This is a genomic window from Rubripirellula tenax (assembly GCF_007860125.1).
Taxonomy (GTDB): Bacteria; Planctomycetota; Planctomycetia; order Pirellulales; family Pirellulaceae; genus Rubripirellula; species Rubripirellula tenax.
On sequence record NZ_SJPW01000006.1, the window covers coordinates 589,872 to 647,542 of the forward strand.

Here is a 57,671-nt window from a genome sequence, read left to right on the forward strand (position 1 = left end):
AACTTCGTTACGTCCGTCTGATCGTGACGGGAAACGAGCTATCACTCGAAGGCCACGTCAGTACGTACTACATAAAGCAACTCGCGACCGAGACGGTCCGGCCGCTTGCGAAAGAGCTGCAAATACGCAATCGATTGATCGTCGACGCCTGAGAAAACAACAACTCTGGCAAATCCGACTGCCAGAGTCTCAACGTTTTTTGTTGACAAAGCACCACGTTCCACTCGAAACTCTTAACGAGTTCCGATGGCCCGCAAAGCAAATTGCGGCACGCTCCGCTTGGCGTACTCTATGGTCGTGACGAACCGAACACGGTCGGGATAAAAGCGATCAGGTCGGTGTTGTTGATCAATCCGTCACCGGTGGAATCCAGTCCGGGAATGTATCCAGCCGAATTGAACAACGATCCAACAAATGCGATCAAGTCCGTGTTGTTGCGGAGTCCGTCACCATTGGTGTCACCAAAAAGTCGGAAGAAATTGTCATTGGGCACAGCGGCTCGAAGTTGTCCACCGAATTCGACGTTGGCACCCATCGTCGCTCCGCCGGCCACCGCTTGAATTTGAGCTCCGTTGATGGTCAATCGGTAGTTACCGTCGGCTAGTGAGTTTCCTCGCAGACCAGTGCCTTCCCGAGGTACAGTCGACGCGCCGTCAAAGGTTAGCGTTGCGACCGTCTTGCCCGCCACGGTGGCGTTCCCAACGTTCACCGTTCCGACATTGACGCCCGTCGTAATGTTGGTGACCGTAAACGCATTCGCCAACGCAGTCGGATTGACCGTCGTATCGAATTCGATTTGAAGCGATGTGACCTGAGATCGCCCTGTCGTCCCGTCGTTGATTTGAATCGGTGAAATTTCCGGCAAGTTGTTCACGCCAATCGTAAACATTCTGGTCTGGGTCAGGTTCGTCGAATCGCTGACGCGCACCCGAATGGAATAACTTGCCTTGTTTTCGAAGTCGACGGTTTGCCCCTGCTTCACAAACAGCTGGTTTCCGACGATGACAAACGTGCCGTTGTCCGTGTCGCCGGTTCCGGTAGCAAGCGTGTAAGTATGCACGTCGGCCGGACTCGCATCGGTCACGGTGAAGGCGCTGACCAAGGCGTTTCCGGATGTTGTATTCACGTTCTCGTTGACGTTCGTCGTCACGAGCGTAAAGTCCGTCGGCGGAGCATTGTTCGACGAACCGAATTCCACCGCACCAATGTCCATCGTTACGAAGGCTGGTCGCGGAAATCCACGCTGATCGACGTTGGGTGTACCGGTTTCCGTTGCCGCATCGATCGCAGGACTTCCCGTCAAAGGCAAGTGGGTGTGCGTCGGGCCTTGATTGTTCTGCAGCGGACCAAGCATTGGATTGATCGGCGTGGCTACAGTCCCAATACGATTGCCCGATCCGTTAGGTGTCGCCGAGGCGACCAATCCGGTGCCATTGTTGTTGCCGACGATGCTGTTTGTCACCGCTAAGTTCGCGGCACCACCGCCCGGGGCGACAAAGTCAGCGCTGCCCAAGGTTGCACTGTTGTTGGCGATGATCGTGTTAAGTAGTGATAGCGATTCGCCGCCATTGTCATCACGGAAAGCGACCCCACCGCCCAACTGACTCGATGTGTTAAGCGTGACCGTACTGTTCACAAACGAAAGGACTGCGTTATCCGCATAGATACCACCGCCGTTTTGCGCTGCTGCGTTGGTGGAGATCGTCGAGTTCGTGATCGTGAATGTTCCCGCCGCCGTATCGATACCGGCTCCACGTTCGCCGGCGGTGTTGTTTGCAATGGTCGTGTCCCGAATCGTCACAATACCGCTGCTGTTTGAAATTGCGCCGCCGTTTGCGCCAGCGTTGTTCGTTCGCAGACTGGATCGCGTAATCGAAAGATCGCCCCCGAAACTCGCGATCGCCCCACCGTCGCTTGTCGTTGTCGTGTTGTTCGTGAACGTCGAATCCGCGACCGTCAAAAGTCCGCCGGCTTTGAACACGCCACCACCAAAGTCGGCCGCTTGGTTCGAAGCAACGTTGGATCCAGTGATCGTGATCGCTCCGTCAATGCTATACAAACCGCCAGCATCACCCGCACTGGAGTTGCCCGTTAGCTGAGTGTTGGTGAGCGACACCGTACCGTATCCGCTGAAAATACCGCCGCCAAGTTGTCCAAGGCCGGTCGCGGAATTGTTGGAAACGGTGCTGCCGGTCAGCGTGATGGCGCCGTTGTTCTCTGAGTAGATTCCTCCGCCAGATCCATAGGCCTGGTTGCCGGTGACGGTGCTATTGGTCAGCGTGATATCACCGTCGATGTTCATGATGCCACCGCCGATGTAACCCGCTTCGTTGTTGCTGACCGTGCTGTTGTTCAGGGTGACGTTTCCAGCAGCAGCGCTATAGATTCCCCCACCGCGGTTTGCCGTGTTCCCGGTGACGACACTGTTTTGCAACGTCAGCGTTCCACCGCCTTCGAACAGAATCCCACCACCGCCGTCTCCATCAACACGACCGCCACTGATGCTCAACCGTGTCATCGTCACGTTGTTCGCCGATGGACCGATGTCGAAGACTCGAAACTGATTCGCTGCGCTTGTTTGCGCGTTGATCGAAATTGTTGTCGAACCGGGCTTCGTGATCGTTACGTCGTCGGTGATCGAGATTGGGCCACTAGCAGGCAGAAGCGTGATCGGGCTTGTGACCGAAGCCGCGAACGTGATCGTATCGGCGCCGGCCGACGCATTCGCGGCATTGACGGCGTCACGGAGCGAGCACATCGCAGCCGTGCAAGAACCAAACAAAGGGTCACCGGCCGAAACGACCGTGAACGATGCCAAGACGCGACGATCCTCCAAAGTCTCGAACATTCGTTGGCGACGCTTGAGCTTCGATCGTTCGGTCGCTGGAGCCGACTTGCGGCGACGGGATCGAATAGCAAAGCGTTCAAGAATGGATTGAATTGGCATGGTTTGCATCAAGCGATAGGGATGAGAAAAGACGCCGGATCAGCGCCACTGCAATCATTGCGAAGCGAACCTTCGGGCGAGCTGAACGCCCTTGGCGTTCGCTAATGATAAACGATCGGCTGGCGAACGTTGCATACGGTTTTAACAATTTTTCGGGATGGGCTGCCAATTTCGTGTGTTCGGCTCTCCAGTGCCCCCCTAGTGTGGATGTCTGAGGATCGGCCGAATGTACTCCCGTATCGATACTCAATCGGAAAAGGCCGTTCAATCTGAAGCTCCAAGGACGACTTTCCTGGGGTGGCAACAACCGTCGTGGTAATTACTGGACAAATGCGCCGTAGCTTTCTTTGGCTTTTCGCCGCACCTATTTATTTGTTGAAACGAAACCTAAACCGGCTATTCACAGATGGGCTACCCCGGACATAGAAAAACGCGTCCACGATCAATTTTAGTGATTGTGGGCGGCCTCGCGGCCTGGGGTGCCTTGTGGGGCGGCGCAATCATTTTGGTCCCTCAGCTGAACGTCGCGTTGACGACGGGTGACGAACCGGTCGAAATGACTTGGCAAGAACTTGCCGACCATGGGATTTCGTCCAACGCCCACATACGCCTTGTGGGAATCCAACTTGTCGGCCCAAACCCGCTGGATGAGTTCGAGGGTCTGCCACCTGGACAGGTCAACGAAGTGTTGGCGGATATCGCTGCGCGGCCCGTCGTTGTCGCTCCGCTAGATGTTGATCCGAACTTGACCCCCGAGACGATCACGGTACCGATCAGCCGGGCCGCGTTGGCTGCGGCCTATGCCGAGGCGGAAGAATCAAACACGCTCACCGGGCGATTTTCCGTTCGCGGATTCGAGAGCCCGACCGACGATATAGCTGGCGAATTCGCGGCTGACTTGATCAACGTCGCTGCTTCGGATGAGGGGCAATCAAACCGCTTTACCTATCAACCCATCAGTGCGGTTTGCGCGCCAGCGGATGCGATACAGTATTTTGCGCTCGGAATCATCGTTTCCGCCATTGGCTTAGTCGTGTGCGGCGCCGGCGGCCCGTCTGTCTTATGCTGCTTCTTTTTTCAGGGCCCATCGCTGCTTAGCTTGCTCGGATACCCGATGCGTTACGGGCGCGCGGGCCGAATGACGCGGATCATCTACGGCCTGATCGGACTATCGTTGATCGGTTACGGATACGAGCAGTTGATCGTCGAAGGGCGGATCCACAAGGTTGATGCGAACATCCTCAGCTGCGTGCTCGGATATCTTGAACTCTCCGTGGGATCGGCCGCGTTGCTGGGTGCACTGGTCAACGCGTTGGCCGCTAAATGGCAGGCATCGACCGAAGTTCGTGGCGACGTGAAGACCGTTGCGAAACAGAAGATGACCTATTCCCAAGTTTGTGGGATGGAACGCGAGGACGCAGTTACAAGCCGCCGATATTGCGAACGATCGGTTGTATCCCAAAATCGTGAAAACCTGGATTCGTCTGTGAAGGCAGTGACCAGCGCATTGGAAACGTTGGAATTTTCAGCGGCTGCGTCGGTCCAATGGCGAAGCAGTCGCGAGCGAGAAAACGCGTCTCTTTCGACCGACTCGATCCAGATCGGATGTCAGAACATGGTCGTTGCCGAAGTCCAAAAATGTTCGGACGAAACGCAAACGCGATTGATCAGCATGCTGGACGACGGCCTGACGCTGATCACCCTGTCGCCGGGCGATGGCGACATTGGCGGACGACGCCTTGGCTCGGCCGGGTACTATGCGGTATGCGAAAGCAGTGATCCGCAAACAATGCTGGCGAACCATCTTGAGCAAACCGTTTCGATGGCAGAGAAACGAGGTACGGCTGTGGTCTCCTTCGACGCGTCCGAAATTATCGACGTTTCACAGTTTGCCAGTCGCGTGCTTGCAAGCGTCCAAACCCAGTACGGTGAAGCTCACTACGAAGTTGGCAACGCTCGATACGGACGATTCCGATTCCCACCGCAACCGATTGCCCAGCCCGTTCTGGCGTAAAAGCCAGAGCGACGGGCCCCTTTCGCCAAAGCAGCGATCAAACGCGCAGTCTGAGCTCTTGCTTGAGCGATTCAATCTGCAGTCGCCACGTTTCGATGTCGTCGTCCGCATCGTCCCAACGCAAATACATCTCCGATTCAGACGCCAGAACTCGATTGAGGGCTTCGATTGTGTCGGGCACCAGGCTTTGAACCAAGACATCCAGGTTTTGGTTTTCTTCAAGCCAGCGATGCGCCGAATCGGGCAGTCCCTCGCGGGCTCCGAAGAGCAGGCCTCTCAGCATTTCCGCCGTGCAAACGACTCCGACACAGGCCAGCATGCCCAACTGATTCACACGCCCGCTTTCGGAAGTGTGATCGGTCAGGTCGAGGCAGTGATCAAAGAACGCAATCGCGTCGGAATCCCACAGATCCTCGAGCCAATCGCACGCTATATCACTGTCGAACGTGCGTGGTCCCCAAACGCCCATCAAAAACTCGCCGGGATCGTGTCATCATTCCAAAGCGGCAAAAAAGCAGGCATCACCTACTGATTCCACCACCAACGATCGGTCGCCGATGCGAGTGCTGCTTGACGCGATTGTGCCAATTCGGGCATCGCCGACTGTTTCTGCACGATCGAAAACGCATCGATATCAACACCGCCCGAAGCGGTCACGACCCAGCCGTTTCGCCCGTGAATGAAACTGCACTGCGGGTCAACGCTGCGAGGAACACCGTAGGACGCCAATTCGATCGAGTTTTCGGTTTGCGATAGAGTCGAAAGATCGAGTCCAGCCTTTTCGCCCAAACGCTCTTGCACGATCAACGTCGCAACAACGGTCAGGTCCATTGCGTTTTCAAGATCGGCAAAAACAGGGATCTCTTTTGCAAGTTGCGCGAAAGAGTCGGTCATCTTGTCGGCCCACGCCTGTGCCATCTTGTCTGTACGTCCACCGGCGGCAACGGTCCCGTCGGCCGAGACCAAATCTTGCTCGGTCATCGTTTTGACGCGGCGACCGGAGAGCTTCCAAGCCAAGCCGTCATCGGATTTCGCCATCGCGTCATAGTCGCAAGCCATCCACCAACGTGGATTCGAACCGGCACCTTGTCGACCGTTCTTGGCCATTTCTAAGTAGCTCGGCAAACCGGCAACCGGTGAAGGCGCCAGTCCCATCGCGACGCGTTTCATTTCAAAGTCAGCGGCAACCATCGTGCGAGCGAAACGGCTGTCGGCGGGAATGCCCGTCAATTGGATCATCTGTGGACCAAAAGCCTCTTTCATCGAAGCTTCCAACGCGACCGGGTTTTGGCCGGGCCGAAGTTTGACGCGGCTAAGCATTTGTTGCAAACGACGGCGACCTTCGGGCGTCGGCTCGATTGAGCAGCTGATACCGGCTTCGCGTGCCGCTTCGACACTACGCATGGCGACGACCAAATCGGCAAGCCGCATCGTCGAATCGCCCGAAACCGTACCGACAACACTGCCGTCATCGAGCAGTTTCCAAGGTTCGGCGGGACCAGCGATCACGACGTCATGTTTGTCTTCATCAACAAACACATAGTCGATGCGTTGCAGACCGGCCAAAAACTCAATGTCTTCCGAAATCGGTTGTCCCGTTTGGTCGCGTTCCGAAATCGCTTTCTGTAAACCAGACAACGAGATCATTCGCAATTCGGTCGCCTCGTTCAATGCGCCATCAGCGGGCTGAATCGTTTGACGAAGAACGCCAGCGAATTCTTGCTTCTCGTCGTTGGTCGCCGATCGAACGACGCCGGCGGCATCGATCATCACGCCCCCGACCGATCGTTGTGCCCCAATCCCCGAGATTCCTCCGTGGACCGAAATGGCTGCACAAAGGACGGCCGCCGAGCAGACCGGAACCATGAAGAAGTGTTTGATTGAACGAGAGGGGCGGGGGGCCAAATCCATCGTAGTGGATCTCCGGGTAAGGCGCGTCGATCGGGGTAGCGTCCGTATGGACGCCCCGCGTACTAGAGTCGAGGTCAGACGCTAGGATAGTTGGCACCCATTCATCCAGCAACAGAAGCTTTTCGGTTCAGTGCCACGATCGTGAACAATCCTCCCCATCCCAGCCAGCCGCCGGCTTCGTCGCCCGCTATCGCCCGCCCGGGCGCCTATCTGGTGCTACGCAGTGAGGGCCGTTGGAGCGACGTTTTTCGCCTATTGTCCCCTGCCGAAGCGGTCATCGGCCGGTCGTCGTCGTGCCAAATCGTCCTGCGCAGCGACCAAGCCAGCCGCCGCCACGGGCGTGTCTTCTGGTCCGCGTCGCCTAAGGGAGACTCAGCGGGGGGATGGCAAATCGAAGACTTGGGCAGCCGGAATGGCGTTTTTGTCAACGGAAAACGAATCGAAGGCACTTCGCCGTTGGTGACCGGAGACGTCATCGTCATCGCCGGATTTTCGATCACCTTTACCGATCGTATCGATGCTGCGGCGCCGCAGCCCGAAATTTCGGGCCGTCACGCCACCGACGATCAACTGACCTCGGAAATTGACCCCGCGTCGATCACGGACCGACGTCGCCAAAGCGCCTACTTACACTCCGGCAACCAACCCAGTGGTACCCAGACGCCGGGCGGAAGTTTGCCGTTGCTGAAGTTGGCGTTCATCCTGGCTCGCCAAAACGAACCCGCCGACGCGGTCGAGAACGTCCTGGATGCGATCGTCAACAATGTGGCCGTCGATACGGTGGGCGTCTATTTACAGCCGCCAACGACTGCGACATCCGGCGCCCCCAACGATGTCACCAACATCCCGTTGGTGTCGACACGTCAAACCGGTTCCCGCAGTTACCGACGACCGCCGGAATCTTTGTTGATCGCCGTCGCGGCCGAGGATGGACAGGCGACGCTGGCCCGAAACGTGTTGGGCGATACGCAACTGGCGACCGAAAACAGCCGCGGCGAAATCGATACCGAGAGTCTGATTTTGTCGCCGATTCGCCGCATTGGCGGACCGTTGTTGGGAATGCTGCACCTGACGACATCCGCAGGCGGCACGCCACTGTCGTCGTCGGATCTAGAATTCGTGGTTGCCGCGTGCGAGATTTTGGCGGAATCACTGGCCAATCAACTCGACCGTCAAGCCTTGGATAAGGCCCTGCATCGGAGCCGCCGCACGATTCAGCAGCTCAAGTCGCGGTTGGGCGACAAAGTTCACATCGTCGGCGGAAGCGACGCGATTGCCGATGTGATCGAAAAAATCAGCTTGGCTGCACCGACGGCCGCAACCGTTCTGGTACGAGGCGAATCGGGCGTCGGCAAAGAACTGGTTGCCGCTGCCCTGCACCATAACAGCAACCGAAAAGACGGCCCCCTGGTCTGCCTCAATTGCGCCGCACTTTCACCGACCTTGCTGGAAAGCGAGTTGTTTGGGCACGAAAAAGGTGCCTTCACCGGTGCGACCGATCGAAAACGCGGCAAGTTTGAAATGGCCGATGGTGGTACGTTGATGCTGGACGAGATCGGCGAAATGGGCGCCGACGTCCAAGCGAAATTCCTAAGGGTGTTGGAAGGCCATGCGTTTGAACGCGTCGGCGGCCACGAATCGATTCGCGTGGACGTGCGAGTCGTTGCGGCAACCAACCGAGATCTGCAGTCGATGGTTTCCGAAGGAACCTTTCGACAAGACTTGTTCTATCGTTTGAATGTCGTTGAAATCGTCGTGCCGCCGCTACGCAATCGCGAAGGCGACGTGGTTATGTTGGCCGACTTTTTTCTGCAACGGTTCAACACCGAAATGGGCCGTAAAATTTCCGGCATCACCGATGCCGCAAAGAAGCGGCTGCGGGGCTATTCTTGGCCCGGTAATATCCGCGAGTTGAAGAACGTGATCGAGCGCGCCGTCGTACTCAATCGAAAAGATGTGATCGATGAAAGCGACTTGTCTTTGTCGCCGACGGCAGATGCCTCAAACGCAAAGTTTGGCGGATCTGAAATTTCGCCGGAAACAACACTGGCCGATCTCGAACGGGCCCACATCGAACGTGTCCTGCAGTACACCGAGGGCAACAAGAGCCGTGCCGCATCAATCCTTGGGATCGAGCGAAGCACTTTGGACCGAAAGTTGAAGCGTTACAGCGACGCGTGAACGAGACGATTCAGTCTTCGGCGTTGACGCGCAGCATCTTCAAACTCTTATCGGATTGGTCGATCTCGAATTTGAACTTACCCAAAAAGCTCATCCCCAACAGAGGTTCGGCATTGGTCGCCGCTTCATCCAGCACCGCTGCCTCGACGTTTTCTGCCTCGAATTCGCCCACACGCACTCGCGCCAACGTAACCGCACGAGCAGGAATCTCGCGTCCGTCCGCCAAAATCATCCGCAACTGAGGCGCGTCGGACGGGACGACGATCCCCAAATCACTAGCCGTTTTCGACGGAAGACTGATCAGGTTCGCACCGCTGTCGACGACCATTCGCGTCGTTTCGCGACCAACAACCACGTCGACATACAACGAATTGTTGACAACGTCTAACTTGATGGTTTCGCTGAAGACTTCTTGCTCGATTCGTTGCAAACGTTTGTCGATCGACGACAAAATGGCATCGGCGGTTAGACCTTCCGGTGTTTCAAAGTTGGCCCGCATGACCCGCAACGCAATCTGAACGGGCTGTTCCAGCAGCGACTGATCCAATTCGGATTTCAATTTCTTGTAGTCGCTTCGGATCGCAAGCACGGTCTCGGCATACGCCGATTCGGCTGCGTTCAACGCCACTCGTTTCGTCGCCAACAACTCCTTCTTGGAACTCTTTTCACTCTCAAGAAGCTTGGTCCGTGCAACGCCCGCATTGACCAAACCGACCAAACGGTTGTGTGCGGTCACGTCGCCGCCGGCGATGCGCGCAAGCTGCAGATTCAGTTCTCCGTACTGGATATTCAATCGCTTCAGTTCCATGTCGATGGCACTGATGTGCTCGCCTACTTGCTTCCAGTCTTGGTACACGAGTTTCAGCTCGCGTCGCGAACGGGCCAAACCGCTGATCGCGCGAGCAACTTCGGATGTATTGGTGGACTGAATGACCTTGCCGGCCCGCCTCAACTGGACGCCATCCAAAATGGCTTCCGCTTTGGCGACAACATCGGGCGAAAACTTCTCAGTCGCAGCCGGTGCCTCGACCGAACCCTGGGCCATGGCCACCGGCCCGACCAAGACGAACGCCGCCGCGATGAGGACGCCAGCAACAAACTGTCGCGATCGAAGGATGTGCGAACGGTGCGGTAACGGCATGGCAGGCGACTTCATAGAGTGGGCAAACGTGACGAAGCTCTAGTTTAGCAACGCTGGCCGAAAAGTGCCGCCGACCTGTGTCGCGACTTCGTCGGTTAAGCTAGATCGTACCGAAATCTGCTGCGGTGAACTTACAACGTGATGAAGAGAACGGATGCGATACTCATTAGCGATAGCGGTCACATTCTTCGTGTTCTCAATCGGCAATTCACGCCTGATGGGGGACGGCATCGGCATCGGTGACGGAATCACGGACGACACGGTCGCGATACAGCGAGCCGTTGACGATGCGTCGGGCGACATTCGATTGGGTTCGGGGACGTTCCGTATCACAAAACCGATCGTCGTGAATTTGGAGAAAGTCGGCCGGACGTCATTCTCGGGCGGCGGTGTCGCCAGGATCGTGATGGACGGCCCAGGACCTGCGATTCGGATCGTGGGAACCCACGACGAAGACGTTTCTCCCACAGACGTCAGCGATTCGGTTTGGAATCGCCAGAACGGCCCGATGATCGAAGGGATCGAAATCGTCGGCAAGCATCCCCAAGCGATTGGGATTGAAGCCGACGGCACGGTACAGTTGACGATCACGCGGCTGATTGTGAGGAACTGTGACCACGCCATTCAAATGGTTCGCCGCAACGGAAACGTATCGATTTCGCAGTGCCATCTCTTCCAGAACGCGGGCGTCGGATGTTTGATCGATCAATCAGCAGCTCAGCAGATCACGATCGCCAATTGTCACATCCACCACAACGCGAGCGGTGGGATCGTGGTCAAAAAGAGCAGCGTGCAAAGACTACGGATTGTCGCGTGTGACGCGGGTCACAACATGGGCGGCGCGTACGCTTCACCGACGCCCAACGTGCTGTTGGACGGTGCCGACGGATCGGTGACAAGCGTCATCATCGCGAACAACCACTTTGCTAACGCTCACTTCAACTTGGAACTGCGACAATGTCGCGGCGTTTCCGTCACGGGCAACGAGTTCTTGAGCGGACGCATCAAGGACGCCATCGTTGAAGCCTGCGAAAACGTTGTCTTCACATCCAATCGATTCGAAGCAACCCGCAATGGCATGTCGGGCGTTTCGATCGTCGATAGCCGAGGCTTGACGATCAGCTCAAACCAATTCACCGGTGTCGTCGATGGCGACGCCGCACTGGTGCTTCGCCGCTGCCAGCGAGCCAACGTGACGGGTTGCACCATCTTAGATTACGGCCGATGCGGAATCCTTTGCGAGGATGTTTTGCGAAGCCGATTATCGGACAACTTGATCCTGAGTGATCTGCCCGATTCAGATGGCGCACCCGTCATCATGAAAGGCCGAAACGATGTCGTAATGAACGACAACACGGCCGAACGCGTGACGGAAAAGTGACAATTGGCGATTAGTCGACCGTGACGACCGTCGTCGCCGTTTTCAGCGGATACCAAGCGTCAATCTTGGCCGCCAAATCAGCAACAACGCCCCGGTTGTCCGCGGCCAAATTGCTTTGCTCGCTCGGATCAGCAATCAAATCAAACAACTGCGGCCCCTTTTCCGTGCGAGGATGCGTGCTGGCATAGCGATTGGTTTCGCCGTCATACGTCAGCAACAACTTCCATCTGCCCTCGATGACCCAGCGGAACAACAGCGACGCTTCGGGATTCTCGATGTCGGCAATGTCATGGGCAAAACTCTCTCCGAAAATTCGCTCTCGGTTGATCGCATCCCCGGATTCCAAATTCGGCAACAAATTCAGTCCCGGCAATCCGTCGGGCGTTTTTGCACCGGCGGCTGCCAACATGGTGGGGACGATGTCCAAACTGGTCGCCAATTCGGCGCGTTCGCCCGACACAATCTTGCCCGGCCACGAGTACATGATCGGCGTTCTGACGCCACCTTCATACGGTGTTTGCTTGGATCGGGGTGCGTACTTGCTGCTGGCGGGGTCTTGAATCCAACCGTTGTCGGTCAAGTAAACGAACATCGTATTTTCGCGTTGGCCCTTGTCGTCGATCAACTTCATGACTTCACCGCATGTTTCGTCAAACCACTCGCACATCGCAAAGTACTTGGCGACCGAAATTGGCGTTTCGTCATTGCGGTACTTCTTTAGAATGCGCTCCGGCGGAGTGTGCGGCGAATGGGGCATGAACGGTGCGTACCACAAGAAGAACGGCTTTTGCTCGCTGACGGCCATATCGACAAACTCAGCGATCGGTTCAATCCCCTTGCGTCCGATGTTCAGCCCGTCATCGCCGTGCCGACCGCCGCGCTGCGGAAAACCACGGGTCATGCCGTGCGTGAAGCCGGCGTTTTGAAAACTACCTTCCCAAAGTTTGCCGCTTTGGTGACTGAGGTACCCTCGTTCGCCCAGCAGTCTGGGAATCGCCCCCAATCGATCCAAGTTGGCAATCAGTTGGGCGCGACGTTGATTGTAAAGTTCCGAATCGGGCTCGGCGTACTTCGGCGATGGGTCATTTCCGGTGACGCCATGTGTCGAAGCATAATGCCCAGTCAACAGCGTCATCAGCGACGGACGACACAAACCGGTCGGCACGTAGCCACGAGGAAAAACGGCGCTACGTCGCGCCAATTCGTCCAAATTTGGCGTTTGAATCGATTCGTGTCCCATGAAGCTGTAGTCGGTCCAAGCCTGATCGTCGGACAACAACAGCACGATATTCGGCGGGCGATCTTGGCCCAACGCGATGGGTCCCAAAACGCTCGATCCCGACGAAATCACGCCAGCAAGGCAAGCAAACACAAACGCACAGTATCGGGGCTTCACGGTCACGATTCCTTTACAAATAGGTCGGGGGAGCAATTATCGCGTCATCGAGTGTCGGCAAACGATGCTCAAACGGTTAAATTGAAAGAACAGATTAGCTTCCGCACCCCAACGATTCGAGTGCCGAATGGACCATGTTACCCGCTCTCACGTCCCATCATTCGGGTTCCATGCCATTTTTTTGATGGCGTTCGCTTTGACGGCGGCGCTGAGTGTTCAAGCCGACGATTCGAACGCGGGCGGCACCAAAGTCAGCGGCTGGACCGTTCGCCAACTGATCGAACAATTAGGCGCCGACAGCTACGCGACACGGACGCGAGCGATGGAGCGATTGCAAAGGATGGGCCTGGAAGCGTTCGACGAACTTCACCTAGCCCAATTTCATCCTGACATCGAAATCGAGATGGCGGCGCGATACTTGGTCAGCAGTTTGCTGGTCAGTTGGTCCAAAGAAACCGATCCAACAGAAGTACGCGAAGCACTGTACGAATACGGCGCGCAAAACGAGACAGATCGAAATAGCAGGATCGAATTGCTGGCCGAACTCTCCGAACGCAGGGGGCTACAGGCACTCGTGCGGCTGACCCGTTTCGAGACCTCACTCCGATTGAGCCGAACGGCCGCATTGGCATTGATGCAGCAACCAATGAGTGACGACGAAGCAATCCGTCGACGCAACGCCCAGTGGATCGAAGAAGGACTCGACGACAACGATCGCCAAGCATCACAATGGTTGAAGACAAATGCAAAAGACTTATCTCAAGGCGGATACTCGGCCGATCGATGGCGAGAGCTGATCGCAGTCCAGCGAAACGAGATCGATGCATCAACTTCTCAAGCCGCGACGCGGCCATCGGTCTTGGAGCTCGTCCAGGTCTGTGCGACTCGCGCGATCGAATCGGGGAACCGAAACGAAGCACTCCAACTGGCTCGGTCGAACATCGATTTGATCGATCCGACGTCACGCCACCTCGTCGATGCATGTTCGTGGGCGATCGATCATCAACTGCATCCATTTGTGCTGGACATGCGATCTCAATTTTCACCCATGTTCGACCAGCAACCGGTGCTGCTATACGGGGCCGCCGAAGCAGAAAAAGTTGGTGGTGATGATGCCAAAGCGGAAGCCTTAGCCGACAAGGCACTTGAGATCCGCCCCTTTCCCGCCAACGAAGAGGAACGGAAAAAGTGGTCACCTCGCGAGGTCGAGGAAACGGCTCAATCACACTTTGAAATCGGTGCCAGTTTGGAAGAACGCGGTTTGTTCCACTGGGCCGAACGTGAATTTCGCAAGATCATCGAACACCTAGAAGTTGATGCGGCACCCTCGGCGGTCGTTCGCGGTCGTTTGGCGCGGATGCTTGGCGAATTGGAACGACACGAAGCCGTGGTCGAGGTTCTGGAGCCGTTGGTTCAACGTGTCGAGAAAGACGACAAAATGAAACAACGGTTGAATTTGATGTTCGTCCAGTACAACGATTTCCGCGCCGAGATGACGTACCACAGCGCGCTCGCCAAGATCAAGAAAGGCAAAGTCGATGAAGGTCGCGACTTATTGGTCTTAGCCTTTTCGTTGTCTGAATCGCCGGTGGATATCCTGATCACGATGTATCGGACCGACGGTGACGACGGATGGAAGGCATTGGTCCAGTCAAAGTTGGTAGCCGAAGTTCGCAAGGCCGACGCGGAATTGCAGCGAGCGATCGTTCAATCACAAGGCAAGTCGAACGATCCGATCGTCGCCAACTTGATGAACCAGTACGCGTGGTTGGTTAGCAATACCGAAGGCGATTACCGAAAAGCACTCGACTTCAGTCTGCGGTCGTTGGAAATGGACGCCGACTATGCAAAGTACGACACCTGTGCCCGCTGCTATTTCGCGGTCAAGGACTATGACAATGCGCTGCTGATGCAAAAGCGGGCGCTAAAGTTGATGCCCCATTCGCCGCCGCTGGTGCGGCAGTTGAAACAGTTCGAAGAAGCCCGCGCGAAAGCCGAAAACGAAATGGCCAAAGCCATCGAATAGCGCCTCGTTACCCGAACCCGCAGCACCCGTCACACGCGACGGCCGCGCCTGCATTGACGGCAAGTCAAGGATCTCCTCATGCTTCCTGCAGCCCGGCCGCGAAAACGTGATAACAGGTCCCTTGCGTACGATCCGACGCTTCCCGCTGCGCTCGCGTCTGCGTTAGAACCGCTGACAAAAAGCTAACAAGGAAGTGCTCACCCCAGAGGCTCAGCGTACTACGCCCCTCGAAGCCGTTGATCATAGGTAAAAGACTTTCGTTCCAAACCAGTCCTTCAGGTGAGAAACATTGCTATCCGACCTGGTGTGTATTCGGGTTGACCGCTGACGGGGTCTCTTTCCTCGCTGCCGCATCTTGCCCGTTCTTTGCAATGCTCCGCATTCGCCTTGCTTGACGACCCCGCCGAAATTGCTTGACGCGAGAACGGGAAAAGGGTTAAACCGCAGCTCAAAAGTGTATAAGTGGCTGTGAGCCACTCATACCATTTTAAAAACGGTATAAGTATGAATGTCCCACCACTTGTCCCCAAGTAATCTCGGTTAAGAACAAGTTCCCCGACTGAATTCCGCACATGAAGATCGCAACATGGAACGTAAACAGCGGTTCAATCGGTGACCGGCTTTCCGAACTGCGTTCGGAATACAGCACCGACATCGTTGCAATGCAAGAGTCCGCTGAACCAATCGACGGATCGAAAACTTGCCTTTGGGCTGGCGATCTGAAACACAAGGGTGTTTCTCTGTCGTCAACGTTACCGAATGAACTCGCTCAATTTGATGGTGAATCATCTCCATCCGTAGCTTGTCGCTTCGCTGACTCCGAACTTGGCGCATTTAACGTCCTGGCGTTGTGGGCGAAGCCCACGCCCTCGTACTACGCGGATTTACTCCGAACCATCGAACTTCACCGCACATTCATTCGTGAACGACCAACGATTGTAATGGGGGACTTTAACATGAGCGTTCGTGTTCATTCGAAGGGCAAGCAGTTCTACTTGTTGAATGGTCTGCTAAATCACGACTTTGACCTCCATTCCGCGTATCACGAGCATACGAACGAACGATTCGGGATGGAAACGATGACAACGCTGTATCATAAGTGGGGCTCTGCAGGGTGTTTTCATTGCGACTTCGTTTACGTTCCCTCTGCGTGGATTCCCCGACTCCGATCGGTTACGATTCCGGGGTATTCCAAGTTCACAACCAGCGACCACCGACCCGTCGTTTGCGACTTCAGGTGACGCAAATCGGCGGGGAACCATCGGATGCAACGGAGGCCGCGAGTCGAGCTTATTGAAGTGGAGAGTCGCTCGCGCGGCACCGCTGAACCGTACCACTATGAAGTCCTTGGTTTGACCAGAGGCGTCCGGCCGCTTTTTTGGATTTTGTTTTACATTGCGTTTGGCTGGTTTGTTGGAGGCGTCAACGATTGAACTTGAAACGTCTCACGAGTCCGATTCGGTACTAAACGACTATTCGAGGTGTCGACGCCTTGGTGCTTGTTTGCACCGGTCCAGTTGACGGCGTCGTCTCATCATTCCTTGCAGTGCTCTTGATCCGGGGGGGATCCATTGCGGGCAGGTGGCCGGCCACATTCTTTAGGGGACATCGAAGGCAAGTGATATCAACATCGCTTGGTGCCAGGCTTGGTGAGTGGTCCCGGCGACGGGGGAGTCCTGTTTGGTCGCTCGTTGACCTTTTCGGTCAACTTGTTTGGGTGGTTGGTTTGAAAGGTGGCTGTTGGTTGATGATTGAAAAAGTCCTCGGGCCGCCGCATTCGTTATCAGAAGGTCGAAGATTCGCCTCAGCCACGGTATCCGCGATCGGCCCGATGGTGAGTCAGGTTATCGCGGGACTGCGGCGTGGGCTGCCGCGACGTTTCGTCGCCCGCGATCCCCCGACCGATGGACGTTTGGGCTCGTTGCTGTGCAGTTCTCCGGCGGGGCGAACTTTGGGCCGTTTCACCTTCAGCTTCACCTCCTCTGGTGCAGTCTTCGGCAACAGCTTCGTGGAGTCCCATTCCGTTTTGTCTCGCATCATCGCCCATGCGATCACGGCCAGCTGCCTTGGATCTCACCTTGCGCTGATGCAAAGGGCTGTGCGTTTTTCTTCTTAAGGCATGGCGATCGGTTAACTCGGAAGCCGCTATAATTGACATCGTGGATCTTGCCAAAAGTTCTGGGGAGACGATTACGTTTGGAGGGATCTTCAGAAGGATCCGTTGTAGTGAACATCATCCGTCGAATACTGTCTGCGTCGCTTGCTGTGGTCAGCTGTCTCGGTTGCAGGTCGCAGTCCGTCGAACCGCCAGTTGGCGTGATGTCTGATCGCAAGCTCGGTTTCGGAGTGACCGAGGGCAGCGTCGGTTACGAGTTGGCGTTTGCGTCGGCCAAACACGCGGGGATCCAGTTCATCGAGCTGCCTCAGCAGTGGGATGAAATCGAAACTTCGCCTGGCAAGTACGAGAGCGAATTCGTCTCGTTGGCGAACCGGGTTTATCCTGCGCTCGACACCGCGATCGTGCTGTCGCTCAATCCGATCGACACCAACGCACTGCGGATCCCTGAACACCAGCGGGATTCGCCATGGGAATCGGACGAACGGATTGATGCGTTTTGTAGATGGGTTGACTGGACGCTCGCTCAGCTTCCTGACGCGACTGTTCAGGCGATTGCGATTGGTAACGAGGTTGACGGTTGGTTCGCGGAGCATCCTGAAGAACTCGCAGGCTACATAGATTTCTTCAGCGCCGTCGTTGATCATATCCACGGCAAGCATCCTAGTATTCCTGTTGGCGTTAAAATCACGTTCGCGGGGCGGACTGGTGAACTTGTATCTGACTTCAACAAACTCGAATTGTCTGCCGATGTTTGCATGTTGACCTACTACCCGCTCGACGAGTCATTCCAGGTGCGACCGCCTTCGAGCATCGAAGCCGACTTTGCCGAAATGATTGTATTCGCTGAAGGTCGACCTATTCATCTTCTCGAGGCTGGTTTCCCGAGCGGTTCCGCATGCGGCAGTTCGTTGGATATCCAAGCCCAGTTTGTCGACGCGATGTTTGCCGCTTGGGACAAGCATGTCGAGGCGTTGCCAGTCGTAAATTTCGTTTGGACCTGCGACCTCTCGCAGGCCGAAGTCGATACGATGACGAAGTACTACGGAGTCGAGTTGCCGGCGTTTGCCGAGTACCTGGGTACGCTGGGTCTGCGGACCCGTGACGGAAATCCCAAGCCAGCATGGAGCAGAGTGAGGGATCACGTCGCCAGCAGGGTGAAATGACGATGACAAGAATACAAACTGACTTGGCTTAGAGTTGCGACCGGCGCGATTGAAAATCGCGGCAGCCGATCAACGCTCAAGATAAATCGACGTTACGAATTCGTGGACTGAATGATGACGGTGGCCAATCTATTTTCGGCGAGACTGTGGGCGCCTAGCCCGGAGCGTCGACTTTCGCTTTATAGAATACGTGTATTCCCGCAGCCTCTGCTACCGATGGCATGTTGGGTCTCTGTTTTTAGACGCGTCGCCCATCAGTGAACCGATAGCCCATCAAGGCTGAGTTAATGACCGCTGCACGATTGGGACGTGAGTCCTGCCCCACGGATTGCTCAGCAAAAGCATGGGAGCTGTTTTGCGCAGCGGCGAATGGTCATACGAGCGCCGTCCGGAGCATCGTTCAGAAGAATCCGGAGTTCGTGCATCAATTCGTCTGGTATGAATCCCCATTGCACTTTGCCGTTCGCGAAAATCAGATCGAAGTCGCGCGGGTGTTGATCGAAGCCGGGATCAACCCGGCTTTCTCAAACTTCAACTACAGGTCTTGGCAATCGCTGCTTTCAATCACGAAAGAGCGTTGCTTTGATGCATTGCACCGACTGCTTGTTCGTGAGATGAAAAATCGCTTTGACTACGATCCGGGCTATGCACCGCTATGGCAGGCGATCACTGCCGGCGAAGTTGAACGGGTAAAGGAGCTGATCGATGCTAGTCCCGAGCTCGGTCGCATCGGCGATGAGCACGGCAACCGAGCGATTCACTGGGCGATTCTCGCGCGTCGCATACCCATCATTGAGTTGCTGCTAGATTGCGGCGTTGATATCAACGCCAAGCGAGCGGACTTGCAATCACCGTTGCATTTGGCTCTCGTGGGTGACTATTGGTTCGGAAAAAAGAACAGCCCTGATCCGGAAACGAGTTCACAGCAGATCGCGGATTTCATTCGCAATAGCGGCGCCGACCATGAATTCTCTGTGGCGGTCGCTTTCAATGATATCGAGCATGTACGGTCGGAGCTTGCACGGAACTCTGGCCTCGCAAACGAGATCAACTCCTCACGCCGCAGTCCGTTGTACTTCGGCAGCAGTCGCGGGCACTTGGAGATGGTTCAACTGCTACTCGAAAGTGGCGCAGACCCAAATCTCGCCGAACACTGTGCCTCGCGAGGACGTGCTTTGTTTGAAGCATCGTCGCGAAACGATGTTGAGATGATGAGCTTACTGCTTGCACATGCCGCGGATGCGAACGCAAATGTCGACTCATGCGGAAATTGTCTTTCGATTGCTCAGCAAGGTGGCCCGCGCGAAGCCGAAGCCATCGCACTGCTCACGAAGCACGGTGCCCTTGCAGGTGAATGGGAGATCGACACGAAGGAAAAGCTTTCTAAGGCACTCGACAGCACGTCGTTCATTCCGAATCGAGACATTTGGTCAAGCGTGCTGGGCAAGATCATCGAGGAAGACTCGGTCGATTTGCTTGAAGAGTATGTCGCCCGCTTTGGCTACGATGACATCGTTCGGTTGAACCCCGCGAATGGTCGGCGTTTGCCGAGGTCGAAGGAAATGCTCACGAAGCTGGTTGAACTCGGGACCAACATCAACGCTCGCGATTGGTACGGTCGGACGTTTCTTCATCACGCTTCGTACGGTGAATCACTCGCCATCCCTGAGTTTTTGATCGAAGCTGGAATCGACATCGACGCCATTGACCACCAATCCGCGACGACGGCGCTCGGTTTAGCAGCGTGGAAAGGCAATGTTGCGATGGTCGACCTGCTGCTAGACGCCAATGCCGACCCACTGCTGCCGCTCGATCGGCATTGGGCAAGGCCGTTTGCCTACGCGAAGGCGCAAGGACACGATAAAGTGGTCGAGCGCTTGCGAAGGTACGAAACGAATTAGCATCGACGGTTTATCCGCAGGGTTTTTGCGAGTCGGCATCCTGCTGGTGCCCGCGCGCCCATCAAGGCTGAAACGCGCCCTCATCCGTCACGGATTTGCACGAGGAGCCTTCTTTGGCGACGCGAAACCGCATGTATTAAATGCGGCAAAGGCTCTCCGCTTTCGGTCCACTTGAACGGAATCTGTTTGATCGAATCATCAAACGCGGATCGTCTGGTTTGGGTTGTCGGCAGTCTTCTGAATTCGTTGACAATGGAAGTTGTGGTACCATTCTGTTTGTGGCGTTTGCGAACCTGTTTCTCTCGTTGTATCTGCTTCTGACGGTGTCCCTGAGTGACTGAAAGTACAAATGTCAGCCATTGGATTGATCTGGTGAAGGCCGGAGATTCGGCTGCTGCCAATTGCATTTGGCAGCACTACTTCGACCGACTCGTTCGTTCCGTTCGAGCCCGCTTGTATGGACAGAATCGAGCTGTCTCGGACGAGGAGGATATCGTGCTAAGCGTCTTTGACAGCTTCTACAGCGCGGCGTAAAACGGACGGTTTCCCGACTTGTCCGATCGAGACGACCTTTGGAAACTGCTTCTTCGAATGTCAGCGAGGAAAGTGGTCGACAAGCAAAGGCACGAACGACGACAGCGTCGTGGCGGCAACGTCCAGCTGCATTCTCTGGACCAAGCGGGGGACGAGAAAGTCGCCAGTTGATGGACCGCGTCGAAGCATCGTTGCGGCCGCTTTTCCGTTGGCAGTTGCTGCAGGTGTCCTTTGGTGTCGCACTGATCCTGCTAGGTGCGCTATGCTGGGCTCGAAATATGCAGATTCCACACCGAGTTGTGAACGGAGCCATATTGCACTTGTATGGCGTCATTGTGATTTCTCAGGCCTTGCTCGTTTGTACCAGAATTCGAAGAATCGATTACTCACAATCGACTATGGACATCCGCAGCAAACTCGACAAAGTGCGATCGGGCTACCTGCGCGCCGGTGTACTCATCGGATTCATCTCGTGGCTGATGTGGATTCCCGTTTTCGTAGCTTTCGGTTTCGACGCGGTCGTGTTGTTCCCGCAATCATTGATCGTCTCGGTAGCCATCGGGATCCTCGGCTTCATCGTCTCGGTTTGGTTGTACTGGCGAGTACTTTGATCAAGTAACCCATCGGCTGAGACATGGAGGAAGAAGTTCGCCGAACGTGCAAAGGCACTTACATCGTTTGTTCTTCGCTTTCGTGCACCGCGACGCGTAACGGAAATCTTGGCTTAGAAATTTCGAATCACGTCGAGTTTTACGACTACGGTTAGACTGTCCCTCGGGAGAGTCGATCCTAAGCCGGGCTTTTTCGCAAGCGACGGGTTTGCTCGCGTTGCCCCAAGCCTTGCGGCCTTCGTTTCACCCTTTGTTTGCGATCGAAAACTTGAACGACAACTCGCAATGCCTTTGGTGGAATGATAAGTCATCCTTGTTGGTCCCGTTCTATACGTCGTCGGCGGTTGGCGAATCGGTGCTGATGAGTTTGTCATGAATCAATTGCAGTGGAACAAGATCGGTCAATAGAAACTCGAATGTTCCGAGCTTATCCAGGATCTCGGGACCGAAGATGCTGAGAGTCCATCTCCAATACGGCGACAACCCGTCCTGTTCCCCGCCCGAAATTACCTTGCCGCGACTGATGAAGCCTTCGACAAGCGCGTTCATCGTTCGCGACTCATCACAGTTCGCGGGTTCAAGCGTTACATTCTTGTCGTCGTAGAACTCGCTCCACGCGTTGGACTTGGTTTGCCAGTCTTCTGATGCTTCTTTCGGCACCGCCTTCTTTGCGGCGGATCGAACGTCGAAAGCCATTTGATACTGGCCGCACAAAACCGTCACCGATCGCAACCCGATCCCACCGGCGGTGATCGGCCACAACATCCACGCCAATGGGACTTCCCGTAAATTACCCCGGTGCCGCGTTTCGATCAGCGACTTAAGTCCTGTGAAAATGCTCTCGCCGGAACCGAAAAAATCGTTCTCGAAGGACTGCAGAGTCTTGTTGGCCGAGTCGCGATGATGATCACCAAGATCCATTACCAAACCGAGCCCCCACACCAAGTGCTCTAGCTGGTCGTTGTAGGCGAGTACTTTGGCCAGCACGGCGTAGCGTGCGTCAACTTCTTTACGCGAATCGTTCAAATACGTTTGGAACGCTTCTTTGTTGACTTGCCATTGCCCACCATCGGTCAACTCAAGCACACCCCAGCGCGGATTCCCTGCCGGGAGGTCCGTGTGCTTGCTGCCGCTAATCGTCACCGCGCCGCTCTTCGAATCATTGAGCGTCAAGCCAACATCCGCAAGGAACGACCGCGCGGCCGCGTATGCAGCGGCAACTTCGATGTCGCTTGGGCCAAGGATACAAAGATCATCCAATTGGCGAATGATCCGAACATTTGCCTGACTATGGATGAAACGCTCGAGCAATCGCATCAGTTTCTCGCACAGCCAATGCGAATATCCCATTTCCATGGGAACACCGCGCGATGCGGCCCGGACTTGATCGGCATCCGTCAAAAACGGAACTTGCAAATAGCGCTGCGTGAAATCGATTCCAGCGTCCGTCATCCCCAAACCACGCAGCATGGTTAGCAATGTCTCATGAGGGACAGACGCGAAATAGTCACGCACGTCGATCTTTAACACGTGAAGTGGTGTGTCTGGATAGGCCGCACGAAGCAACTCAATTTCGGTATGAACGAGCTTGACCATCGGATTGATCCCTTCGCCATACCCATAGCCCATGTTGGACGCGTCACGCAGCTCCGCTTGCCGTGTTGCCCGCATCCCCACTACGCCCGTCACCGACGCCCCTTCATCCTCTCTCAACACAGGTTCGTTCGTCCAAGGGTCGATCGGTTCGTACCAATCCAGTGATGCGCGATCTTTCTGCATGGCCAGCATCCGTCGCTCGTTGGACAGGATGACTTCCGGGGCGTTCAGGTCGATCAATTTTTGTAGTCGGCTGCGGATACTCAGAATGATGGCTGAGTTCGTATATCCTTCGTCGATTGCCGAAGACCAAAAGCCCGCCGAATGATTGACGCTCAATAATTCAACTAGCGGTATCGTCGGATAGAGTCGCCATCGGTTGCGCGTCCAAAGAATTCGTGGACAAACACCTTGCTCCGGCCATGACCACAGTCTGGGATCACGGTTCGCAACACGAATCGCGTCGCTGAGTTGATTTGCCAACGCCCCGTTTTCTTGAAACTGTTTCGCCTCCAAACGCACATCCGTTGAATAGTGAGGATTCGCTGAAATCCAATGCAATCCATCGAAACCGCCAAGCTTTAAGTCAAGTGACTTTTCAAGCCGCTGAACAATGATCGCTTGGACTTTGTCGCCGTGATCCGCAAATCCGCCCAGCGCGGAATCCATCAGATCAAGAGCAGGAGGTGAATTTGGCGATACGATTTCCTTCAGGATTCGCGTTTTTTCAGCCCGCCGTTCGTTCAACCGCGGGGTACCTTGAACGTCGGATTCATCCCACTCACTCAAGAAAGCGCCGAACAGGTAGACGATGTTCGCCCGCAATCGGCCTCGCCGGATCTCGGTCAGCAACTTCTCATGCCAAAAGTCGACCAGAGACTGTGGGGCGTCGACTCCATGAAAAAGGGCTCTCAGATCCGGCAAGTCACGGTGGAGTGGAGACTCGGTGGTCCGAACGCTTTTCAAGCGATCGTACATCTTTGCGAGGCACTGCAAGTCGTGACCACGGCCGGCCGCTTCTGCCGCATCGTATTGGCTTAGCAATGACTCACGTTGCCGCGAGAGTTCTGCGAGACGAGTTTTGGTGATGAATTGAATCGTGGAAGCGGTCATCAGAGTCCCTCGCCTGGAATGAAAGTGACCGAAATTCTAATCCATTTCAAGGAAGCAACCGACACCGCCGCAACTTTGACCGTCGCGACACTACGAAATAGTCCAAGCATCGAACAGGCGAGCCAGCAATGGCTCAGATCTTTGCCGGAAAGTTCGCGAGTGGCCACATCGTGATTGGTGCTGTGAACGCAAGAAACCGCCGGCAATTCCGACATCGATAGGGTCACTCATGCACTGATCGGCTAGGTCGTGGCGCCTGGTACTCTTCGGGCGTGGTCATTTTTCATTGACTAACGCTGGGGCGATGGATGCCTATTGGCTGTGGACGCGGGTGCAGTTAGCGTCTTCTTCCGTTGGTTGGCCTAAAGCATCGACGGGGTGCGTGAACAGGTACCGCCACACGGGTTCGTATAAAAACGAACCATCATCGGATTTCGGTGAAGCCTTGCCGGGAGTTACCGCCGAGTGGGCGCGTTTCGCGTCGTCGCCGACATCGGCCGCCGATATTAGTCGGCGTGAATTTTGATACGGGGAGGCAGTTTCGTCGACGTTGACGATGGGCCCGAACTCATGAAGCCCCAGCATTTCCCATGACCGGCAGTAGTGATCGCCCGTCCAACCACCATCTAGGACGTGCGAGAACCCAAAGAACCGATTCGCGGGAGTCGCTGAAGGCAACGATTGCCAATCTTGATCCTGGTCGCGTGGCCCGCATAACATCACGACTCGATCGACGCGTTGGTGTTTGGCAAATCGCGCAGCTGTCGTGCTGCCATGCGAACTTCCTGCGACGATGACTTTGTCCCACTCTAGCGTTGCTTTGCCTGAGTCGATGAATTGATCCCACTCGCCTTGGGGATTCTCGGTGGACAACCATTTCACGAACTGGTACGCACGTTCCGATGCTCCGTCCGGTTTTTGCAGATCCAACTCGTCGCTGAAGTCCTGGCCCGTTGCGGCTTCCAAACGCACGTTGCCACGAGCCTGGCCGTCACGCGGCTTGGGCTGGCACAGTTTTCCAAACCATTGGTTGGCATAGCTGACTTGGATCGCATGCAGCCCATAGCCATTGAGTCGCTCGAACAGAAGCGGGTTGTGACCCATCAACCAGATCACCAGCTTCCCTTTCGATTCGACTCGGGTGTCCACCGAAGCGTTCTCGATGTCAATCGGTTTGCCCTTTTCTTCGAACAAGAAACCAATTGCAGGATGCGGTTTCGTGCTCGGGTCGATATCACTTGCCCGCGTTTGTAGCTGATAACGCTGGGGATTGGGATCCTCGGCGCAGGTCTTGGCACCAAAATTTATCGCATCCGTCAGGAGGCCAAATAGGATCATACGGACGATGAATCGATTGGCGAATCGAGCAAAGGCATAGTTCATAGAAAATTGCATCAAGGACGGAGTCGGTGGAGGACGCGAGGAACAGTTATGATTCTAGTCGAAAGTTCGGCTTAACCTTTAGGAGTACCTTTGTGACAAGATTCATGACGTTCGGTTTCGCAACTTTGATTGGGATCCTCTCGACACTTTTCATGACGGCGGTTTCCACGGCCGACGATGGCTTTGCCGTCATGACTTACAACATTCGTTACCAAAACGAACGCGACGGTGACGATCGATGGGTCCATCGTCGGGATACCGTCATCAAGGCAATCGCCGAAGCCGACATTGTGGGACTGCAAGAAGTCGTACTCTCGCAACTCGATGCGATCAAGGCAGTGACATCGGGTTGGACGTGGGTTGGGGTTGGCCGCGATGACGGAGCGTCGGCGGGTGAGTTTTCGCCGATTGGTTTCCGCGATTCGGATTTTCGCATGATCGACCAAGACACTCGGTGGTTGTCGGAATCGCCCGAAGTTGCCGGATCCAAAGGCTGGGACGCCGCGCTCCCGCGCGTATTCACGTGGGCCATATTAGAATCAAAATCGACCCAGACGCAGATCATGATCATCAATACTCATTTCGATCATGTCGGCAAAGTCGCTCGGCTGAATTCGGCAAAGGCAATCGCCCGTTGGATCGATGAAAACGCAACGATGCCTGTGCTTTGTATGGGCGACTTCAATGCACAATCGGAATCCGACGTGCTGAGTGCCGCGAAGTCCGGCAAGTTGATCGTGCTTCGTGACGCACGATCAAAGTCAGCGTCAAGCCCCGAGGGGCCCACCGGAACGTGGAACGGGTTCAAGGCAATGGAGCCCAATTCACGCATCGACCATATTCTGGTCGACGATCGCGTTTCAGTCGAAACATATCGAACGCTCGACCCGAGAACTCCGAGCGGAAGATTCGCGAGTGATCATCATCCGGTGGTTGTGCGGATCGGATTCTAGATCGATGTCCAGGTCGCCGACTCCGATCGAAATTTTCGACGCTACTTCCAAATGATCAGGTCATCGATAGCGAGCGAATTGCCCTTCATTACCCATCGGTAGCTTGGCTTCGTGGTCTTCAGCTTCGCATCGCTGACGTCCACCATGGTGTCATTGTCGGTTTGAACGACCACTCGATCACCGCGCATTTCGATCTGCATCGTATACCATTGTCCGGTTTTGAAAGGGACGTTCGCGGACCCAAGTTTCTTCGCCTTGGACGTCGGGTCACTCTTGTCTTTATCAAGATTCACCGACACGCCCGCCTTGGTAACGATCACGCGAAACAGATGGCCCTTCGCGTGATTCATGCTGAATTGAGCACCGTTCGTGTTGTCATCAAACTTGAACGAAAAGCGAACGACCGAATCGGTGTTTTCCAATTGATAGTTCAAGACCGCTGCGTGTTCGTCCGATGCCAGTTCTTTGCCCATCAAGACGCCATCGACTACTTTCCAATCCCCTTTGACGGCGGAAATCGGTTTCGCCAGCGGTTCATCGAACGTGACCGACGCGACCGCGTCGCCCAGCGAACCCGCAAGTGGTTGGATGGTCACATTCTTTTCCGCCATCACGCTGGAAAGAGGGACCAGAAACAAAGCGGCACCAGCAAACATCGTTCGAATCATCTTGGTTTCAACCTATTCAATGTGGCGAAAGAGGAAGCAATGAACCACGTCGAAAACATCAGCGCAGGCTGTCTTCGTGAAAAACGTGGATCGCGAATCAGCCGATTGTAGATCAACGCGGAAGCGATATGTTACGCGTGTTCATGATCGCTTCTTGGACCAGCCTGCATTGCTTGCACACCGACGAAGATCGCAGCCATCACCAGCACGCCCGCCGCGATGCGTTGCGATTGGGGAACCGAAAACGCACCGGCGATTTGACCCCAAATCGTAGATCCTCCGGCCATCGATATCGCCATAACGGTTAAATAGCAACTCATGCCTCGCGCCCGTAACTGATTCGGGAGCGTCGCCTGGGCGTTGGAATTAAGCGTTGTCAGTGTAGTCATCCATGATGCGCCCATGACAAACATCGACGCGACAGCGCCGACCGCTTCGACGGCAAAGCTGATGCCCAGCATGCCGCCGGCGAATACGGCCGTTGAGATCGCAACGGTCCAATCAGTTCCAATGCGAACGTGCAATCGATGAAGCCCCCAAGCCGCCGCCACCGCGCCGCCACCGACGGTGGTAACCAGCAAACCGAATCCGTCGGCGTCCCAACCGAGACGCTCCCGCGCGACCAGAGGAAGCAGAGCCCACAAAGCCGAAGCGGGCAACATAAACATGGCTAGACGAACGAGAGTTTGCTTCATCACTGGTTCCCGGCGGACGTAGGCGATCCCTTCGCCGAGTGAACGACGGTAAGTCATGCCGTTGGACGACTCGGTCGTTTCACGTTGCCACCGCGAAAGTACGAACAGCACCGCGCCGAAGGAAAACGCGTTCGCCGCAAAAGCGATCCACGGTCCGGCGATGGCAATCAGGACGCCACCGATTGCGGGTCCGACCGAACGCGCCAGGTTGAAGCTGATGCTGCCCAGCGAGATGGCGCGAGACAACTGGTTTCGTGGTACCAGTTCGGGAATCGTCGACTGCCATGTTAAAATGTGCAGCACCATTCCCAGTCCCATCACGAACGTCAACGCCAACAGCATCCAAGCCGTGATTGCTCCGGTGAACGTCAGCGATGCCAGGGTGGACGTCGTCGCCAGCAACACCCATTGCGTAAGAATCAACAATCGGCGGCGATCGATGCGATCGGCCAAGACTCCGGCCGGGATGGCAAGCACCGTCATCGGCAACGACATTGCGACTCGAACAGAGGAAACCATTTCCGGTGACGAATCCAAGCTGGTCATCAACCAGCCGGCACCGATCTCGTGGATCCAAGTTCCCAAATTGGAAACGATCGAAACCAACCAGAATGCGCGAAAGATGGGTGTCGCCAATGGGGCCCAGGGCGACGGGTTGTCGATCGGTTCAGGTTTCAGATCAGAGATTCCAGGGATCCTTTGGGCGGACATTCGCTGTAAACGTTAAGACCGAACACGATCCGGTTTGCAGACCCAAGTTGCGTGCTAGATTTCACCAGACTGTAGAAACCTCGCAAGTGACGCCGCCGAAATGATCCCCGCTAACGACACAGTTCCCACAATCGAGGTCCAGTCGCTTCGCAAGCTATACGATGACTACCTAGCCGTCGATGGCGTTTCGTTCAGTCTTTCCAAAGGCCAAATTTGCGGGTTAGTCGGGCCCAACGGAGCGGGGAAGACGACCACCATGCGCTGTCTCGCGGGTTTGATTCGCGCCACCGATGGGGTTTTAACGGTCGCCGGTTGCAGAGTTGCAAGTGGCGGGGCGAACGCTGACGCAATCGAACTGAAGCGACGGTTGGCGTATGTCCCCGACGATCCGCCTCTGTTTGACGATCTTTCCGTCCAACAGCATCTCGACTTCATCGGTCGGCTCTACCGTGTCGACGATCACGCCGCGAAGTCCGACGAGTTGCTGAATCGATTCGATCTGACCAAAAAACGTCATGCCGGCGCGACGACGTTATCGCGCGGAATGCGACAGAAATTGGCGATCGCGTGTGCGTATTTGTATGACCCGGACGTGCTGTTGCTTGACGAACCGCTGACGGGGCTCGATCCGCCGGGCATTCGAGTTCTGTTGGCATCGATCCGTGAACGGGCGATGGCGGGCGCCACGGTGATCATCAGTAGCCACCTTCTGGCGATGATCGAGGACGTATGCACGCACTTGTTGGTGATGCAAGACGGGCAGGTCGACTACTTCGGCGCCGCGTCGGATCTGCGAGCCAATTTCCCCGAGACCAAGTCATTGGAGGCAGCCTATTTCGCCATGACGGAACGATCGCCGATCGTCACGTTCCCGTCCGGATCGGACATGCCAACGTTCGGAGTCGTCTCGTGATCGATTGGGCGACGCATCAAACTTGGATTCGATTGTTGACACAGCGTGGCGGCTTTCGCTTCCAACGGGTGATCCATCGTATCCGATCGCCGCGCCGGATCGTCGCGACCGTACTGACGCTGCTTTTTTTTGGGCTGTATCTGGTCAACGGTGTTTTTATCCTGTCGACGCGCACACCAGCGGACCCAGAGCGACTGCGTTTGTGGTTGTCCGGCGGCATGGTCATTTATGCGGTCTACCATTCGGTGCGCTGCGCTTGGTCTCGCCAGACTTCGGATTTGGAACTGACGGCTGCAGAGTCGTTATGGTTGGGCGGCGCGCCGGTCCGCCGTTCGACGGTCGCATTATACCGAGTCGGCGGTCTTGTATTTTCGACCGCCTTGAAGACCGCTTTGCTGGCCGTGGTCTTAGCCGTCGACGTTGCGCATATCGAGCTACTTTGTGTCGGCGTGTTCACGTCACTGCTGTTGCTTGAAATTTCGCGACTGACGATCGCACGATGGTCGGCCGCCATCAGCGATCGGACACGGCGAGCGATGCGGATCGCAGCAACGGCGGTCGCATCGGCGATCGTTATTCAGATCGTTGCTCGTATCGCCGCCGCAACACCGCCTGGATCGGCAACCATCGTCTACGTGTTGAACGCCTTCGCTGCGCTGGGGCAAACAGCCGCTTCACCGATGATCCAATGGCTTTCGTTGCCTTGGATCGCGTCGGCGAAATTGGTAATCACTGAATCCTTTTCGCTGACGTCGATTGCTCAGCTCGTGATCGCAATAGCAACGTTACCGATCTCCATGCTCGCGTTTGTCCGAATTGATCATCGCGCCGAGTTTCGCTCGCACATGACCGAACAAAGTCGACTGCGTCGCGGCGAGTACCATCGCGATGAAACGGCCGAGGTCGTTCGTGAATCGACCAGCATCTTTCGATCGACATGGATACTTCGTTACATGGACGCCGATCTGGCATCGTTGCTCGTTCGTCAATGGAACACCGTTCAGCGGTACGCCGGCACGATCGCGTTCAGCTTCTTTGTACCGACGGTTCTTTGCCTATCGCCGCTGGCGACGGGCCGCATCACCGATCAATGGTTCTTTGTCGTTGGCGGAATCGCATTGTGCACGGTGTTGTTAGCACCTCCGGCGCTGCGAATCGACTTTCGTCGCGATCTGCGTCGGATGCTGCTGCTTCGATCCTTGCCAGTGCGTCCGATGTCGATGGTGCTGGGGCAACTCTTGATTCCCGTCATGATCACGTGCACGTTCCAGTGTTTCACGATTGCGGTTGCCGCCGCGTTCACGTTGCCGGGTTGGTCATCGGTGGTGATGTGGACCGGTATGTTGACAGCATTGTCGTTGTTTACGTTCGCGACCGAGAACGCCCTGTTCTTGGCGTTCCCGCATCACGAGCACACCGAGGGCGTCGCGATGATGGTTCGCGCGAAACTGACATTCATCGGCAAAGCAGCCGTGCTGCTAGCATCGTTGATGATGTTGGCGGCATGGGCAGGGTTCTGTGCCAATCATCTACCGCCATCGATCGCGCGATTCACGTTGGTGGTCGGCGCCATCGTTGCAACTTGGGTGTTAGCAATCGCCGCGTTGGTGACTGCGTCGTGGTGCTGGCGACGGTTCGACGTTGCGCTAGACGTTCCGCCGGCATGAGTGCTTGAATCCACGTCGATCTAGGATCGTTGCTCGGCAGCTTCGCGTTCGTAAAGGGCTCGAATTTCATCCAGGTCGACGTCGACAGGTGGCATTTTCGGATCCATTTGCGTCAACGTCTCGTGAACGATCCCGGCAACTGAAGCATCCCGATACCATTTGTTGTCCGCCGGAATGACGAACCACGGTGATTGCTTAGAATTGCACTTCGCGATCGCGTCTTCGTAAGCTTCGCGGTACTGATCCCATTTGTCGCGAGCCGCGTAGTCGCCGGTATTCAGTTTCCAGTGTTTGTCTGGGTTATCAAGTCGTTTCTTAAATCTTTCTAGTTGTTCTTCCGGACTGATGTGAAGAAAGAACTTCAAGATCGTCGTTCCGGCTGCCACCAAGTTTGCCTCGAATTGGTTGATGATTTCGTAGCGTTCGTTCCAGATTTTTTTGGGCACTAGATCCTCGACGCGAACCACGAGCACGTCCTCGTAGTGCGATCGGTTAAAAATCGAAACCATCCCCGTCGCAGGCGTACATTGGTGGATACGCCACAGAAAGTCATGGGCTCGCTCGATTTCCGATGGCACCTTGAACGGATAGGTACGGCAACCTTGCGGATTCATCTGACCAAGTACCTTGCGGATCAGTCCGTCCTTGCCGGCCGCATCGGGTGCCTGAAGCACGATCAAGAGCGACTGTTTTTGCTCGACGAACATCCGATACTGCAGATCGCGAATCTTTTCGTTGCGATCGGCTGTGAACTCAACCGCCTCGGCCTTGTTCTTGAACGGTCCGCCCTGTTTCGTTTCGATGGACTTCAATTTGACCGATTTACCGGGTTCGATTTGGTGAAGTTTCTTAAAGTCCATGGCCGTCTTTTCGAAGCGAATGGGGAGATGGTCGCGCGCGCCAGCGCATCGGAAAACCTGAGTTTATCGACTTCGACCGACGGGGTCGACTTGGCACCCACGATCAAAACGAGTCGTTTGTTCGACACAGAGAACGCGTTCTTGCATCCGGGGAAGCCAAATAGGAATCGAAACGTAGTAAGCTGGGCGGATCGAACGAATCGACTCCGTCCCATCACGACTAACTCCAGATAGCTGACCATGGCATTTCACTTGCTGGCAACGGTTGCCGAAGACGCGACTCTTGCAAGCACCGTATTCACTGCGGTCAGCGCGATCGCGATTCTCCTGGTTCTGATTTTGTGGGCAAAGGTTCACGCGTTTGTTGCCTTGATCCTGGCCAGTTACTACGTCGGGCTGATGTCAGGTATGGACCTGCTGACCATCAACGACAGTATCAAGTCGGGTATGGGAGGGATCCTCGGGTTCGTGGCAACCGTGGTGGGATTGGGGGCCATTTTCGGAAAACTGCTCGAAGCCTCCGGTGGTGCCGAGGCGCTGGCGTACACGCTGCTGAAGAGGTTTGGCGAAAAGAACGCGACATGGGCGATGGTGATCACAGGTTTCTTGGTTTCGATCCCCGTGTTTCTTGACGTCGCACTGGTGATCATCATCCCCATCGTCTACGCGCTGACTCGGAAGACGGGTAAGCCGGTGCTGTATTATGGGATTCCGCTGTTGGCGGGTTTGGGGGTGACACATACGTTCGTCCCGCCGACTCCGGGACCGATCATGGTGGCGGAACAATTGGGTGCGAACATGGGCCTGGTCATCCTGTACGGCGTGTTGATCGGCTTTCCGACGGCCGTACTGGCCGGACCGGTCTTTGGCAGTTTCGTTTCGAAGAATATCACCAAGGGAATTCCGGAAGAGTTTTCCATCGAACATCTCGCCAAGAAATTTGCCGACGAAGATCTTCCGTCGTTCACCCGCGTCTTCATGGTTCTGTTGTTGCCAATCGTCTTGATTCTGATCCAAGCGGTGGCGTCGGAGGTCTATAAACCCGCCAAGACCATGGTCGTCGTTTCGTCATCGGCAACCCAGCAATCGGCGGCAAGCATTGACCAGCCACGCTTGTCGGTCATCGAGTCGGGCGACGGCTACCAAATCGAACTGATCGATCACGTCGGTGGTAACTTGGCGGTTCACACGTCAACGCTTTCCGAAGACAAAGCGGCCGACGTGTTGGCTCTTGGTGCTCTTGTCAACTCGGTCGACCCCGATGATGCACTGTCACCAGCCGAGCGCGAGCAAATTTTGCAGGCCAGTTTGAAACTGACGGGGTTTTCTGAAAGTATTCCAAAACAGAGTCTGCCTTTGAAGCTGATCTCCTTCGTCGGGCACCCGTTCACTGCATTGATCATTGCGATCTTCGCCGCCTCTTGGTTTCTTGCCCGAAAACAAGGGTTTTCACGCGAGCAAATCATGGAGCTTAGCAACAGCGCCCTTGCGCCTGCTGGAATCATCATTCTTGTCACGGGCGCGGGTGGTGTCTTCAAGCAAATTTTGATCGACAGCAACGTGGCGACGGTGATGGCAGAAGCCATTGTTCAATCCAACATCAACATCTTTGTGCTGGCCTTCCTGATCGCGGCGCTCGTCCGCATCGCCCAGGGTTCCGCGACCGTGGCGATGGTCACGACCGCCGCGATCATTGCTCCGTTGTTGCCGGAAATGTCGGGCTTATCTAGCTCCGACTACGCACTGTTGACCATCGCCATCGCTTCCGGATCGACGGTTCTGTCGCACGTCAACGACAGCGGTTTTTGGCTGGTCAGCAAGTTCTTCGGTCTGACGGAGAAGGAAACCTTGATGTCGTGGACGATCGTCGAGACCATCATTGGAATATGCGGTTTCATCGGCGCACTCTCGCTAAGCTATATTCTCTGAATCCATCGAATAGATGGGCTCCATTTCCTGCGATGTGATCGATACAGCTTTCGTTTTGCTTATCACTCGCCAGACGGACATTTTGAATGGATAGGATGAGTTTGAAACTTTTCAAGAGTGTGCCGCACACCATTTGCGGAATCGTATTCGTCCTCGCGACGCTATCCGCATTTTCGCCGCAGACCGCGCACGGCGATGAGCAGCGATTGGTGCTGTCTTTGGCGAAGCAAGAGGAACTGGCGATCCTTTCGATCGACAATGACGGAGCATTGCAACTTCGTGATCGAATCGCCAACGATGGGCAACCAGGGGCGAGCTGTTTTGATTCAACCGGGTTGAATTTCTATGTCGCGTCGAGCGGGCCTTCGACCGTGGGCGTCTATCGCGTTGGACCGGACGGGTTCGAACAATTGCAATCGGTAGCGGTTCCCGCCAAGCCATCGTACTTGACCATCGACCCGTCCGGCCAATTCTTGCTCGCGTCGTATTTCGCGACGGGACAAGTGAGCGTGCATCGCATTGTCGGTGAAGGCCGTTTGTCAAACGAACCGATTGAATTGTTGACGATCGACGAACGGGCGCACGGCATAGCGTTGGACCCGAGCGGCCGTTTCGCGTTTGTGCCTCATACTCGCCCCAACGCCATCACTCAATTGCGTTTCGATGCAGTCACTGGGAAACTGTCGCTGAACGATCCGCCGAAGATCAAGAGAACGGAACCAGCCGGCCCGCGTCATCTTTGGTTGCACCCGGGCGGTCGTTTTGCATTCGGAAGTGATGAAGCCGGCCGCAGCATCACGGCGTACCGGTTCAACAAAAGAACCGGAACGCTGGATCATCTTCAAACCGAATCGAGTCTGCCGCCGGAGTACACTGGGAAGGGTTCGACTTCACACGTCGAAGTTCACCCAAACGGCAAGTTTGCGTTCATCGCCAATCGCGTCCAGGGAAGTATTGCGGTCTTTGGAATCGACGAAGAAGTCGGACGGATGAGTTTCATTGATAGAACGCCAACCGAAAAGAATGTGCGGTCGTTCAATCTTTCTCCCGATGGGCGGTTCCTGGTCGCAGCCGGTCAGGGGTCAGGAAGAATCGTCTGCTACAAGATCGCGGCGGACGGTCGCTTGAGCGACGTTTCGAAGCTCGATGTCGGCGGGACCCCGTGGTGGGTCCAGTTCTATCCCGGTGTCGCCATGGCGCGATCTGCGGGCGTTGCATCGGCAAGAAGTGTGGCGTCTGTCGACCGCAGCTTGACTCTCGGTCAGGGCGTCATGTCCGGTGAAGTATCCGACACCTCGGTGTTGTTGCAAACGCGATTGACGCTTGGCAATGAACTGGATCACCATGGCGACGTTCCTGGCGTACAGGGAGTCGCTTGTTTCGAATGGTCAACGAGAGAAGATTTCGCAGATTCAGAACGAACGGATTTTCAACAGGCGCTACCCCAACGCGACTTCATCGTTCGGACCAAACTAAGCAAGTTGACGCCCGATACGAAGTATTTTTTTCGAGCGATCTATGGTGTTTCGCCGACGTTCACGGCTCTTGGCCCGACATGTTCGTTCCGCACTCTACCCGGTGCCAACGGCCATCGTGATGTAACGTTTATCGTCGGAAGTTGTATGAACTACATCAAGTTCATGCACGGTAAAGCGGGAAAAGCGAGCGGACCGTTGACGGCAACCGATGAAGACAAACGATTGGGTTTCCCGGCATTCACGGCAATGAAGAACTTGCAGCCCGAGTTCTTTGTCGGGACGGGTGACATCGTTTACTACGACAACCCGTACCGTGTCTGCGAAACGCAAGAAGAGCTTCGTCGATGTTGGCACGAACAGTTTCGCTTTCCAAGATTGATCGATTTCTTTCAGGATACGCCCACGTATTGGTCCAAGGATGACCACGATTTTCGCTTCAACGATTCTGACAACGAAACGAACCGATTGCCCTTACCCATGACGGGCATCGGCATGTTCCGCGAGCAGTTGCCGATCGTACCCAATGATGCACCGAACCCCGTGACGTATCGTACGATTCGGGTCAGCCACGATGTTCAAATTTGGATGACGGAAGGACGCGATTATCGATCCGCAAATGAGGCGCCTGACGGACCGGAGAAGTCGATTTGGGGCACGGAACAACGTGATTGGTTGCAAGCGAAGTTGAAGGCAAGCGATGCAAAGTGGAAGCTATTGATCAGTCCGACGCCGATGGTTGGCCCCGACGACGCCTACAAGAAAGACAATCACGCATCGTTGGCTGGTTTCCGTCACGAAGCCGATTCGTTTTTCAAATGGGTAAACGAGAACCGAATCGAAAACTTGTTTCTCGTCTGTGGCGATCGGCACTGGCAATACCACAGTGTCCACCCGACTGGCGTCCATGAGTTTGCCTGCGGCGCTTTGAACGATGAAAATTCACGCATGGGTGTTTCCCCAGGCGCGGAATATGGAACTGACCCCAGGGGTTTGATCCAACAGTCCTATAGTTCCACCGAACCCAGCGGAGGATTCTTGCAATTCATCGTTGGGGAAACACTTGGTGTTACTTTCTTCGACGATCAGGGCAAGGCCCTGCACCGCGTGAGATTCCCGGTTGACTCGTTGGAAAACAAATGAAGTCTGGCTCAATCGTACTTAACGATCCGTCCCTGATCGGTTGCCGAGTTGATTCATAGCGGAAGTGCACGAGCCCAATACCCAGGGCGATTGCGCCACACTGGGCAAACTGCGAAGCTGAGCAAGGGTTCGTGATTGGGTGGCTGGTTTGCAGCGGCCGGGCGAATCGACTCGCTTCGGATTCACTCGATGGAACGCTCCGCTTCGTTGGTTGAACAGCTCAAGGCCGTCTCGGACCCGCGTCCGGGCGAACCTGTTTATCCATTGGTCAATGTCTTGTTCATGACCATCTGTGCGGTCATCGCGGGCGCGGATGATTTTGTTGCGATTGCAAAGTTTGCCAACACAAAGAAGGAGTGGTTTGCAAAGTTCCTTGATATGACCCAAGGGGTCCCTTCGCACGATCGTTTCAACGCGATTCTCAACGCGATCAAGCCTGAAGAGTTTGAACCGATGTTGCTTCAGTGGATCACCCAGTTGCATAAGATTACCGACGGCCAAGTCATTGCGATCGACGGCAAGACGCTTCGTCGAAGCTATGACACGGCCACCGGCAAGGCAGCCATTCACATGGTCAGTGCGTGGGCGACGGACAATCACATCAGTCTTGGTCAAACAGTCGTCGACGCGAAGAGCAACGAAATCACAGCGATCCCCAAGCTGCTCGAAATGATCGACGTTTCCGGGGGTTTGGTGACGATCGACGCGATGGGATGCCAAACCGAGATCGCTGCAAGGATCGTTGACGAAGGTGCGGACTATTGCTTGGCGGTAAAAGGAAATCAACCGACGCTGCATGAGGGAATCAAGGCATTCTTTCTGGATCACCTTGAAGATGACTTTGCAAGAATCAAGGTATCCGAGCATCACACGAAGGAAACCGGTCACGGACGTATCGACGAGCGTAGCTACTACTTGTGTGAAGTTCCCGACGACCTTCCTGACGCAGGTCGTTGGAAGGATCTATGTGCGATCGGCATGTCGATCAATAACACACAGCGTCGTAAAGGCGACGAGATCGCGGTGCGTTACTACATCCTCAACAAAGTGGTAGACGGGGAATTGTTCGCCGGTGCGGTGCGAGATCATTGGGGCATCGAAAACAGTTGCCATTGGCAGTTGGATGTGACGTTCGGCGAAGACCAGTGTCGCATTCGCAAAGGGCATGGGGACGAGAACTTTAGTACGCTCAGACGGACAGCTTTAAGTCTGCTCAAGCAAGAAAAGACGGCTAAGTGCGGAGTCAAAAACAAGCGGCTCAACGCTGGCTGGGACGATAACTACATGGAGAAGGTCGTTTTCAGCCGGTAAATCCCCGTGCAATCGCCCTGGGGTTTGGGATGGTCGTGCCCGAAGCTCAAGCGGCGGGAGTTCCGGTCATCGCTAGCCGCCGCGGAGGGCTTCCTGAAAGCGTCGGAGGCGGCGGGGTTCTTGTCGACGAGTATCAAGACGCGGCAAGCTGGGCACGCATCATCGAAGAGCTACTTCATAGTCGCGATTTCTACTCGAATCTTCGCACGGCAGGGTGGTCATCGGTGGAACGGCCCCAGTTTTCGGAATCGGCCGTGGTCAAGTCGTTTTTGCGAGGCATCGCTTCTTGAATGGGTAGTAAAATCGCGAGGTAGTTTCGTGTAGAATTGGTGCAAATAACGTGGGTCGTCGCAAGTCTGGGGCAGTGAATCTGATGCAGAAAAATCTCGTTCGTTTTCGAGCCTTTACGCTCGTCGAGTTACTTGTAGTGATTGCGATCATCGGCGTTTTGGTCGGATTACTTTTGCCGGCAGTGCAGTCCGCTCGCGAAGCCGCCCGACGTATGAGTTGCGGAAATAACTTCAAGCAAGTTGGTTTGGCACTTCACAACTACCACTCAGCCTTCAAAAATCTGCCGAAGCAAATGGGCGGAACGGTTTTCTGCGGTACCTTTGGCTATGTCACAGGGGCAACTCCGCAGCAGGCTGGTAGCACGAACGGCAATGAGTTGAGTGCCTTTCCGGGACTGTTGCCTTTCATGGAGCAACAGGCACTCTGGGAGCAGATTAGCAATGTTTACGAAGTCCAGGTTGGAAGCCCCGGAACGTACTTCGCCGCGATGGGGCCACACCCCAATATGAACTTGGACGAGCAAGCGGCTCATTTGTATGAACCATGGATGGCAGAGATTCAAACGCTTCGATGCCCGAGCGATCCGGGCGTTGGTCTACCGGCACTGGGAAGAACCAATTTCACATTTTGTGTTGGTGATGCGATTCAACAAACAAACATAGGGCCGGGGGATCCCGAGGGACGCTTTACCTCAATTCCCTCACAACGAGCTCGTGAATCATGCCGTGGAGTTTTTGTAAATCGAATGTTTACGAGCTTTGCCGATATCCGAGACGGGTTGTCGAACACGATCGCGATGGGAGAAGTCATTACCGATCTTGGTGACGGCGATGTGCGATCGGTGATCGGCGCATCCGCGGTGGAGTTAAGGACAAATCCAAACGCTTGCGCAACGATGATTGATCCGTTACGCCCAAGTTTCTGGTTGCCAGGGACTCCGGAAGCGGGGACGATTCCAACAAATCGGCGCGGCCATAAATGGGCGTGTGGTCGCGTAGGATACACGGGGTTTCAAACAATCCTGCCACCGAACCGACAAAGTTGTACTTGGAACAGTTCCTTCGGGAATGTTACGGACTTGCTGGATGAGGGAGTGCTTAGCGCCGCGAGTCGACATCCAGGAGGCGCTCATGTCCTCTTAGCCGACGGTGCGGTTCGGTTCATCACTGACTCGATCGAAGCGGGGAACAGTGGTCATGCCAGCGTTCGCCAGAATGGCACCGCGATGGATCCAACGCTTCCGACGGTTCCAGGATCGAAAAGCCCTTACGGACTTTGGGGGGCACTCGGTAGTCGTGGATCGGCCGAGCCCATTGCGGCAGACTTTTGAGTTTGACGTGTTTCATCGCTTTAAGAAGAAGAGTCCGGTGTGAATAGGCCCAAGTTATCGTCCGTCGCCGTACTGGGTTCCTACCGTGGCGGCACCTCTGTTGTTACGGGACTGCTTAAGCACTTCGGTTTTTTCGTCGGAGACGCGTTCTTCAACGCGTGGAACGGGTATTGGACTTACGAAGATGTTTACCTAAGGCGGCTATGTCTGGAGTGCTTTGACGAGCGTGAGGGAAATTGGAGTCACCGAGCTGACTTTGCCACTCGTGTTGAGCGTCTTTCGCGGTGGAGTGAGTGGGCGAGATGGCGAGCGGTGGAAGAAGATGCATGTGGTATCGCTGGCAAGCATCCGACGCTGTGCAAATTGGTACCTGAATTGACCGATGCTTGGACAAGTGATGGCGGATCTGCTGCGAAACTGGTCTCAGTATCCCGGGATGCTGAATCGATCATTTCGGCTTGGCGAAAATCAAAGTCTCCCAACGGGCACCCATGGTGGCCTCGCGGGGACGTAGAGGACATTGTTCACGACCTGATCCGTTGCCGGGATTCGAGCCTCGAGGGCGTCGAACATTTTGTTTTTGACTACGAACGTCTGCGACGCGAACCGGAATTCGAGATTGGTCGGTTGGCCGACTACTGTGAAGTCGGCGATATCCGAAAGTCGATCGCGATTGATTGGTACACCGACACTTGTCGAGCTCTTGGGCAGGGAACTCCGCTCGTGCTGGGGTGGGAGCACTCGGCGAATCCAGAGAGTGGAAAGCCGCCTACTGAATTGCCGGAACTGCAAAATGCTATGTCGAATGCCTTTGTTGACTTGCAGGTTTCCAGGCGACTGCCTTCGCTGCCGCTGGACAAGGTCTTATGCGTCATGATCACTTTCAACGAACGATTGCGATTGCCCGACACGCTGCGGCACTATCGCAGTTTGGGCGTTGACCGGTTTGCGATCATCGATAATGGATCGGATGACGGCACCGTTGAACTACTCCTATCGCAGCACGACTGCGATGTCTATTTCATGCCTCATGCGTATCGAAGTTCGGTGGGCGGATCAGGTTGGTCGTCGACCCTGATACGAGAGTTTTATGGCACCGGCCGTTGGGTCGTTTGCACCGACGCCGATGAACAGACAAGGAAAAGGTGTCAGGTACCGTTTCTATGCGCCATGCCTGGCATTTTGTTAGAATCCAGCTTTAACGCGACTGGAATCGGGCGATGGGAAGAGCCAAGCGGGCGGACGCTGCCGGTGCGATCTACCACATGCTCAATCGTGCCAATTGGCGGACTGAGCTGTTCGAGAAGATGGCCGACTATGAAGCCTTCGAACGAATCCTCGTCGACGCGGTCACCCGTTTCGAGATTGATCTGTTCAGTTACTGCGTGATGCCCAATCACTGGCACATGGTCGTTCGTCCGCGACAGGATGGTGAAATGTCGAGATTCGCCCAGCGGTTGCAGTTGACGCATACTCAGCGCTATCACGCCCATCATCACTCGGCGGGCCGGGGCCATCTGTACCAGGGCCGATACAAGTCGTTCCCCGTTCAAGACGATGAGCATTTCCTGACGGTCAATCGTTACGTCGAACGAAACGCCTTCTCGGCAGAGCTCTGTCAATCACCCGAGGACTGGCGATTCGGAAGCCTCTGGCGTTGGAACTCAGGCACGACAACCGAGCGTTCGCTACTGACACCGTGGCCGATTGCCAGACGCCCCGATTGGATCGGTTGGGTGCGGCGGACATTGTCGGATCGCGAATTGGAAAGGCTGCGATGGTGCGTTCAGCGTGGAAGCCCCTTTGGCGGTGAAGCTTGGGTAGAATCAATCGCTCGCCGGTATGACCTGGAGTCAACCTTGCGTCCGCGGGGTCGCCCGAAGAAGACTCCGCCACCGGAGTGACGAAACAATTCGCAAGGCAGGTCGTTAGGCGGCTGGACGGTCAACTATCAGTAGGCCTGACGGATTAGAATTGTCAGTGGACGTGGCAACTATCTAAAACCTTACTCCGCCAGAGAATGCTGAAAGAGATGGTCCCTCCGTCTAAAATCATTAAATGTCGTTTGCGAATTCGAAAATCTGGGGCAGTGAATCTTATGAAAAAAGTTGTTCGTTTCCGAGCATTTACACTCGTTGAGCTGCTCGTGGTGATCGCTATCGTTGGTGTTCTCGTCGGCTTGCTTTTGCCGGCAGTACAAGCGGCTCGCGAAGCGGCGAGACGCATGAGCTGCGGAAATAATTTTAAGCAGCTAGGGTTAGCGATTCACAACTACCACTCGGCATTTAAAAATCTGCCAAAGCAAATGGGTGGAACTTTCTTCGCCGGACCGTTGATGGGTGGTGGGATTCCTGGTCCAACTCCTCAACAGGCAGGTGGGCACAACGGGAATGAGTTGAGCGCTTTTCCAGGTCTGCTGCCGTTTATGGAACAGCAACCGCTTTGGGAGAAGATTTCGAACGTCTATCCGGTAACTGTCGGTGCTCCTGGGACGTTTTACGCTCCCATGGGCCCCCATCCCAATGTTAGCCTGGCGGACCAGCAAGCACATCGGTATGAACCTTGGATGACGGAGATCGCCCTGCTAAGGTGCCCGAGTGACCCAGGCGTAGGGCTCCCTGCTTTCGGGCGCACGAATTATTCATTTTGTGTCGGGGATGCAGTTCAACAAACCAATGTGGGCCCTGAAGACCCTGTGGGGCGCATCACCTCGACAACTGCATTGCGAACTCGGGAGTCATGCCGCGGCGTTTTTGTAAATCGTAAAGTGATGAGTTTCAACAACATCTCGGACGGTCTCTCAAACACGATCGCCATGGGCGAAATCATCACCGACCTTGGTGACGGAGATTCTCGATCTCAGGTTGCGGCATCTGATGTCGAACTGAGGACAAATCCAAACTACTGCTCCGTCTTCTTGGATACTTCGCGACCAAGATTTTGGATACCTGGAACTCCAGAAGCAGGTGCTGACTCCACAAATCGGCGTGGACATAAATGGGCGTGTGGTCGAGTCGGATATACTGGCTTTCAAACGATTTTGCCACCGAATCGGCAAAGCTGTACCTGGAATAGCTCGTTCGATTCGATAACAGACTTACTTGATGAGGGCGTGCTCAGTGCAGCAAGTCGTCATCCAGGTGGCGCGCATGCAATGATGTCGGACGGCGCAGTTCGTTTTGTAACTGACTCCATTGATGCTGGAGACGGAAGTCACGGCAGCGTTCGAGAAAATGGGACCGTCATGGACCCAACACTTCCAACAGTTCCAGGTTCAAAGAGCCCTTATGGGCTCTGGGGCTCACTCGGAAGCCGGGCATCAGGTGAAGCCATCGCATCCGAGTTTTGAACGAACGAGCAACCTCGTAAACGGGGGAAGGATTTGCAGTGAAGACGCAAGCGTTTTCGACAGTTGCCGTGCTGGGGTCATACCGGGGCGGTACGTCGGTGGTCACAGGCTTACTGAACCAGTTCGGGTATTTCGTAGGAGATGCGTTTTTCCACGCCTGGAATGGGTATGGTACGTACGAAGATTTACACCTGAGGCGGATTTGCCTGGAGTGTTTCGACGAACGGGAAGGTCATTGGAAGCTTCTGGGTGAGACAGAATTTCGTATCGACCGGCTTGCTCGTTGGAAAATCTGGGCACAGTGGAGGGCTACGGAAACAGGTGCGATTGGCATCGCAGGCAAACATCCGTCGATGTGCAAATTCGGGGAAACGCTGCGCGTCGGGTCATGTTTGGGTTTCGGGGTTGACGGGTTATTGATCGTCGGAGAAAATGTGTGTTTTGGAATTTCCTAGCCTGACTGGAATGTCCTCGTGCCACGCCGGCCCAGACTGGAGTATGCGAACGCGATCTACCACGTCGTGACCCGTGGAGAGGGACGCCGGAAACTCTTTCATGACCAGAGTCATTTTGAACGGTTCACTCAGGGATTGGTCGACGAAGTCGATCGCAGTGGATGGTTGGTGGTCGCCTACTGCTGGATGCCAAATCATATTCACGCTTTGATCCGGACGCCGCAGCCTAACCTCGCTCGCGGGATGCAGCACTGGCTCAGCGGATATGCAAATTGGTACGCCAAACGCAATCGACGTAGCGGTCATCTGTTTCAAGGCCGCTACAAAGCCTTTCCGGTCGAGGACGAAGGGTACTACTGGAACTTGAGTCGTTACATCCACTTGAACCCTTGCAACGGTGGCAAGCCACTTGCGGAATCGCCCGAAGCGTATTCGCATAGCAGTTACTCTGGCTATGCCCGCAAGAGTCGGCGCGTCGATTGGATTGCCTACGACGAGCACCATCGCTACTGGAGCGGGCTCAATGGAGGCAGTGACACAGCATCGGCCTACCGGCGGTTTGTCAAATCGGGAATGAACTGCCCGAATGATCCCAAGGTGGATCGCCTGAGGGACTGGGTCTACGGTGGAGAAGACTTCTTCAGGCGAATGTTGGCTCTCGCAGCGAACGAGGACGACGCTGAGCATCATCGGCTAGCTCGCCGGACATCAGCGGTGACGGTCGATCAAGTGATGTTGGTGACGGCCAAAGAGTACGGAGTTTCTGTCAACGACTACCGTGGTTTCCGCAGTCACGCCGGGGGGCGAGACATCGCGGCCTACCTGTGCCGCAAGTACACGACTGCTACACTTTCCGAGCTATCCACACAGTTCGGACTCGGCCATCCCGACAGTTCTTCCGATATGGTAAAGCGAGCGAAAAAGTTGCTAATCAACAACTCGAAAGTGGGGACGCGAGTCAAGAAGATCGAAAGCCTGCTTGGGATCAAACCCGAAACCCGCACATGACCCCACGCGAAGCGTTTCGCTGACCCCCGTACCGTTGTTGGTTTGAACTGCAGCTTCCTTGTAGACCAGCGATTCATCCGGCTGGAAATCCGCAGCACTAGCCATCATTGGCATCAAGGCGAACAGTAAAAACGCGATTGGTTTCATGGGGATCGCTCTCGGGTTTATGCGTAGAGAGGTTCTCAAAGAATCGTTTTTGAAGAATCAAACAAAATTGGGAGCAGCTAGGGCCGGTTTCACCGATCGGTCACGCCAACTACCGGCCGGTGCGAACCCAGGGCCGACGCGCACTTTAGGCAATCTGGGCTAGCGCGGTTGGTTTGAATCCGGGATGATTCGTTTTGTCGACTTTGTGTTTTCAAAACGATGTTACCCGGGCAGCGACGTGGCCAAGAAAAAGACGACTGAGATCTGTGTTGAAGATATTCTCAATGACTTTGCCGAACTGCCTGACCCGCGTTCGCACGTCAACCAGCGGCATCTGCTTGGCGACATCATCGTGATCAGCATCATGGCGGTCATCGCTGGTGCAGACGGCCCCAAGGCGATCGGCGTTTGGGCCAAGAGCAATGAAGACTGGCTGAAAGATCGTTTGAAGTTGCCCTCGGGGGTTCCCTCGCATGACACCATCGGTCGCGTGTTGATGACGCTCAAACCAGCGGCGTTTCAATCCTGTTTCGAGCGTTGGATCAAACGGCTCTCTGGTAAGCCAAAGCAAGGTGAACTGGATATTGTGGCAATCGATGGTAAGGCTCTTCGTCGTAGCCATGATCGGGCCGGTGGTCTTGGTCCGCTGTTTCTGGTCAGTGCTTGGGCGGTAACGCGTGGGATCAGCTTGGGACAATTGGCGACGGCCGAAAAGTCGAACGAAATCACCGCAATCCCTGAACTTCTGGACCAAATCGAGATCAAGAAGTCCGTCGTCACCATCGACGCAGCAGGATGCCAAAGGAACATCGCGGCGAAAATTGTCGATGGCAAAGGCGACTACGTTTTGGCACTCAAAGGCAATCAGGGAACACTGCATGATGCCGTGATCGACTACATCACAAGGCACATGGAAAACGACTTTGCCGACACCACCGTCCGGAAGCACGTCGAGCGGGTCAAGGGACACGGCCGCAACGATGAATTGATCTACTATCAATTGCCCGTCCCTGAAGAACTGGTGGGGAAGGAGAAATGGAAGAACATGCGGACCATTGGTGTTGTGATTCGGATGAGTGAAAGCGGGAAGAAGTGGACCAGTGATGTTCGCTACTACATCAGTTCGCTCGCGCTCGGAGTGAAGCGGTTCGCAGCATGCGTGCGAGGTCATTGGGGCATCGAGAATACGCTTCACTGGTGCCTGGATGTCACGTTTCGCGAGGACGAAAGCCGAGTGCGAAACCGAATACTCGCGGACAACTTGGCATGGCTCAAACGGTTCGCAATCAGCCTACTAAAGCAAGTCGACAACAAGGAAAGCATCGCGATGCGTCGCCGAATGGCCGGTTGGAACCCAAACTTCCTCGCGCAAGTCCTTGGAATACCAACGAGTTAGTATGCGTCGGCCCTGGGTGCGAACCAGCCCTTCGTAACTACTTCGCTTGCCGATCGACGGGCGACTGGTTTTCGATGCAGTACAGATTTTCGCTCGTTCGCAAATAGATCCGTCCGTCAGCCAGGGCGGGAGTGCTCCAAGTCTGCTGATCGAATTCATTGGCGGCCAGCAATTCATACTTGTCCGACGACGATAAGACATGAGTCATTCCGTTTGAATCAAGCGAGAAAACACGTGTTCCATCTGTCCACGGCGACGCCCAGAAAGCTTTCGCACCGCGTAAACGCTGGCGGTAAACGGTCTCGCCTGTTTCCATGTTGACGCAGCGCATGTTGCCCGCGCTGCGTTCGAACAGGTAAATTTTCCCGTTGCAGATCGTCGGCGATGCCATCTGCATGTCAGCTTTTTCGATCCACCACGCAACGAATTCACTTTCTGGAGAATCGTCTGGTGGAGTGATATCGCCGCTGCCGCCCGGTTTGACGCAGAATAGTCGTCCTCCACCATCGTCTTCGCCCCCACGACTCCTCAGCTCGTTACCAACGAAAAGCTTGTCGCCGTCGGCAACTGGCGTCGCGGAACTGCGTCCCTTCGCCATGTCAAGTTTCCAAAGTAGCTTGCCCGTCGCGGGATCATAAGACCGATAGATCATCCCGCCGATGATCAGTTCGTTTCGCAACGAGTTCTGCCAAATCATTGGGCTGCTGTATTGCGATTTTTCATCGCGTGCGACGCGCCAGATTTCATCGCCGGTTTCCGCGTCCAACGCAATCAAGAATGACTCGACTTGATTGTCAACTTGGACAAACAACTTGCCACCAAAAAGAGTCGGCGAACTGGCGGTTCCCCAATCCGCTCTCATCTCGAAGACGCCAAGATCCTGTTGCCATTGAACTTTCCCTTCCATGTCCAATGCGTAGATGCCGTTCATGCCAAAGTAGGCATAGACCCGCTTGCCGTCGGTCATCGGCGTTTCGGTAGCGTACGTGTTCGTGTTGTGGCGCGGGATCGGTGGTTTTCCTGCCTTGCAAGTCGTTCGCCAAACTTCGGCACCCGAATCGGCATCGACGCAAATGACTTGATAAAGAAACTCTGTCTCCATCAAGTCCTTCCGCGCACGCCCACCGCCACCAGAGTAAGGTTCCGGACCACTGTCTGCATCCGACAATGGCACCGCGGCGGTCAGGAACACCTTTTTGCTCCAAACGACCGGCTGCGACCAGCCTTCGCCAGCGACAGGGATTTTCCATCGAATGTTCTGTGTCGCCCCATCATGGTCCGACCAAGTCGTCGGCAATGGCCGCGTCGACAGTGCATTGGCATTGGGGCCGCGAAACTGAGGCCAGTTATCCGCTCTTGAGGTCGCGCTGAAGCAGACGATCAGCGACACGATTGCAAAACCGCGGACGATGTTGGTGAGAGTCGGTATTCGTACAGGCATCAGTTCACACATTGGTTTTTCAGGCATTTTTGAATTTCTTCGTCGTGGGAATCATAGCGTGCTGGCGACCCGGCCTGCACCACGAGGAGCAGGCGGGATAACCAATGCATTTGACTTGATTTCAACGGGGCATGGCGAAGTTTTTGACAAACCACGGTCAAGCACCGATTTTCGGTCAAGGTGACCAGTCGCTCTGGGGCATTCTCTCGTCAGTCGATGCGACCGCTGCGGAATCCTCCGCGGAGCGCGGTCCGATCGAAACTGCGTCGGTGTCGTAGATTTGCCATGCCTATCTCCGCCGTCGGCTACCGCAGCGTGGCAAGTCCGATATCAAGAATGGCCAAGAAACAGGTCGCGTCGCTTTTCTTTCACATGCGCTCACTCACTACCGCAGCTGCCCAAACGGCCGATTCAATATCTGTCACCTTTGACCGCTCCTGGAACCAGAACTGAGGCTTTGCATTGTGTTGAACGATCGGTCAATAAGACGCATGTTTGGTGGACGAATCAAGAATATTGTACGCGTGAGGCGGACATGCCCTGGGAAAAATCATTTGAACAATCGGACGTGATCGAGCGGGCGAAGGAGGCCTTCTGGGAAAAGGGATATGCCGCCACATCGATCTCTGACGTCACAGCAGCGACAGGAATCGAACGGGGGAGTCTGTACAACACATTTGACGGGAAACATGATCTTTTCGTGCGTGCGCAGCTGAAGTACCGCGGTGAACGCAGGGCCGGTAAGTTGCGAATGCTGGAAACGGTCAATGATCGGCGTGAAGCGATCGCGATGTTTTTTTCTTTCCCTCGTAAAAGCCACACTGAACGATCCTGACAAGAAAGGATGCTTGCTGTTCGACACCGCGATGGAATTTCCGTCACACGATGATGATGTCAAGCAACTTGTTTCGGAGGAAATTGAAAACGTCGTTGCGTTTTTTGAAGGACGAATCGAGAGAGGCAAGAAGCTTGGCAAGATTCCCGATTCCGTTGACACTCGCCCCACGGCAAAATCCTTGATCGCCCTAGTCATTAGGATTCATGTGCTGGGTCGCGGGGCGTTTGGGAAAACGGCGTTGCAGCAATTCGCGAGATATGCGGTTGGCATGATTTCCTAGGGACGGCAGGTAACAGAAGGGAAGGCTGGGAGTTTGGCTAAAATGTGCGCGATCGTTCAGAGGAGCAAGCCTTCACCATTCTTTAGCGTTCAATTAGACCGACCGGTCAAGACAAGTGTCGCGACTGTGGCGGGCAGATGACTGACTGATTGTTCACACAGCCTCTATGCAACCGCGGCAATGAAGGGCGCTTTGGTCTTCGAGTTTTTCCTGCGTTCCGCTCCCAAGTAGCCTTTCGTCTTTACCGCGTTAAGGATCGTGACGATTGCTCCAACCAGCCTGTTTTCTCGCTACAGCCGAATTTCGTCCTATCTAGGTGACAACGGCAGTGCACGCGCATCGAAGGCTCAGCATCCAACTTAACGCCAATACGAACACGGCATGAGGGGCATCAACAGATGCTGGTCTCCAGTGCGGCCGCCATGTCACATCGAGCTCTCAATTCCCCCCAAGGAAACAACGAAAATGAACACGAAAACAATCCCTCTCGCCTTGCTCTTGCTTGCCCTCGTTTTGAGCGTCAACACTGCGAGCGCGCAGAGTGCGAATCCACAACCCCAATCGATCAAACCAACAGATACAGGAAATACACCAATGCTTTCCAAACTGCTTGAAGAGAAGGTGGCCGCAAGCGCGGAGCGACTGCCTGAAAATGTGCGTCAAACGTACGCTCGGGGTATCGAGACTGTCCGTGAGACCAACATTGAAAACACTGCTAAGCAAGTTGGTGACGCGGCGATCGATGCCCAGTTGTCAGGCTGGGACGGCAAGAGTGTCAAGCTAAGCAGTCTTTGGAATCAAGGGCCGATCGTGCTGGTGTGGTACCGAGGAGGTTGGTGCCCTTATTGCAACATTCAGCTTCGCGCGATGCAGCAGAACATGGACAAGATCGAAAATGCCGGTGCAAAGCTGGTTGTGCTCACCCCCGAATTACCAGAAAAGGCCAAGGAAACGGCTGAGGCAAATGATCTGGGCATCGTGGCCTTGCACGATCAAGGCAATGCTGTGGCACGAAAGTACGGGCTCGTATTCGATCTTCCGGAAGCGATCATTCCAGCGTATCGCGACAAACTAAAACTGCCTGAGTACAACGGGAACCATGCGATGGAACTACCGCTTGCGGCGACCTATGTCATCGACCGGTCCGGCAAGATCACCTACGCGTTCCTTGATGCGGATTACAAAAATCGAGCCGAGCCAGCCGACGTCATCAAAGCAGTCGAAGCGGCCGCTAAAAAATAGTCACGACTGAATTGTCACTCGCGATCATTGCACTGATTTGCGAGCCCTGCATCAGAACGTTTCTTTCCGAGCGAATCATCCGCCACCGGGAAGGGGGCCAACGGAGAGTATCTGTAAGATGAATTCGAAAAGATCAGCAAAGTCCAATGACCGAACCGCACTGGTCACAGGTGGATCGGGCGGCATTGGCAGTGAGATCTGTAGACGATTGGCCGGTAACGGATATCGCGTGGTGGTCCACTATGGAAACGATCGTGACTCCGCGGAAAGAGTCGTCCAGGAGATTGCTGATTCAGGTGGTCTTGCGATCGCGTATTCGGCAGACATTACTGACGAAGTTGCCATTGAGAAAATGTTCGAGTCCGCGTGCTCAGAATTCGGCGGTTTAGATGCTGTCGTGGCGAATGCGGGAGTTGGCGGAGGCGGTCCGATCGCGCAAGTCGAATTGGATGATTTCAAGACGTTGGTCTCTGTTAATCTTGTCGGTGCATTCTTGACTCTGCGCGAATCTGCGCGACGGCTCAGCGACGGTGGACGGTTGATCTTTGTCTCATCGCAGCTGGCCGAACGCCCTCGCGTGGGAACCGGTGCGTATTCAGCGACCAAGGCGGGTGTCGACGCGATGCTTGTTTCGATGTCGCACGAACTTGGGGCGCGAGGGATTACGGTCAACAGTGTTCGCCCTGGGGCCACCGAGCCTGGGATGTTCGCCGCCAGCGACGAGGCACGGAAGGAGTTCTTTCGTGACCTATCGCCGTTCAAACGACTTGGGCACCCCAGTGATATTGCCGCAGTCGTTTCGTTCCTGGCCAGTGACGATGCAGCCTGGGTTACCGGCCAACACATTCGCGCGGATGGCGGTGCGTCGAATTAGTAGGAGGCCGTTCACGCAGGATACCGGCCGGCAGGAACCGGCGTTAATCAGCCTAACTGCACAAAGACTTATGGCGTGATTTGCATTAAACTCTGGGCGTCGAATTAAAGTGAGTTTTCCGGAGGACCGATGTTTGTACCGAAGTCAATGATAGCCGTGTTAGCCGTGTTCCCGTTCATCTGCGCGAGCATGGGGGACGCTCAGAAGATGTCTGCTGAGGAACCCACCTCTGGATTGATTGCAGGTGGGCCAGCCAAAACTCTACGACTCTGGTACGACGAGCCGGCCCCAGACAACGACGACGGATGGGTCAACCGGTCGATCCCGATGGGCAATGGCTATATGGGGGTCAACGTGTTCGGTGGTACGACGAGCGAACGCATCCAGATCACCGAGAATAGCCTGTACGACTCGACGGAAGGTCGAGGCCTTCGCCACGGAGGTCTTAACAATTTTGCGGAGGTCTATATCGACTTCGGCCACAACAACATTAGCAACTACGAGCGGGAACTAAACCTTAACGAAGGTGTCTCCCATGTGAGGTATCAGCAGGACGGCGTGGAGTACTCCCGAGAGTACTTCACCAGCTATCCCGACAAGGTGATGGCAATACGATTGACCGCGTCGAAGCCGGGCGCGTTGTCGTTCACGCTTCGGCCGACTATCCCGTTTTGGGGAACTGGCAAGTCGGGAATGGGGGTAGCGAACGAGGATACGATCACGCTGTCCGGTGTGATGGATTATTACGGGGTGAAGTACGAAGGTCAGTTGAAGGTCATTCCGACAGGTGGGACGATGAAGGTTGGCGCGTGGCGGTCGCAGAGACACGCACTCGGAACGATCACCGTTTCAGACGCCGATAGCGCGGTGATTCTGGTCGCAGTTGGGACCAACTATCAGATCAGCCCTGAGGTGTTTCTGACCTCAGAGAACGCCGACAAGCTTTCAAGTTTTCCCCACCCCCACGACAAAGTGACTCGGTATCTGAACGATGCGGCGGCGAAGTCCTACGAACAGTTGTTGGCAAACCATCAAGCTGATTACAAAAAACTTTTCGGTCGTGTGAGCCTTGACCTTGGTGCTACGCAGCCGAGCGTCTGCACCGACGAACTGGTCGATGCGTATCCCGATGGCGAATCGAGCCGCTACCTCGAAGAACTCGCGTTCCAATTCGGACGTTACATGCTGATCTGTTCGTCGAGGGCAGGCACGCTGCCGCCTCACCTGCAGGGAATCTGGAACGTCTATAGCGATCCGCCGTGGGCGTCGCAGTACCTGCACGATACCAACGTGCAGATGGCGTATGCGCCTGCCTTCTGTGCCAACCTGCCGGAGCTGTTTGAAAGCTATGTCGGCTTCTTCAAAGCGTTCGTCCCTCGCCAGCGCCAGTACGCGACGCAGTACATTACGGAGTTCAATCCCTCGCAGCTTGATTCAGGTGGCGACAACGGTTGGTCCGGACCGTTTTGGACCAACCCATACACGGTTACTGGGAAGTCACCCGTGGCCGGCTTCGGCACTGGTTCTTGGATCGCTCAAATGTTCTGGGACTACTACGACTATACGCGCGATCCGTCGCTGCTCGCGGACAAGGTGTATCCCGTGATGTATGACCAGGCAAATTTTGTATCCCGGTTTGTCAAAGACGTCGATGGCGTCCTGCTTGCCGACCCTTCTTCGTCCCCGGAGCAAAAGCTGCGGAACACGGTAGGCACGACCTTCGACCAGCAGATGTTCTACGAGAACCACCACAACACGTTGACGGCGGCACAGATTCTGGGACGCAGCGATAGCCGATTGCCCACGCTCAAGAACCAGTTGCAACTGCTTGACCCAATCCAGATCGGCAAGTCAGGGCACATCAAGGAATTTCGTCAGGAGCAATATTACGGCGAAATTGGCGACCCCACACACCGACACGCCTCCATGTTGCTCGGGTTATACCCGGGCCAATTGATTAACGACGCGACTCCGGCTTGGCTTGATGCCGCCAAGGTCAGCCTGACCAAACGCACCAATCAAACCAATATTGGATGGGCGCGTGCCGAAAGGATCGCGATGTGGGCCAGAGTTCACGACGGCGAGGAGGCGTACTCGTTCTATGAATCGCTGTTGGGCGAAAACTACCTTCACAACCTGTTCAATGACCACCGGGGCGGACCGTTATTCCAGGCGGACGCAAACTACGGCGCAACGGCCGGTGTGGCCGAGATGCTGCTACAGAGCCAGGACCACGTCGTGGCACCATTGACCGCAATGCCCGAGGCATGGCCCGAAGGCAGCTACCGAGGCTTGTTGGCGCGAGGCAACTTCGAGGTGTCGGCGCAGTGGTCCGGCGGTCACGCTAGCCAATTAGAAGTGTTGTCCACATCCGGCGGGAACCTGGACTTGAGATACCCCAACGTCACCCAGGCCGTCATCAAGACCTCCGAAGGTCAGGCGGTAGACTTCGCCCTCAAGGGCAGTGACCAAGTCAGCATCAAGACCACCAAAGGCCAGACCTACGTGTTCACCGACATCCCTGTCTGCATTCCAGTAATCGCGCCCACGAACCTGCAGCTAAATGAGGAAGCAGGAACAGATCAGATCCAGTTCTTCTGGACCGGCAGCGCGAATGCAACGTCGTACAAACTTTACCGCGCGGTTGGCAACGCACCGGACTACGAGCTGATCGCCGCCGAAATCTCGGGCACCGATTTCGCTTACCAAGCCCCGGACCTGAAAACAGTCGACCAGGTGACGTTCAAGGTCACCGCGGTGCGTGCTGATGGGCGAGAGAGCGACCAGGGATCAATAGTGATTTGGCTATTGTAGTAGTGTCAGTTTGCGGGTCAGAACCAGCCACTCGTTTGCGGGTTAAAACCAGCCAGTCTTGGGATGGTTTTAGGCGGTTTTCTCGGTGGCTTCGGCGGCCGGTCCCGGTTTGCGGGTTTGGCTGGTTTTGGATTTTGGCTGTGATGCCGGGTCAACCTCTTTATCGGCTCGGCGGCCTCGTAGTCTGTAGCTGTCGCCGGTGATTTGGATCACTTCGGCGTCGGACAGGAACCGGTCCAGGATCGCCGTCGCGCTGGGCACGTCGCCGATCAACTTGCCCCAATCCTCCAGCGGACGTTGCTCGTCATCATCGTGGTGCTGTCACGGGGCGCTTGAGAAGGGACCACCTGTGGGAGCCTCTGGTCCCTTTTAAAATTGGTGGTTTGAGATCGGGCTGTTTCGCCGGATCTACTTGTCTTTTTCGGCATCCGAGCCGGTGGGCGATTTTGTCCCTTTTGAACTTTTCTCGGCATTTTTAAGACGGTAGCTACGGCCGGTGATCTTGCGGAAACCTTTTTCAGCTTCCAGCAACGCATACGAAAGCCAACGACTGGCTTGGTCGGTCTCAGTCCGGAAACGCGTCACGCGGCCAAGTTTGCGACGCGTGTTCAAGAACGAGTTCTCGATCGCGTTGGTGCTCAGCAGTGAACGGTGGAGCGTGCTGGGAACATTCAGACGTTGCAGCGCCAACAGGTCGTCACCGGCTTCGTGCAGACTCCGATACGCCTCGGCATTGATCGGTTCCAGAAACGCCTTGAGCTCGCCAATGACTTCCTCCGCAGCTTCGATTCCTTGAACGCTGCGAAGACGTGTGAACAGACGCGTGAGCGCGCCCCAGTGACGTTTCGAGAGCTTGCCTTTGATGTTTCGTTTCTTGTGCACCAAGCAACGCTGGATGACCGCATCGGCAAAAACTCAACCACCGCTGAGCGAAGGGCATCGCTGCCGTCGAGAACCACGTACAAGCGGTGGTCACAACTGAATCCGCGGTTGACGATTCGGCTCATCAGTTCACGCGAAACCTCGAGGTTTTCGCAACTTCCGAGTGAAAAATCCAGCACATGTTTGCGGCCCTCGCTGTCGATCCCCAGTGCCACCACCGCCGTCTGATCTTGACTCAAACGAATGCCATCGAGCATCAAAGCGCACCATGTGATTGTGCTGAGATCTTTGTCTCGCAACTGTTCAATGAACTTACTGCCAGCTTCTTGCCAAAGACGCGAAACGTTGGACTTTTTGACACCTGGAGAATTTGGCTTCAACTCTTCGACGCCTCGGGCGCTGACGCCAGAAACGATCGCTTGAACGATCTGTGCCTGAAGCTGCTGGGGATCTCTGGCAACACGGTAACTGCTCAGCTCGACTTCGTTGCTCGAGCCGTTGCTGGACTTCTGACGCACACGAGGCCGGACGACTTCTTCTCACTCGCCCTCGTACAGAACGCGGCCAGGACTTGAGCCCGCGCGATAGTGATCACTTGGTGATGGAGCGTGCTTGACTTCACAGATCATCTCACGCACATGCCCTCGCAGGAAGTCGCGAAAGACCTGTCCGGTTTCTCAGGCTGAAACTTGCCCCAGCGATTCTAAAAGACTAACTTCGTTCACGACGGTCTCCCAGTCGGTTGCCGCCGACGAAAATTGGAAAGTTGCGGAGAGCAGAGTCTGCTCTCCGGGAGACCATCTTTCAACTTTCAACAATGAGTGGGACGCTTCCGATCGAAAGCCTGCTTGGGATAAAACCCGAAACCCGAACATGACCCCACGCGAAGCGTTTCTCAGGCTTGGTAAATCGCAATCGACCGCGATGGCCTACGGTGATGGAATCTCCAGAAGAAAGCAATCGACGCGACGTTGATTCTGCAAAGTAGTCTTCGTCGTCGCGGTGAATCAAAATCGGTTCTGAATTGCCTTCGGTTTGCAGCGTCAGATCAGAACGCATCGAAGACGATGGGGTACCGATGGAGACCAGATCGTTTTGAAGCAGCAGTAGGCTTCCTAATCCATCGACTTTAAGGATGTGCGCGGATCCCGTCGCGGATTTTCTCGATGATCTCTTAGGTTCGGAATTCTGGCGAATCCCACTACGGGTGCCATTCATGTTTTGGATCCGTTGCCGCAACTTTGCGATCTCGATTTGTCGACCTCCCAGATGTGCGGCTGCCTCCGCATCATGCCATGCGTCGTCGTAACGCCCGCCCTCAAAATGCTCGTTGCCTCTTGCGACAAACGCAACAATGATCCGATCGACCAAGACCTGAGCATCGCGATGCCTGCGACTGGGCGACGATGTCAGAAGCGAGAACGCTTCGTCCAATCGTCCCGCGTCCATCGCGATTTCGGCTCGTATAAGGTCAATGTGGAACAAGTTTTGTTTCTTTTGCAAAAGATGCAGTGCTAGAAAGATTTAGGCGTCCCCATGTAGCCGAGCCTCTCCGAGGCTCGGAAAACCGCGTCTCGGAGAGACGCGGCTACATGAAGGCCTATTTTGATGTTAGTTCAAGGCGCTCGGTCTTTTGTCCGAAATGCTCGTCATACGCTGCGATGACATTCTCTTCGATAACGACATCATCGTGTAGCGGGATCGCAAACGCGTCCTGCTCGTGCGAAAGCACTCGCTGCGCCACCGCCAGTCGTGTTTCGATCTGCCCGAGCAATTGATCGGCTTCGGAAAGCCCGCTGCCATCAATCGAAATCCCCGCGTCGATTTTGGATGCCTTCAACAAGCGACTCTGTGCCGCCAATGCTTCGACCTTCTGTTCGAGTTCGACTTTGCGATGTCGCATCTTATCCAGCATCGCCAAAGCCGCACTGAGTCCGTCGCGTCGCTTTTCTAGCAATCGCGTTTTCGTTTCAACGGCTAGCTCGCCCTGTTTGAAACGTTCAAAACGCTGATGCATTTGGTCCGTCAACTGACCACGCGATAGCTCTCGATCGCCAATCGAGTACGAAACCTGTCTCACACGCATCTAGTCTCGAAGGCTCGCCAACGTTTTCGCCTCAACTTCCATACGGTCAGTGCTGGCGATCACATCGCTCTGAAGCGCCGCGATGGCGACTTCTTCCTGAGCGATCACGCGGACCTGTGATTGTAGATCGGGCAAAATCGCTTCGATCAAGTCGCGAGCACGTCGCAACTCGAATTCCAGCGGGACAGAATCTTTCACGGATTCCTGAACCGACCGAGCCGACGTTCGAACGTAACTGGTGAAATTCGCCCCCAGCAGCAAAAAGCCCCCCACAAACAACGCGATCGCCGTCCCCAGCGAGTATTTGATCCAACGCAACATGATGATTGACCCTCCCAAGGTCCTGAAATCGAGACACCTTCTTTCCGCAAATCACGGTCACATCAAGGCAGTCGGGAGCGAGTAAAGAATGTTGCAAACATTCTCGAAGAAAAACCACGTAGGTCCGTCTCTCCGAGACGGACGCTGATCGTGCGCGAGTCTCGGAGAGACACGCCTACATAAAAGCACCAACGCATGACAAATATACTTGACATTCCGAATGTATAGTCTAACATGCGCTCAGTCGATGAATGTTTCTCAGCAAAGGGTTTCAAACGATGAATGCATTAGAAAAGGTGGCCTGGACTGAACTTGTCGTTTCTGTGCTGGCGATTGTTGTCGTCTTGGCCTTGTACCCGTGGTTGGGCGGAGCAGCGATGGGCGGATTTGGGTTGCTCGGGTTGCTGGGCGTCACTCCGATCTTCATGCGCAAGCGAGGCAGTCAAGTCGCTAGTGATGAACGCGACCAGCAAATTGAACGACAAGCGTCATGGAGGGGATTCGGTACCGCATGGATGCTGATGGTGTGCTCGCTTGCGGCGATCATGATGTGGCACTCCCACCACCAGCGCGATATATCGCCTGGATTATTGTCCATGGTGATATGGATTCAATTCGCGTTCTGTTACGCCATCAAGGGCGCGTCGTCGCTGATTCAATACCGAGGAAACCACCGTGCCGCGTAAGCCGGAACCGAACCTAACCAATTGCGTTCGAGAGCTGCGTGGTGACACCAAAGGCATGACTCAGCAATCGCTAGCGGATGCCGTCAGCGTGACCCGCCAAACGATCGTCGCGATGGAAACTGGCACCTACACGCCGTCACTCGCGCTGGCGATCCGCATCGCAAGGGTCTTTGACTGCGGAGTCGAGGATGTGTTTACGCTGGATGAGTAGGCGACTCCATTCACCATTCACTCAAAAACATAGTAAATGTCCCAGTCATCCTCGCTCACTTTCGTAAATCCGTGACGCTGGTAGAAACGATGGGATGGGCTCTCTCGCAATGCTCCCAGTCGTATCGACCACTGTTTTCGGCTGGCGACTGCTTTGATTCGCTGCATCACGGCGGAGCCGATGCCTCGCAATTGAAACTCCGGCAGGATGTAGAAGTGATCGAGGTGCAATCGGTCGTCACCTGCCCTCAACGTGTAGAAGCCAACCCTCTGGCCAGC

At 55.2% G+C, this 57,671-nt stretch carries 46 protein-coding genes and 3 pseudogenes (2 of these 49 cut by a window edge); 32 read left to right on the top strand and 17 right to left on the bottom strand.

The window, feature by feature from the left end:
* Window positions 1-152, top strand: the 3' portion of a protein-coding gene (locus tag Poly51_RS23040) for a hypothetical protein (protein ID WP_146460497.1). It extends 214 nt beyond the left edge of the window; only the last 152 of its 366 coding nucleotides appear in the window; the start codon falls outside the window, past its left edge; its stop codon occupies window positions 150-152.
* A gap of 137 nt (window positions 153-289) precedes the next feature.
* Here the strand turns inward: Poly51_RS23040 and Poly51_RS23045 are convergent, their stop codons facing one another.
* Window positions 290-2,947, bottom strand: coding sequence for a right-handed parallel beta-helix repeat-containing protein (locus Poly51_RS23045; protein ID WP_186775743.1), 2,658 nt, complete (start codon window positions 2,945-2,947; stop codon window positions 290-292).
* A 451-nt stretch (window positions 2,948-3,398) separates the two neighbouring features.
* Here Poly51_RS23045 and Poly51_RS23050 point away from each other — a divergent pair, with 451 nt between their 5' ends.
* The gene (locus tag Poly51_RS23050) at window positions 3,399-4,961 is read left to right on the top strand and encodes a hypothetical protein (RefSeq protein ID WP_146460501.1); all 1,563 of its coding nucleotides are present in this window, start codon (window positions 3,399-3,401) and stop codon (window positions 4,959-4,961) included.
* Between the two features lie 37 nt (window positions 4,962-4,998).
* Here the strand turns inward: Poly51_RS23050 and Poly51_RS23055 are convergent, their stop codons facing one another.
* Together Poly51_RS23055 and Poly51_RS23060 are read right to left on the bottom strand one after the other, a co-directional pair.
* Window positions 4,999-5,430 (bottom strand): DUF4259 domain-containing protein, encoded by a 432-nt coding sequence (locus Poly51_RS23055; protein ID WP_146460503.1) that lies wholly within the window; start codon window positions 5,428-5,430, stop codon window positions 4,999-5,001.
* 56 nt (window positions 5,431-5,486) lie between these two features.
* Window positions 5,487-6,827, bottom strand: coding sequence for a DUF1598 domain-containing protein (locus tag Poly51_RS23060; RefSeq protein ID WP_146460504.1), 1,341 nt, complete (start codon window positions 6,825-6,827; stop codon window positions 5,487-5,489).
* A gap of 186 nt (window positions 6,828-7,013) precedes the next feature.
* Between Poly51_RS23060 and Poly51_RS23065 the strand changes: the two genes are divergently transcribed.
* On the top strand, window positions 7,014-9,053 hold the full coding sequence (locus Poly51_RS23065) for a sigma 54-interacting transcriptional regulator (RefSeq protein WP_246114703.1): 2,040 nt from the start codon (window positions 7,014-7,016) through the stop codon (window positions 9,051-9,053).
* A gap of 10 nt (window positions 9,054-9,063) precedes the next feature.
* Here Poly51_RS23065 and Poly51_RS23070 read toward each other — a convergent pair whose 3' ends face one another.
* Window positions 9,064-10,209: a TIGR02281 family clan AA aspartic protease gene (locus Poly51_RS23070; protein ID WP_146460506.1), complete on the bottom strand. Its 1,146-nt coding sequence runs from the start codon at window positions 10,207-10,209 to the stop codon at window positions 9,064-9,066.
* A gap of 139 nt (window positions 10,210-10,348) precedes the next feature.
* Here Poly51_RS23070 and Poly51_RS23075 point away from each other — a divergent pair, with 139 nt between their 5' ends.
* Window positions 10,349-11,575, top strand: a complete 1,227-nt coding sequence (locus Poly51_RS23075) for a right-handed parallel beta-helix repeat-containing protein (protein WP_146460507.1) — start codon at window positions 10,349-10,351, stop codon at window positions 11,573-11,575.
* Between the two features lie 10 nt (window positions 11,576-11,585).
* On the opposite strand, the gene Poly51_RS23080 is transcribed toward Poly51_RS23075, so the two are convergent.
* Entirely contained in the window at window positions 11,586-12,977 is a 1,392-nt protein-coding gene (locus tag Poly51_RS23080; RefSeq protein WP_246114704.1) for a sulfatase-like hydrolase/transferase, read from the bottom strand.
* 178 nt (window positions 12,978-13,155) lie between these two features.
* Between Poly51_RS23080 and Poly51_RS23085 the strand changes: the two genes are divergently transcribed.
* The 7 genes and pseudogenes from Poly51_RS23085 (at window position 13,156) to Poly51_RS30665 (ending at window position 21,325) form a co-directional block, all read left to right on the top strand.
* Window positions 13,156-14,997: a tetratricopeptide repeat protein gene (locus tag Poly51_RS23085; RefSeq protein ID WP_146460509.1), complete on the top strand. Its 1,842-nt coding sequence runs from the start codon at window positions 13,156-13,158 to the stop codon at window positions 14,995-14,997.
* A 572-nt stretch (window positions 14,998-15,569) separates the two neighbouring features.
* Window positions 15,570-16,238, top strand: coding sequence for an endonuclease/exonuclease/phosphatase family protein (locus tag Poly51_RS23090; RefSeq protein ID WP_146460511.1), 669 nt, complete (start codon window positions 15,570-15,572; stop codon window positions 16,236-16,238).
* A gap of 506 nt (window positions 16,239-16,744) precedes the next feature.
* The gene (locus Poly51_RS23095) at window positions 16,745-17,113 is read left to right on the top strand and encodes a hypothetical protein (protein WP_146460512.1); all 369 of its coding nucleotides are present in this window, start codon (window positions 16,745-16,747) and stop codon (window positions 17,111-17,113) included.
* A 203-nt stretch (window positions 17,114-17,316) separates the two neighbouring features.
* Entirely contained in the window at window positions 17,317-18,279 is a 963-nt protein-coding gene (locus Poly51_RS23100; RefSeq protein ID WP_146460514.1) for a hypothetical protein, read from the top strand.
* Between the two features lie 287 nt (window positions 18,280-18,566).
* Window positions 18,567-20,180 carry an ankyrin repeat domain-containing protein gene (locus Poly51_RS23105; protein ID WP_146460515.1) on the top strand — a complete coding sequence of 538 codons (1,614 nt, stop codon included), beginning with the start codon at window positions 18,567-18,569 and terminating at the stop codon, window positions 20,178-20,180.
* A 333-nt stretch (window positions 20,181-20,513) separates the two neighbouring features.
* Window positions 20,514-20,873, top strand: a pseudogene (locus Poly51_RS30660) (ECF-type sigma factor); the annotation flags it as partial.
* A gap of 239 nt (window positions 20,874-21,112) precedes the next feature.
* Window positions 21,113-21,325: a hypothetical protein gene (locus tag Poly51_RS30665; protein ID WP_186775746.1), complete on the top strand. Its 213-nt coding sequence runs from the start codon at window positions 21,113-21,115 to the stop codon at window positions 21,323-21,325.
* Between the two features lie 327 nt (window positions 21,326-21,652).
* Here the strand turns inward: Poly51_RS30665 and Poly51_RS23115 are convergent, their stop codons facing one another.
* Window positions 21,653-24,034 carry a reverse transcriptase domain-containing protein gene (locus Poly51_RS23115; RefSeq protein ID WP_146460517.1) on the bottom strand — a complete coding sequence of 794 codons (2,382 nt, stop codon included), beginning with the start codon at window positions 24,032-24,034 and terminating at the stop codon, window positions 21,653-21,655.
* A 312-nt stretch (window positions 24,035-24,346) separates the two neighbouring features.
* Window positions 24,347-25,429 carry a BPSS1187 family protein gene (locus tag Poly51_RS23120; RefSeq protein WP_246114705.1) on the bottom strand — a complete coding sequence of 361 codons (1,083 nt, stop codon included), beginning with the start codon at window positions 25,427-25,429 and terminating at the stop codon, window positions 24,347-24,349.
* A gap of 80 nt (window positions 25,430-25,509) precedes the next feature.
* Between Poly51_RS23120 and Poly51_RS23125 the strand changes: the two genes are divergently transcribed.
* Window positions 25,510-26,370 (top strand): endonuclease/exonuclease/phosphatase family protein, encoded by an 861-nt coding sequence (locus Poly51_RS23125; RefSeq protein WP_246114706.1) that lies wholly within the window; start codon window positions 25,510-25,512, stop codon window positions 26,368-26,370.
* Between the two features lie 41 nt (window positions 26,371-26,411).
* Here Poly51_RS23125 and Poly51_RS23130 read toward each other — a convergent pair whose 3' ends face one another.
* Together Poly51_RS23130 and Poly51_RS23135 are read right to left on the bottom strand one after the other, a co-directional pair.
* Entirely contained in the window at window positions 26,412-27,038 is a 627-nt protein-coding gene (locus Poly51_RS23130; RefSeq protein ID WP_146460518.1) for a family 16 glycoside hydrolase, read from the bottom strand.
* A 131-nt stretch (window positions 27,039-27,169) separates the two neighbouring features.
* Window positions 27,170-28,444 carry an MFS transporter gene (locus Poly51_RS23135; protein ID WP_146460520.1) on the bottom strand — a complete coding sequence of 425 codons (1,275 nt, stop codon included), beginning with the start codon at window positions 28,442-28,444 and terminating at the stop codon, window positions 27,170-27,172.
* 100 nt (window positions 28,445-28,544) lie between these two features.
* Between Poly51_RS23135 and Poly51_RS23140 the strand changes: the two genes are divergently transcribed.
* Both Poly51_RS23140 and Poly51_RS23145 read left to right on the top strand, forming a co-directional pair.
* Window positions 28,545-29,357 carry an ABC transporter ATP-binding protein gene (locus Poly51_RS23140; RefSeq protein WP_146460521.1) on the top strand — a complete coding sequence of 271 codons (813 nt, stop codon included), beginning with the start codon at window positions 28,545-28,547 and terminating at the stop codon, window positions 29,355-29,357.
* Window positions 29,354-31,024 (top strand): hypothetical protein, encoded by a 1,671-nt coding sequence (locus Poly51_RS23145; protein WP_146460523.1) that lies wholly within the window; start codon window positions 29,354-29,356, stop codon window positions 31,022-31,024. The genes Poly51_RS23140 and Poly51_RS23145 overlap by 4 nt, the downstream gene beginning before the upstream one ends.
* 20 nt (window positions 31,025-31,044) lie before the next feature.
* Here the strand turns inward: Poly51_RS23145 and Poly51_RS23150 are convergent, their stop codons facing one another.
* Entirely contained in the window at window positions 31,045-31,884 is an 840-nt protein-coding gene (locus tag Poly51_RS23150) for a polyphosphate kinase 2 family protein (RefSeq protein WP_146460524.1), read from the bottom strand.
* Between the two features lie 240 nt (window positions 31,885-32,124).
* Between Poly51_RS23150 and Poly51_RS23155 the strand changes: the two genes are divergently transcribed.
* From Poly51_RS23155 to Poly51_RS23205, 11 genes and pseudogenes are all read left to right on the top strand, one after another.
* On the top strand, window positions 32,125-33,813 hold the full coding sequence (locus Poly51_RS23155) for a GntP family permease (protein ID WP_146460526.1): 1,689 nt from the start codon (window positions 32,125-32,127) through the stop codon (window positions 33,811-33,813).
* Between the two features lie 95 nt (window positions 33,814-33,908).
* Window positions 33,909-36,431, top strand: a complete 2,523-nt coding sequence (locus Poly51_RS23160; protein WP_186775747.1) for a beta-propeller fold lactonase family protein — start codon at window positions 33,909-33,911, stop codon at window positions 36,429-36,431.
* A 189-nt stretch (window positions 36,432-36,620) separates the two neighbouring features.
* On the top strand, window positions 36,621-37,742 hold the full coding sequence (locus tag Poly51_RS23165) for an ISAs1 family transposase (protein WP_146460529.1): 1,122 nt from the start codon (window positions 36,621-36,623) through the stop codon (window positions 37,740-37,742).
* Window positions 37,743-37,771: 29 nt separating this feature from the next.
* Complete coding sequence (locus tag Poly51_RS23170) at window positions 37,772-38,032, top strand: glycosyltransferase (protein WP_146460530.1); 261 nt, start codon at window positions 37,772-37,774, stop codon at window positions 38,030-38,032.
* A gap of 83 nt (window positions 38,033-38,115) precedes the next feature.
* On the top strand, window positions 38,116-39,363 hold the full coding sequence (locus Poly51_RS23175; RefSeq protein ID WP_146460532.1) for a DUF1559 domain-containing protein: 1,248 nt from the start codon (window positions 38,116-38,118) through the stop codon (window positions 39,361-39,363).
* 873 nt (window positions 39,364-40,236) lie between these two features.
* Window positions 40,237-40,491, top strand: a pseudogene (locus Poly51_RS31900) (glycosyltransferase family 2 protein); the annotation flags it as partial.
* 92 nt (window positions 40,492-40,583) lie between these two features.
* Window positions 40,584-41,267, top strand: a complete 684-nt coding sequence (locus Poly51_RS23185; RefSeq protein ID WP_146460536.1) for a transposase — start codon at window positions 40,584-40,586, stop codon at window positions 41,265-41,267.
* Between the two features lie 116 nt (window positions 41,268-41,383).
* Window positions 41,384-42,712, top strand: a complete 1,329-nt coding sequence (locus Poly51_RS23190; RefSeq protein ID WP_315853680.1) for a DUF1559 domain-containing protein — start codon at window positions 41,384-41,386, stop codon at window positions 42,710-42,712.
* Window positions 42,713-42,750: 38 nt separating this feature from the next.
* On the top strand, window positions 42,751-43,167 hold the full coding sequence (locus tag Poly51_RS23195) for a hypothetical protein (RefSeq protein WP_146460540.1): 417 nt from the start codon (window positions 42,751-42,753) through the stop codon (window positions 43,165-43,167).
* An 18-nt stretch (window positions 43,168-43,185) separates the two neighbouring features.
* Entirely contained in the window at window positions 43,186-44,175 is a 990-nt protein-coding gene (locus Poly51_RS23200; protein WP_146460542.1) for a transposase, read from the top strand.
* A 331-nt stretch (window positions 44,176-44,506) separates the two neighbouring features.
* A complete protein-coding gene (locus Poly51_RS23205; RefSeq protein ID WP_246114707.1) occupies window positions 44,507-45,718 on the top strand; it encodes an ISAs1 family transposase in 1,212 nt (403 codons plus the stop codon).
* A gap of 37 nt (window positions 45,719-45,755) precedes the next feature.
* On the opposite strand, the gene Poly51_RS23210 is transcribed toward Poly51_RS23205, so the two are convergent.
* On the bottom strand, window positions 45,756-47,186 hold the full coding sequence (locus Poly51_RS23210; RefSeq protein WP_222435909.1) for an outer membrane protein assembly factor BamB family protein: 1,431 nt from the start codon (window positions 47,184-47,186) through the stop codon (window positions 45,756-45,758).
* A gap of 508 nt (window positions 47,187-47,694) precedes the next feature.
* On the opposite strand from Poly51_RS23210, the gene Poly51_RS31420 reads away from it, so the two are divergent.
* The 5 genes from Poly51_RS31420 (at window position 47,695) to Poly51_RS23230 (ending at window position 53,207) form a co-directional block, all read left to right on the top strand.
* Window positions 47,695-47,994: a TetR/AcrR family transcriptional regulator gene (locus tag Poly51_RS31420; RefSeq protein WP_246114708.1), complete on the top strand. Its 300-nt coding sequence runs from the start codon at window positions 47,695-47,697 to the stop codon at window positions 47,992-47,994.
* Window positions 47,927-48,277: a TetR family transcriptional regulator C-terminal domain-containing protein gene (locus Poly51_RS31425; protein ID WP_390621802.1), complete on the top strand. Its 351-nt coding sequence runs from the start codon at window positions 47,927-47,929 to the stop codon at window positions 48,275-48,277. The genes Poly51_RS31420 and Poly51_RS31425 overlap by 68 nt, the downstream gene beginning before the upstream one ends.
* Window positions 48,278-48,871: 594 nt before the next feature.
* The gene (locus tag Poly51_RS23220) at window positions 48,872-49,519 is read left to right on the top strand and encodes a peroxiredoxin-like family protein (RefSeq protein WP_246114710.1); all 648 of its coding nucleotides are present in this window, start codon (window positions 48,872-48,874) and stop codon (window positions 49,517-49,519) included.
* 118 nt (window positions 49,520-49,637) lie between these two features.
* Window positions 49,638-50,393 (top strand): SDR family oxidoreductase, encoded by a 756-nt coding sequence (locus Poly51_RS23225; RefSeq protein WP_146460546.1) that lies wholly within the window; start codon window positions 49,638-49,640, stop codon window positions 50,391-50,393.
* Window positions 50,394-50,600: 207 nt separating this feature from the next.
* The gene (locus tag Poly51_RS23230; protein WP_246114711.1) at window positions 50,601-53,207 is read left to right on the top strand and encodes a glycoside hydrolase family 95 protein; all 2,607 of its coding nucleotides are present in this window, start codon (window positions 50,601-50,603) and stop codon (window positions 53,205-53,207) included.
* A gap of 69 nt (window positions 53,208-53,276) precedes the next feature.
* On the opposite strand, the gene Poly51_RS31075 is transcribed toward Poly51_RS23230, so the two are convergent.
* The 5 genes and pseudogenes from Poly51_RS31075 to Poly51_RS31435 form a co-directional block, all read right to left on the bottom strand.
* On the bottom strand, window positions 53,277-53,498 hold the full coding sequence (locus tag Poly51_RS31075; RefSeq protein WP_449314220.1) for an ATP-binding protein: 222 nt from the start codon (window positions 53,496-53,498) through the stop codon (window positions 53,277-53,279).
* A gap of 117 nt (window positions 53,499-53,615) precedes the next feature.
* A pseudogene (locus tag Poly51_RS23235) lies at window positions 53,616-54,907 on the bottom strand (IS256 family transposase).
* Window positions 54,894-55,592 (bottom strand): hypothetical protein, encoded by a 699-nt coding sequence (locus Poly51_RS23240; RefSeq protein WP_146460550.1) that lies wholly within the window; start codon window positions 55,590-55,592, stop codon window positions 54,894-54,896. Before Poly51_RS23240 ends, Poly51_RS23235 begins: the two are co-directional and overlap by 14 nt.
* 97 nt (window positions 55,593-55,689) lie before the next feature.
* Window positions 55,690-56,175 carry a hypothetical protein gene (locus tag Poly51_RS31430; RefSeq protein ID WP_246114712.1) on the bottom strand — a complete coding sequence of 162 codons (486 nt, stop codon included), beginning with the start codon at window positions 56,173-56,175 and terminating at the stop codon, window positions 55,690-55,692.
* Entirely contained in the window at window positions 56,176-56,496 is a 321-nt protein-coding gene (locus tag Poly51_RS31435) for a hypothetical protein (RefSeq protein ID WP_246114713.1), read from the bottom strand.
* A gap of 278 nt (window positions 56,497-56,774) precedes the next feature.
* Between Poly51_RS31435 and Poly51_RS23250 the strand changes: the two genes are divergently transcribed.
* Window positions 56,775-57,182, top strand: coding sequence for a DUF2178 domain-containing protein (locus Poly51_RS23250; protein WP_186775749.1), 408 nt, complete (start codon window positions 56,775-56,777; stop codon window positions 57,180-57,182).
* The gene (locus Poly51_RS23255) at window positions 57,172-57,393 is read left to right on the top strand and encodes a helix-turn-helix transcriptional regulator (protein ID WP_246114714.1); all 222 of its coding nucleotides are present in this window, start codon (window positions 57,172-57,174) and stop codon (window positions 57,391-57,393) included. The genes Poly51_RS23250 and Poly51_RS23255 overlap by 11 nt, the downstream gene beginning before the upstream one ends.
* Before the next feature lie 17 nt (window positions 57,394-57,410).
* Here the strand turns inward: Poly51_RS23255 and Poly51_RS23260 are convergent, their stop codons facing one another.
* Window positions 57,411-57,671, bottom strand: the 3' end of a protein-coding gene (locus Poly51_RS23260) for a GNAT family N-acetyltransferase (RefSeq protein ID WP_146460554.1). 810 nt of this gene lie beyond the right edge of the window; the window shows 261 of its 1,071 coding nt (coding positions 811-1,071); the start codon falls outside the window, past its right edge — the gene reads right to left on this strand; it ends in the stop codon at window positions 57,411-57,413.

Bases quoted from the DNA above. Each gene is read 5' to 3' on its own strand.
- Poly51_RS23045 (WP_186775743.1), bottom strand. From the start codon at position 2,947: ATGCCAATTCAATCCATTCTTGAACGCTTTGCTATTCGATCCCGTCGC.
- Poly51_RS23055 (WP_146460503.1), bottom strand. From the start codon at position 5,430: ATGGGCGTTTGGGGACCACGCACGTTCGACAGTGATATAGCGTGCGAT.
- Poly51_RS23060 (WP_146460504.1), bottom strand. From the start codon at position 6,827: ATGGTTCCGGTCTGCTCGGCGGCCGTCCTTTGTGCAGCCATTTCGGTC.
- Poly51_RS23070 (WP_146460506.1), bottom strand. From the start codon at position 10,209: ATGAAGTCGCCTGCCATGCCGTTACCGCACCGTTCGCACATCCTTCGA.
- Poly51_RS23075 (WP_146460507.1), top strand. From the start codon at position 10,349: ATGCGATACTCATTAGCGATAGCGGTCACATTCTTCGTGTTCTCAATC.
- Poly51_RS23085 (WP_146460509.1), top strand. From the start codon at position 13,156: ATGGCGTTCGCTTTGACGGCGGCGCTGAGTGTTCAAGCCGACGATTCG.
- Poly51_RS23090 (WP_146460511.1), top strand. From the start codon at position 15,570: ATGAAGATCGCAACATGGAACGTAAACAGCGGTTCAATCGGTGACCGG.
- Poly51_RS23095 (WP_146460512.1), top strand. From the start codon at position 16,745: ATGATTGAAAAAGTCCTCGGGCCGCCGCATTCGTTATCAGAAGGTCGA.
- Poly51_RS23100 (WP_146460514.1), top strand. From the start codon at position 17,317: ATGTCTGATCGCAAGCTCGGTTTCGGAGTGACCGAGGGCAGCGTCGGT.
- Poly51_RS23105 (WP_146460515.1), top strand. From the start codon at position 18,567: ATGACCGCTGCACGATTGGGACGTGAGTCCTGCCCCACGGATTGCTCA.
- Poly51_RS30665 (WP_186775746.1), top strand. From the start codon at position 21,113: ATGGACATCCGCAGCAAACTCGACAAAGTGCGATCGGGCTACCTGCGC.
- Poly51_RS23115 (WP_146460517.1), bottom strand. From the start codon at position 24,034: ATGACCGCTTCCACGATTCAATTCATCACCAAAACTCGTCTCGCAGAA.
- Poly51_RS23120 (WP_246114705.1), bottom strand. From the start codon at position 25,429: ATGCAATTTTCTATGAACTATGCCTTTGCTCGATTCGCCAATCGATTC.
- Poly51_RS23130 (WP_146460518.1), bottom strand. From the start codon at position 27,038: ATGATTCGAACGATGTTTGCTGGTGCCGCTTTGTTTCTGGTCCCTCTT.
- Poly51_RS23135 (WP_146460520.1), bottom strand. From the start codon at position 28,444: ATGTCCGCCCAAAGGATCCCTGGAATCTCTGATCTGAAACCTGAACCG.
- Poly51_RS23140 (WP_146460521.1), top strand. From the start codon at position 28,545: ATGATCCCCGCTAACGACACAGTTCCCACAATCGAGGTCCAGTCGCTT.
- Poly51_RS23150 (WP_146460524.1), bottom strand. From the start codon at position 31,884: ATGGACTTTAAGAAACTTCACCAAATCGAACCCGGTAAATCGGTCAAA.
- Poly51_RS23155 (WP_146460526.1), top strand. From the start codon at position 32,125: ATGGCATTTCACTTGCTGGCAACGGTTGCCGAAGACGCGACTCTTGCA.
- Poly51_RS23160 (WP_186775747.1), top strand. From the start codon at position 33,909: ATGAGTTTGAAACTTTTCAAGAGTGTGCCGCACACCATTTGCGGAATC.
- Poly51_RS23165 (WP_146460529.1), top strand. From the start codon at position 36,621: ATGGAACGCTCCGCTTCGTTGGTTGAACAGCTCAAGGCCGTCTCGGAC.
- Poly51_RS23170 (WP_146460530.1), top strand. From the start codon at position 37,772: ATGGTCGTGCCCGAAGCTCAAGCGGCGGGAGTTCCGGTCATCGCTAGC.
- Poly51_RS23175 (WP_146460532.1), top strand. From the start codon at position 38,116: ATGCAGAAAAATCTCGTTCGTTTTCGAGCCTTTACGCTCGTCGAGTTA.
- Poly51_RS23185 (WP_146460536.1), top strand. From the start codon at position 40,584: ATGGGAAGAGCCAAGCGGGCGGACGCTGCCGGTGCGATCTACCACATG.
- Poly51_RS23190 (WP_315853680.1), top strand. From the start codon at position 41,384: ATGCTGAAAGAGATGGTCCCTCCGTCTAAAATCATTAAATGTCGTTTG.
- Poly51_RS23205 (WP_246114707.1), top strand. From the start codon at position 44,507: ATGATTCGTTTTGTCGACTTTGTGTTTTCAAAACGATGTTACCCGGGC.
- Poly51_RS23210 (WP_222435909.1), bottom strand. From the start codon at position 47,186: ATGCCTGAAAAACCAATGTGTGAACTGATGCCTGTACGAATACCGACT.
- Poly51_RS31420 (WP_246114708.1), top strand. From the start codon at position 47,695: ATGCCCTGGGAAAAATCATTTGAACAATCGGACGTGATCGAGCGGGCG.
- Poly51_RS31425 (WP_390621802.1), top strand. From the start codon at position 47,927: ATGATCGGCGTGAAGCGATCGCGATGTTTTTTTCTTTCCCTCGTAAAA.
- Poly51_RS23220 (WP_246114710.1), top strand. From the start codon at position 48,872: ATGCTTTCCAAACTGCTTGAAGAGAAGGTGGCCGCAAGCGCGGAGCGA.
- Poly51_RS23225 (WP_146460546.1), top strand. From the start codon at position 49,638: ATGAATTCGAAAAGATCAGCAAAGTCCAATGACCGAACCGCACTGGTC.
- Poly51_RS23230 (WP_246114711.1), top strand. From the start codon at position 50,601: ATGTCTGCTGAGGAACCCACCTCTGGATTGATTGCAGGTGGGCCAGCC.
- Poly51_RS31430 (WP_246114712.1), bottom strand. From the start codon at position 56,175: ATGCGTGTGAGACAGGTTTCGTACTCGATTGGCGATCGAGAGCTATCG.
- Poly51_RS31435 (WP_246114713.1), bottom strand. From the start codon at position 56,496: ATGTTGCGTTGGATCAAATACTCGCTGGGGACGGCGATCGCGTTGTTT.
- Poly51_RS23250 (WP_186775749.1), top strand. From the start codon at position 56,775: ATGAATGCATTAGAAAAGGTGGCCTGGACTGAACTTGTCGTTTCTGTG.